The organism is Sphingomonas oligoaromativorans, from assembly GCF_011762195.1.
Lineage (GTDB): Bacteria > Pseudomonadota > Alphaproteobacteria > Sphingomonadales > Sphingomonadaceae > Solisphingomonas > Solisphingomonas oligoaromativorans.
This window is the reverse complement of the sequence record NZ_JAASQK010000010.1, coordinates 1-56,701: the sequence shown is the minus strand read 5'-3', so window position 1 is coordinate 56,701 and position 56,701 is coordinate 1. Positions and strand designations below refer to the sequence as shown.

Genomic DNA, 56,701 nt, shown 5'->3' with positions numbered 1-56,701 from the left:
AGTTCCTGGTGCTGCTGTTCGCCTGGGCGCTCGTGATCCTCGCATTCTTCGTGCTAGCCGTGCAGCTGTTCGTCACCATCCTCGAATTCAAGCTGACCAGCCTGGCAGGCTTTGTCCTAGTACCCTTCGCGCTTTGGGGGCGAACCAGCTTCCTCGCCGAACGCGTGCTCGGCAATGTCGTCTCATCTGGCCTCAAGGTGATGGTGCTCGCCGTTATCGTCGGCATCGGTTCCGGCTTCTTCACTCAGTTCACGACGGCGGTGCACGGGCAACAGCCCGACATCGCCCAGGCCATGACGCTGGTGCTGGCGTCTCTCTCGCTGCTGGGCCTCGGGATTTTCGGACCGGGTATCGCCTCTGGCCTGGTCGCAGGCGCTCCACAGCTGGGTGCAGGAGCTGCAATCGGCACCGCGGTTGGCGTGGCCAGCGCAGCTGCCATGGGCGGCGGCGCTGCAATCGGAGCGGCGACTATGGCTGCCGGCGGGGGAGTGGGGGCCGTTCGATCTGGCACTACCATGGGAGCCGCCGGCTCAACGGCTGGCGCTGCCAACGGGCCAGGGGCAGCGGAAGCTGCTCGAAGCCCGGCTGGTGGAACCTCCGCTCGCGGGAAGAGCGAGGCAGCGCCATCGCCCGCTACATCTTCGCCGTCAGGACCCGCGGGCACGCCCGATTGGGCGCGGCAGCTGCGCGCCGAGCAGACGGCGCGTCACCATCGGCAGACGGCCGTGCAGACGCTCAAGGAAGGGGACGGTGGGGGCGCGTCCGCCACTCCCGATATCGACGAGAAGGAGGAATAGACCATGTTCTTCAAACGTGGAGTCCAGCGCTACGGCGATACGCCTGCGCCAGCGACGCCCTATCAACGGGCCGGTCAGATGTGGGACGAGCGTATCGGCTCCGCTCGAAGTCAGGCGCGAAACTGGCGTCTGATGGCCTTCGGTACGCTGTTGCTGGCCGGCGGCCTCGCATCCGGGATCGTCTGGCAAGCCGCCCAGAGTCGCGTCATTCCCTATGTCGTAGAGGTGGACAGGCTCGGCGCGGCGAGGGCAGTCGAACAGCTTCAATCGACCTACAATCCGACCGATCCGCAAATTGCGTGGCATCTGGCTCACTTCATCACCGACGTGCGGGGCGTTTCCCTCGATCCGGTGCTCATGCGGCGAAGCTGGCTCGAGGCCTATGACTTCGTCACGCGCCGTGGCGCTTCCGCCATCGATGGATATGCACGCTCGGCTGATCCCTTCGCCAACATTGGAGACAGAACCGTCTCGGTTCAGGTCATCAGCGTCGTCCGCGCATCCGACCGCTCGTTCCAGGTGAAGTGGATCGAAACAGCCTATTCGCGTGGAGCACTCTCGGGCACCAGCCATTGGACTGCCATCCTGACGATCGTGCAACGGCCTCCCGCCAACGCCGATATCCTGCGGAAGAACCCGCTCGGCATCTATGTCGATGCCATCGACTGGAGCCGCGAGATCGAGCCGTCCATGGCTTCCGTTCCACTGACACCAGCGGCGCCCCGGCTAGCGATGCCCGAAAGTCCCCCGGTTCAACAGGAGGTGCAACCGTGAAGCGCCATTCGATCTCACCGCTGGCTCTGGGCGTGGTCGCGCTGATCGCGGCTGACAGTCCTCCTGTCCCCACTTCGGCTGCAGCAACATCTGCGCCGGCAGCAGACATTCGTCCGTCGATGGCCCCTGCCGAAAGGCCGGCACCTGTGAATCGAGCCGAAATGCGGGCCGTCGCCGGCGCCAACCGGAGCGCTACTCTGTCTCCGATGCGATCGGGATTCGTCAACGCGATGCAGATATACCCTTTTGCCGACGGGGCCGTGTATCGCGCCTATGCCGCGCCCGGTCAGGTCACGGACATCATGCTCCAGCCCGGAGAGGTAATGGGAGCGGTCGCGTCCGGCGACACGGCGCGCTGGGTGATAGGCGATACGACCAGCGGTACGGGCGACGCAAAACGGTCTCACATCCTCGTGAAGCCCTTCTCGGCCGGGCTCACCACCAACATCGTCGTGACGACCGACCGGCGCAGCTACCATGTGTCACTGATCAGCACGCCCGCCACCGCGATGACCGCGGTCTCCTGGACCTATCCACAGGATCAGCTGCTCGCGATCGAGCGCGCCACAAGGGCAGCGGCTGAAGCCAGCCCAATTGCGGTCGGGCTCGACCTGACGAAGCTACATTTCGACTATAGCGTCACGGGCGACAGCCCAGACTGGCGGCCCATTCGCGCCTTTGACGATGGTCGACAGACGTACATCGAGTTTCCCAAGTCACTCAGCGTGGGTGAGGCGCCGCCCTTGTTTCTCGCTGGTCCCAAGGGTGAGGCCGAACTCGTCAACTATCGGATGCAGGGCCACTTCTATGTGGTCGACCGTCTGTTCGACGCGGCCGAACTCCGACTCGGATTGAAGCATCAGGACGTGGTTCGGATCACGCGCATGATCTCCGCCGGATCGAGGAAAGGGTGATGGGGGAGCCAGACCCAATCGCCGCTGCACACGCCAAGGTCGACCCTGAAACCCTCGTGTTACGAGGTCGCCCACATCGTGCGGCGCGTTTCAGGCGTGGCGTCATCTTTGGGGCGACCGTGGCTGCGACCGGGACGATCGCGACCCTCAGCGTCGTGGCTCTGCGCCCGCACGCGCATCGCGCGGCTGACCAGCCGACCGATCTGTCGCAGCCGGCATCGGTCGGATCGCCCGATACGCTCAATGGTCTGCCAACAAACTACGGTTCAGCGCCGAAACTCGGGCCACCGCTGCCGGGTGACCTGGGCAAACCCGTCCTCGAGCATCAACAGGCAATGCTTGTTGCGAAAGCAGAGCCGGCATCGAATGCGGCCCTCACGCGCAATGTGGATGAGTTGCGCGCTGCTCGCCAGTCCCCCATTCTCGTGCAAAACAGTGGGGGTCGGGCGCCGATATCACCGGCGCAGGGGACTGCGATCACGCCGCAGCAGGAAACGGGAACCCACACGACGGTTGGCTCGCTGACCGATGCCAGTGACCAAGAGAAAAAAATCGGGTTCATGAAGGCGCTTGAGATCGGGAGCGCGGTAAACCCGCATGAGCCAAGTCTTCCGGTGTCGCCCTGGCTTCTGTCGGCCGGCAGCGTGATCCCGGCAAGTCTCATCACTGGCCTGCGCTCGGATCTTCCCGGTCTGGTGACCGCACTCATCACGGAGAATGTCTATGACACACCGACGGGAAGGGCCCTGCTCATTCCCCAAGGAAGTCGGCTTGTCGGCAGCTATGACAGCCAGGTGACCTTTGGCCAACGACGTGCGCTACTCGTTTGGCAGCGTCTCCTATGGCCCGATGGCAGTTCGCTCGCCCTCGACAACATGCCGGGCACCGATGTCGAGGGCTATGCCGGCCTCGAAGATCGGATCGATCATCATGATGGGATGCTGCTCAAGGGCGTCGTGCTGTCGACCTTGCTCGGCATCGGTACTGAGGTCCAGTTCACCGGCCGGGGCGGACTCACCCAGGCTATCCGCCATTCGACTCAGCAGAGCGTGTCGCGGACAGGGGATCAACTGATCTCCAAGGCACTCGATATTCAGCCGACGATCACCGTCCGGCCGGGAACGCCCGTACGCTTGCTGGTCCAACGCGATCTCATACTCAGGCCATGGAAGGAGGAAATCCGATGAACGCCCTCAAACTCGGCCAACTTCCGGATCGGACGCCGGTCAAGCTGGCGATCTCGGTACTGCCGGATTTGCATCAACGGCTGGCCGCCTACGCCGAGCTCTATCGGCAGACCTATGGTATCGAAGAGCCTGTCGCAGAGCTCATCCCGCACATGCTCGAAGCCTTCTTGGCCAGTGATCGCGCCTTCGTCCGCGGCATCCAGACAGGCACAGTGTCGAAGGAGGGCCGATGATGGCCTGGTTTCGCGGGCACGCCATCCTTGTCGGCGCCAGACGCGGTGTCGTTGGGCCACGGCGAAACGAGCGCCGACATTTGACACGCGGTATTTCAGGCTGCGGCCTCGATAAAGGTGGGACAGCAGCCTCGTTTGGGGGAGGCTCCGCTCATGGCAGATGAACTGGAAACCGGCGATCGTCTGATCCGGTTGGAGGAGGTCAAGCGTCGTGCGGGGCTCGGTAAGACCATGATCTACGGCCTTATCAAGGCTGGAAAATTTCCGTCACCATATAAGGTCTCGGCATTTGCCTCTCGCTGGAGCGAGAAGGAACTCATTGCCTGGATCAATGATGTGAAGGATGGCTTCGAAGGCAAGAAGCGTCGGATCTGAGATCGCTGCTCACATACGACAAAATGTTAGATTAGTGATACAAATATCTGTACTTCAAAGATAAATGTGCGGCGACTGACTATCAGTCGCCGCACTAGTTGGCTATTCAGCGTCTGACCGGGAAACGGAATTCACCATCGACGCGAGGCGCGAACCGGCACCGGAATCGGACGCCCGTTACCTTTGAGGGCCGATCGATAAGATCGATGGGATCAGGCAGGCCCTTGCTCAACATGGTGGCCCAAATCTCCGCCAGTTCGCGCCTGCGAGGCATATAGGCGGCGCGATTATAGGCTCCTTCGACCCTCTCTTTCGGCACATGAGCGAGCATCAGGTCGATGACCTTGCGATCATGATCCTTCCCCTCGCGCTCCGCCCATTCGTTCATGATGGTTGAAAAAGCAGCGCGAAACCCGTGAGGGACATGGTGTCCGTGGTAGCCCGCGCGGTTGAGGAGATAGCCGAGGGCATTTTCGCTCATTGGTCGATGCAGGTGTCGATTGCTCGGGAAAAGCAGCGGTCCATTTCCCGTCAGCGGCCACAATCCCTTGAGCACCGCGATCGCCTGGGTTGTCATCGGGACTAAATGGTCGCCGTCTACTTCCTCTTTCCGTTCGATATTGCCCTTCATTCGGGACGCAGGAATGCGCCACACGGGTTCCTTGCCATTAAGATCCTCGAACTCATCCCAACGGGCGCCGCGCAGTTCGCTTGGTCGCACGGCTGTGAGGGCAAGAAGACGCAGGGCCAGACGCGTGATCGGGCGCGCATAATCCTCTTCCGCCACCAGGATCATTCTACGAAGAGGAACCAGGTCCGTGATGGCGGGCTGGCGTCCTTTACGCAGGGGCTTGAGGACCGCGCCAAGCTTCTCGGCCGGGTCAGATTGAGCAATACCCTTGGCGATCGCGTAGACGAAGACGGCCGAGATGCGTTGGCGGATGCGCTTGGCGGTTTCGATCGCACCGCGCGACTCTACCTCACGCAGAACGGAGAGGATGAGCGGCGGTATGAGCTGCGCGATCGGCAAGGAGCCGATTGTTGGGAAAACATCCCTTTCCAGACTTCGGATAACGTCTTGGGCGTGGATCGGAGCCCATTGTGATCGGGCGTTCTCATGCCAATCGCGTGCCACGCGCTCGAAAGTCTGCCGACTGGATTCCAGGTTCGCTTCGATCCTAAGTTTTTTCACGATGGCGGGATCATGCCCCTCGCAAAGGGCGGTGTATGCCTCGTCGCGCTTCGTGCGCGCGTCGGCGAGCGAGACGATCGGCCAGGCGCCAAAGGCCATGCTCTTGTGCCTGCCGTCGTAATCGTAGTTCCAGCGCCAGAGCTTTCCGCCGCTCGGCGTCACCATCAGAAACAGGCGGTTGGTATCCGAAAGCTTATAGGTTTTGCTGCGCGGTTTGGCGGCGCGGACCTTCGCATCGGTCAGCAATTTCGGTCTCCTGAAAGTACCTCGTTTTTCGACCGCGCGTACCTCGTTTTATACCCTCCGAATCACTGGATGGGTTCGAACGATTACGAACGGCCGAAGCCGAACCGGTCAGCTAAACGTCGGTTTTCAGCCGAAAATGTCGATACTGGTGGCCTTCTGCGAACCGCTTTGGATAGGGATTTGGCGGAAGAGGTGGGATTCGAACCCACGGACGGGTTGCCCCGTCGCCGGTTTTCAAGTTTGGGACACTCGGCCCGGCAGTAACCCGTAGCTGCACGCAACAGCCCGTAAACACCTATTAAATCAGATACTTAACCTCCTTGCGCGCTCGTAGCTGCACGTCGTAGCACAATGCTGCGTGCTAGAAATGCGCTAGAAGGAGGTCATATGGTGAAGCTCACCAAGGCGTTTATCGACAAGGTCCAAGCGCCAGAGAAGGGTTATCAGATTCATTGGGACGAGGCGGTGAAGGGCTACGGGTTACGGGTGGCTCCGCCAGCCGAACCGGGCAAGCCGCCGCGCCGGGTGTTCATCGTCATGGGGCGGGTCGCGGGCAAGTCGATCCAGTTTACCATCGGCGCGTATGGCACCTACACCGAGGACGCCGCGCGCAAGCGGGCGCAGAAGCTGTTGCAGGACATGCGGGAGGGGATCGACCCGCGCGATGCCAAGAAGCATGACGCGGCGGTAGCGGTGACACTTCGCGATGTGGCCGACGCCTACAAGGACCGACCGGGCAAGCTCAAGGGTTCCAGCGCGGACGTGATTGAGCGTCACGTCACCACCACATTTGAGGCGTGGCTGTCCAAGCCAATCGCGTCCATCACCGAGGACGACGTGCGGAAGCGATATCGCGAGATGCTGACTAAGGGCCTGCGCGGGAAGGCAGGGGCACCCGGCCAAGCAAATCAGGCGTTTGCCGTGCTGCGCGCCCTTATTAACTTCGCCAGCCGCCGCTATAGGCGGTCGGACGGGTTGCCCGTCATCACGCACAATCCGGTCAGTGCGCTCAAAGACGACTGGATTCAGTTGATGCCGCGCACCAGCCGCGTGCCCGACTCCAAGATTGGCGCGGTGTGGAGCGCGCTGGAACAGTGGCGCGGCGAGACGCAAAATCGGGAAACGCTCGCTGCCATCGACCTGTCGATGTTCCTGCTGCTGACCGGATGCCGCCTGAAAGAGGCTGCGTCCCTTACATGGGATCGCGTCAATTTGGAGGAAGGCTGGTTCCATTTGCCCGACCCCAAGAACCGGAATCCTGTGTGGCTCCCGTTGTCGTCGCAGGCGATTGCTCTGCTGAAAGCGCGGGCACGGGTTGAGGACAATCCCCATGTGTTCGCTTCATGGAGCCGAGCAGGGCATATCATTGACCCGCGCGACACCCGGCGGAAGATCAGCGAGGTTGCCGGAACGAAGATCATGAACCACGATCTGCGCAGGACCTACATCACCATCGGCGTTGCCAACTGCGCCGTGGATTTCACTAAGATTGAGTTGCTGACGAACCATATTCCCAACGGATCGGTCACGGCAAAGCACTATCTCGAAACCTCCCGCCTCCAATATCTCAAACCCGAAACCCAGCGCATTGCGGACTGGATTGAGCAGCAAGCGGCACAGGCAAACGGCGCGAACGTGGTCCCCATGCCACAGCGCGCGTGACGCATGGTTGGGGCCGCTATAGCGGGGATTACAGCCCCGATCACAGCGTGCCGCCGGTGCAGGGGCGGCGGGGCGCCGATCGCGCCCCACGGCTCTGCTACAAGGTGTCCGAATCGCGACCTAAGCATGTGCTTATCAAGCGAAAATAAGAGCTTGCGCGACTAGCTGCCGGTAGCATAAGGTTTTCACCGTCACCTACAGGTGGCAGCGCCGCACTGGGGCGTGCCCACGAGGAAAATTCCAGAGACGCAAGCCGGTGAGGCGCAAGGGTGAAAGCCCCCTAGGCCCCGGACACCCCCGAAGCCGACTGGGGCAGGTGACGACACAAAACTCGGAGGCATGACGGACCTGCCATTGGCAGGATGCGCCGGAGTTGCGTGTATGTCTGACCTGTCTTTCGAGCAGCTTTGCGAGCTGTTCAATTATACGCCCAAAGGGCGTCCCCTCGATCCCAAGGAATGCGCCGAGCTTATCGGCGTGTCGGTCGACACCCTCGAAGGCTACCGAGGGCGTGGCATTCCCCTTCGCCATTTCGCTCCGCCCGGAACCCGTATCGTCCGGTATGCCGAGCGCGACGTGCTGGCATGGTTGGCCACCGGGGCGCGATACAGCACCAGCGAGCAAATCGCCGCCTGACCCTTTCCTCACGAAAAGCGGCAGGACCGGGCGTCCACCATGTCCTGCCGCGGGAGTATTACCGTGAACAGTAGCAGTGTAACCGAAAGCGGCAGAAGGTCGCAAACATCAACACGTGCCGAACTATTCGGGAAATTCGCGCCGAGTAAAAATTCGCCGAGTGTAGATGGCGACTCGCAAGATTTGACACATACCCCCACCGGCAGGGAGGCGCGTCATGTCTGACTCGACCACCGAGCGCTGGGCGCACATCCCGTCAGAACTGCGAGAGCGCCCACAATGGTGCATCAGTCCTGGTCTGGATGGAGATAAGGCACCTCGTTCACTTGACGGACGCCTCGCCAGCAGCACCAATCCATCCACGTGGAGCAGCTTCGAAGCCGCTTGCGCTGCGGCAGCGGAGCGCGGTTGGCATGTTGGGTTCATGCTGCATGAATCTGATCCGTTTGCCTGCATCGACCTTGATGTGAAGGACGGCACCCCGGACGTTCACATTCAACGGCATCAGCGCATTATTGTCGAAGCTGACAGCTATACGGAACTGTCTCGCTCCGGGCGGGGGTGGCACGTCTTTGTCAACGGAGCCATCGGTAAGGGAAGACGCCGCGACGGTGTGGAGGTGTATTCGCAAGAGCGGTTTATCATCTGCACAGGCAATGTCGTGCGGGACCAGCCCATCGCGGAACGGCAGGCCCTGCTCACCAACATGGTTGCGCAGATGACCCCGGAAGCGCCCCCTGAGATTGACCTTACCGGGGATGACGTGCCCGACTACGCCGCTGCGGCACAGGCTGCGGAAGATGAGGGGGAGTTGGGACGCCTGTTCTGTGGCGATTGGCAAGATCGCTACGAATCTCAATCCGAGGCGGACCTTGCGCTCATCAAGCTGCTCCTGCCGATTACGGAATCACCGCTAGAATGTTGGCGCACATTTCGCCTGTCCGGTCTCGGTAAGCGGGAGAAGGCAGAGCGAAGGGATTATGCGCGAAGCACGATGGCGCTTGCGATCCAGCACCTTCATAATGACGCCGCAGCACTGGTGCACGGGAAGGCGATGAGGGACGGTCTGTTCTGGTCAGGACCGGCACCCCACAACGAGCGACATTTCCGTCTGCTTCTGGACGGCGATTTGGAGCGCCAGCCGCCATTGCGATGGTTGGTGAAGCGAGTCATCCCCGACGCGGGCATTGGAGCAATCTACGGCGATTCAGGCACGTTCAAATCGTTCCTGACACTCGATCTGCTGGCGCACATCGCAAACGGGCAGGAATGGTTTGACCATCGCATCAAGCAGGCTCCCGCCGTCTACGTCCCTTTCGAAGGGCAGGGTGGCGTTCCCAGTCGCGTGAAAGCATGGCGATTGGCGCAGGCGGCGCAGCGCAACCCCGAGGTGCTTATGTCCGTCGTTCCGCCCGAGGACGTGCGGACGAACATCGCTGTCATCATGGACCCGATTAACCTGCGCGAGAAAGAGGATCGGGACACTTTGGTCGAGACCTTGACGGAAAACGGCTGGGCCGGCGGCGTGATGTGTATCGACACGCTCGCTCACGCATCTGCCGGGCTGGACGAGAATAGCAGCGCCATGGCGGAAATGATTAGCATCTTCCGCGACCTCCAATTGCGGCTCGGCGGCGTCATTCTGCTCATCCACCACAGCGGCAAGGATGCTTCGAGAGGAATGCGCGGATGGTCGGGCCTTCATGCAGCGATGGACTTTGTGATTGAATGCCAGCGCGACAAGGACAGCGCGGCTCTCGCAGCGGAATTTGTGCTTACCAAGGTGAAGGACGGGACGAGCGGCGTCAGCACGAAGTTCCTTTTGCAGCCGGTTCAGATCGGGATTGATGAGGACGGCGATTATATGTCGTCGCTCGTCGTTGTGCCCCCGCTGGCGGGCGATGGCGCTGATTCAGACAATCCGTTCAGGACCGAGGTGGACGACGCGGCGGAGGCAAACGATGATGACGCATTTGTGGACGAATGGGTTCGTGAGGAGGTGATGACGGGTAAGCGTCCCACAGGTCGCTGGCTGGATGCCCAGCGGGTCCATGTCGCCGGACGCCGTAACCTGACCCAAAAGCGACTCCGCGCCGCGATTGACCGGCTGAAGGGTGTCGGTCGTTTGGAGGACACGCCGGGCGGTCCCTCGGGCGCGAAGTGGCTCCGCCCGGTCGATCTTCCCACAGGAGGCGCTGATTGAGCCGGGTGCGTTGCACCGCGCCGAGGGGGCGTTGGGGGTGCGTTGCCCCTCTTTAACGCCACCCGAACCCGCAGGGAGCAGCAGCACCCCCAAGGGTGCGTTGCTGCGTTACCCTGTATAGGCAACGCACCATTTCCAACGCACCATTGTCGCCCGCTTTACACCCGGCATTTCGCCGCCAGCGTGGGGTAGGTGCGTTGCGCACGCCGCAAGGTGCCACACAGGCCGACAGCGCCGGGCACTGGGGCGCGAAACAAGCGTTGCCGCCCCCGTGCATACCCCTGCCGCGAGCCAGCGCTGTAATCGCCCTATTTCCCCGCTGCGCCGTGCGCAAACTTCTAGATGCAACGTCGAAGGCTCAAATCAACATGAAGAAAACAGGAAATTATGCCCGTAAGGGATTGTTAGATATGACTAATGCAGAAATTAACACATTAACGCCGGGTCGCTGATCTTTGCAGTTCCGCTTATTTTGAAACAGCCTTCAGCAATTCGGCTGGTTCCGTGCCAAGCGCCCTCGCGATCCTGACCAGAACCAGAACTGACGGATTGCGCTTTCCGCGTTCTATGCCGCCGACATAGGTCAGGTCGATCTCCGCCGCGAATGCCAATTGCTCCTGCGTCATCTGGGCACGCTGGCGGAATCGCCTCACGTTCATCCCAACAATGTCGCGCCAATCGTCCATCCAACGATGGATGGCGGTCGGGCATATATTCTCTAGGGAATATAGTCCCTATTAAGGATTTGTTGCGTAGGACTCCAGCGATGGAGGAGCTTATGAAGCACGTGATTGCGCTTGCCTTGATTATCATCCCGTGTGCGGCTCAGGCCGCGCCAATTTACCTCAAATGCCAGCTTAATCCGGGAGCAACAGGTGGTGGCGGTGGAGATGATCTGATCTCCAAAGCCCCCATGGATGTGACGCTCAACGAAGAAGCTGGAACAGTTACATACTTGTTCCCGGGAGTTGGGAGGGCTTATACGGTCCGTGCGGCATTCACCTCGGATAAAGTCACATTTAACGGCTTCACGGTGAACCGCACGAACTTCGTGTTTCAGCGAGACATGAGTGCGTTGCAGGCTCCCGGACGGCCGGCGATAATTGACGAGGGCCGATGTTGGTTGGCGGAAGTTAAGCGGGCATTCTAGCTTGTCCACTTTCAACGTCCGCGCAGCATCACCGATTGTGGGGAGGGGGGAAGGCGCGAAAGCACGACATTGCCCTTTGGGATTAGACTTGGACCACATGCGCTGAACGGAGAGGCACGTTAGTTCCGGGCGCGGTCAAGGCTAGCTCCTCTCGAACGACACGAGGCAGCACGAGCTGTCCTGCCTTTGCCTCCGCCACGCGGTCGCGGAACTGTTCTCGAACCGCGCCCGTTGTGATCTTGGGTAGAATAACAGAGCAGATATCCTCCGTGGCGATGGAGGACAATCCGTCGGAGCCTGTTGCCAACGCTCGCATTTGTACGCGAAACGCTTCTGATGAGAGACCGAACACCAGATCGGGAAGCAATGGCTCCTGCCCAGGGATAATCTCAAAGTGAGTGCATCCAGTCGTTACGATCAGGTGACCGTCCGATGCCTCGTCGCCAGCTATCATCCACTTTCCAGCACTAGACCAGATGTTGGCGATGAATATATCTCCCGGTGCCGCCACCTGCTTACCTCGGTCGGGAAGTGCCCAGCCATAATAGTCATTTGAAATGTAGGCGCCAAAGCTCTCATACATTTTCTCTATCTCAACGTAGCGGTATGTCGCATCGGCTTTTTTCTTCAAACGACGGGAAACAGGGCGAATTACGTCGGAGATCTTAAAGTGATTTACACTAGCGATTGCCTCTACAAGGCTCGCATGCTTCGATGACCACCGCTTCGGATCAAGGCAGAGATCGCTCCGCGCAATGACATCAGCGGCCTGCACAATCCATCCACCTGTCGATGCGGCACCAGTTACACCGTCGGCCAGCCAGTCAAATGCGTCTACGACAGTCGACGAATAGAGGTCAGACAGAACCCGTTCGAAATCGGCATCCAGCACTGGTTCATTGCTATCAGCATCAAGCACCAGCGACCCGTCACGCGGATCACGCTTATAGATACGGCCCGACCGCTTACTCTGAAGGTCCCAGCCCACCTTTTCCACTAGATTAAAGTGGATGGGGAAGTCGGCCATTGTGGAGAGGTCGGCTAGTGGCTCCTCACGCTTTTCCAGAACAACCACTGAGGCGGATACGTCCGCGCCCGACTTCTTGAAGGTGAAGCGCGGAAAGCCGATCACAGCGGCAACGCGGGCGTGCCGAAGTAACCATTCGCGGAACACCTGGTAGCGACCGCCGCGGTTGCCGAGGTAGCCGTTAGGCAAGAGAATCCCAACGCGTCCACCGGCACGAACCGATCGAAGGCAGACCTCAACGAAAAGTAAGCCCGTCTCCTGTGACTTGAGCGGGACGCGCTTCCCGGAAACTTCTTCCGTACCAAGCTCGAATTGGGCCAATACTTCTTTCCGCTTCTCAACAATCCGTGTTCCAAACGGTGGATTGCACAGTGCTACGGTGTACTTGCCTTCGTGTTTCGGCAACTCCTTGAGGCTGTCCCCCTGCTCAATATGCGACGATCCGTCGCCATTCAGGATCATGTTGAAGACCGAAAGTGTCACGGCCATATCTGCTGTGTCCACGCCGTGAAGCTGCGCCGCAATGTTTGCACCGTGCCGTTCCTCGGCAACACGCATTGCGCCGACCAGGAAGTCGGCAGTACCGCATGCAGGGTCTCGGACCACGTCACCAAACTTCGGGTTCACAATTCGGACAATGAGGTCGATCACCTCGTAGGGCGTGAAATATTGTGCCAGATCGACCTTGTAGAGTGACCGACCAAAATACATAAAAAAGTCTTGGATAACCTGCGGAGAAGATCCCAGGATATCGATAGGACAGATGATCTTAGCGATTTGGCGCAGTGACGCACCTGAGCACCCGATCTTCTTAGAAGGCTTCTTCGGAAGATGAGAGCCATACAGCGTCAGCGCTGACTCAAGCCCTTTTTCGAAGATCTCCAAGATGTCACTGTCGGGAACATCACCGACACTAAAATCCTGAACGATCATCCGTCCATTCTTTGGGCGATTGCTTTGCTCATCAAAAATTTTGGTGAGGAGCAATTTAAACAGGATGTCATAACGGTCATCCTTCGAATGCCCGGCCTGATGCAGAATGTCATCGAGCCTAGCGAACCGCTTCACGAGGTCGGTGTCAGGTTTCAGATCGCCATAATGGATATCTTTTGCGGCCAGTGGCGATCCAAAGGCGGGAAGCATAGCAATGGATGCTTCCACTGTTTCGATCACAGAGCCACTCACCTTCTTATAGAAGATGCTTTGCTCTACGTCATCCCAATAAATTCCAAGGACGTCGGTAGAAGGAATTAAATCGAGTGCGGGCTTAAGTTGTTCACTCTTCGCGGAATCAGCGTCGGCAAATCCTCGCTTAATCTCACCAATGATCTTCATGCATCCTCGCCGTTTGTCTTCAGCGAGCGCTTTTACGGATACAATCGAGCGATCGTAAACGACAATGTCAGCGCGCAAGGAATTCTTTCCCTTGTGACCGAACTTTATGACCTTCGTTTCGGCTTCAATCCGGTCCTTGGGATATCCCTTGGACAGGAGTAAGTTAATGCAATCGATTCGCCGCTTTTCCTCTGTGAAGGTTAGCCCATCTTTGGCTTTGAGTTTTGCCTTCAGAGCACCCCGGATCGGGCAGAAAAGCTGAGGATTCATGAGCACCAAAAAATACCTTACACTACGGTGTACGTGATTTTTCTTCTGTGCCATGGGTGGCGGCCTGTTGGCAAGAGCATGAGCGCATGGACTCCACGCGAAACTAGCGCCTGGTTGGCTCGCGTACCGACTGATTTTTTAAGCCATTAAAAAGCGGATACATTTTTGCAGCCCGCATTGAAGGCCTACCCCACGTCGGTCAGGACTTTGGCCCCGATTTGCCCTTCATGCGCGCCAGTTCTCCATGAACGAATTTACGCAGCCGTTTCGCCTGCTTGCGAATGGCGGGGGAGGCCAACGTGTCTGCCGAACGATCCGCATAGGCGAGGAAATTGCGAGCGCCCGCCCTGGTGAAGCGCATGTACAGCTTGCGGGTGTATATCTGGTTCGCCTTACCCTGCGCGATTGCACGGAGGCCGACCCGTTCTGCCTTCTTCAATGCCCGCTTCGCAGTGCGCCACTGCCGCGATAGAGACTTCAGCCGTAACCGCGCCTCGCCCAAACCAAGCTGATAGCCAAGATATTGGAACGTGAGAGTGCTGGTGCCGTGAAGGTGGACAATGTCCGTTTTGTCCCCTTGCAGCGCCAGCCCGTGTTCGCCCAACTTCTCTTCAATCAGCGCGTGCAGCACCTTCCAGCGTGTCTTCGGGCAGGCGATGAGAATGTCATCGGAATATCGCTGATACAGCGCGCCCCGCTTGCTCGCTTCCGCCTCCATCTGCTCGTCGAACTCCGCCATATAGAGATTCGAGAGGCTGGCGCTGATCGGTGTTCCCTGCGGGATACCTTTCTTGGCCCGGTTCTTCTCGATTGGCACGCCGAGCGCTTTCACTTGCTCAATCGTCGCGAGGGGATGGGGCTTCCGCGCCTTGAGGCGTTCGGCCAACTGATCGTGCTTCCTCAACTCGTCCAGATGCACATAGTGATAGCTGGTGACGGCCTTAAACACGGCATACCAGTCCGTGCCAAGCTCATCGCATTCAAGAATCGCCTTCAGGCGAGCTTTGAGCCGTTTGTGGTCAAGGTTATCGAAGAAGCCCGTTACGTCGAAGCACATGACCGTGAGCGAAGGGTGCGCACGGACAAAATCCTCAACCCGCTTGGCGAAATGGTAGTTGGATTTGCCGAGCGCTCGATATGCGATGACCGTATCGTCCAGCCCCTTCGCCGCGTACCACGCGTCGAGCCGGGTCACGAGGTCCGCAGAATACTTGGACAGAATACACGCATCGCGATGAGACGCGAACATGATCGGCCGCTCTTTAGGAACGGTCTTTCGCTCCTTGACCTTATATCGTTTCTCGATCTTGATGTAGTGAATCAGCGGCGACCATACGTGGGCTGCGACGATGGTCGGGGTCAGGCCCTCGCCGAACGCAACCTTAACTGGTACATCGAAATGCAAGTACCCGCGAGGGCGATACCAGTCGGGTGTCTTCATCCCGACTGCGTAACATTAGCAGAGTCCGGGGGCCAGCCTTGACCCGAGACCCCAGTCTTCCTGGATGCCCCCGGACGCACACCACAATCCACCCCCCTTAGGCCCTGTGTGGAGCCGCTGATCGGCGCGGGTCTGAAACGCTAAGTGGTATCGTATGATCGAGGAGGTCCGAGCTATGCTCATCTGTCCGCGCGGCGAAACCGCTGACGCTGTGATCCACGGCGTGGCCGTGTTCATTATCATCATCATCAGGGTTGCACGTTGCAACGATCGTATCCGTCGGCCAATTCCGGGGACCAGCATCAGGTAGGATGCCAGTTTGTTCTTCCAAGTGGGTCTGATAAAAAATCGTTACCTCACCGAAAGTGTTGCTCGCGCGCTACAGTGAGGGCGCATCTCGATCAGCGCACCTGTTATTGTCTCGCTCGGGCATAGCGAGCGGAAACGAGACCGAAGCATTCACGGATTTGACGCATACGCCGACCGGCAGCCTTTCGACACTCCGATCAGCGGCCTGCACTTACGCTGCGGTCACAGCTTACGATTGGCTTATGGGAAGAATCGTACCAAACCCTGCCTGGCCGACCCCAGCTAGATAAGTAACCCTCAGTGGTAGGGATGGGAGGGCACGATCCAATTCGGCCCCGATCCGTTGCCGGATGCCGAAGCCTGTTCGTACAGGGGGGTGGCGGAAGAGGTGGGATTCGAACCCACGGACGGGTTGCCCCGTCGCTGGTTTTCAAGACCAGTTCCTTAAACCACTCGGACACTCTTCCATACCGATTCAGCGGCGCGGCTAGAAATCTGCTAGATGGCGGCGCTGCCGCTCGGTTTAGCCATTCCTTGACCCGTCGCTAAGCGATTCTAACTACACCCCTTTTTCGTCGGTCGACGCTGCCGAGCGCCGAAACCCCCGTTAGCTTTCAAGACCGGTTCCTTAAACCACTCGGACACTCTTCCATACAGCCGCTGAGCGAGGCGCCTTGCGGCGTCTCCGTTGCCATCGTCCGGCGGGCTGGCGTCCGCTTATCCCGGTCACCCATCCGAACGCAACCCGTGCAAGTTGTGCATGAGAAGCGACGAGACGGGCTGACCTCTCCGCGCGGCTATGCCAGAAGCGGATGGCGGAGGTGGGCATTGCGTACAGCAGGTTTGATGGTGGGCATGGTCGTGGCGCTCGCGATGGCGGCCGGCCATGCGAATGTAGCGTCAGCGCAGACGGTCGGGGGCGATCAGGCGGCCACCGATCCCTATGCGGCTCCGTTCCAGGCCTATCTCCAGGCGTTCAGGGGACGTGCTCTGGCCAGCGGCGTGAGCGCTCGGACATTGGATTTCGTGTTGCCTACGCTGGTCTATAACCCGCGCGTGGTCGCGCTGGATCAAGCGCAGCCGGGCGGCTCGCCGACGGGGCCGGTCGGCGCCTCGCCGAATTTCGCGCCCTATCGCGCCAAGCATGTCGGCGCGGACCTGATCGCACGGGGGCGCAGCGCTTATGCCGCTCAGCGCTACACTCTCCAGCGGGTCGTGCAGGAAACGGGCGTGCCCGAATCGGTGATGGTCTCCATCTGGGGGCAGGAGACAAGCTATGGCGGCTATACGGGCAATTTCGATCTCGCCAACTCGCTGGCGACTCTCGCCTATGAAGGCCGCCGTCGTCCGCTGTTCGAAGGCGAACTGATCGCAACGCTCAAGCTGATGGATCGCGGCATACCTCGCTCGCAGCTCAAGGGGAGCTGGGCGGGGGCGACGGGGTATCCGCAGTTCCTGCCATCCGTCTATCTCCGTGTGGCACGTGACGGGGACGGGGACGGCAAGGCCGATATCTGGACCAGCCCGGCCGATGCGCTCGCCTCGATCGCCAATTATCTCGACAATGCAGGCTGGAAGGCAGGCGAGCCATGGGGCGTGCCGGCCTATGTGCCCGCCACGCTGAACCGCTCGGCGATCGCCACCCGCATGACCGGGCCACGCTGTCCGCGTGTCCATGCCCGGCACAGCAGATGGCTGACGATGCGCGAATGGCGTGCGCTCGGCGTTGTCCAGACCGGCGGGCCTCAGGTGGCGGACGACGAGCAGGCGACCTTGCTGGAACCCGACGGCGCCGGCGCGACCGCCTATCTGACATTCGGCAATTATCGTGCGATCCTCGATTATAACTGTTCGAACTTTTACGCGCTCTCCGTGGGCTTGCTTGCCGATGCTGTGGCGAACTGAGCGGCGCGGCCGCGAAGCCGCCGCGCTGTCGGCGGCGCTGTTTCTCGCGGGCTGCGGGGGTGGCGTGCATGGACTGGTGCAGGACACGCCGGTGAAGCTCGGCCGTCCCTATGCGATCGGCGGGCGCACTTATGTGCCGACCGATCAGCCGGATTATGACCAGATCGGCGAGGCGAGCTGGTACGGCAATGCCGAGCAGGGCCGGCACACCGCCAATGGCGAGATTTTCTACCGCCAGCGGCCGAGCGCCGCGCACACGACCTTGCCGCTGCCTTCCTATGTGGAGGTGACGCGGCTCGACACCGGGCGGCGCATCCTTGTGCGCGTCAACGATCGCGGCCCTTATGCACGCGATCGCATTCTCGATCTGTCCCAGGAAGCGGCGAAGGAGCTGGGAATCGACCGTGTGGGCCGGGCGATGGTGCGCGTGCGCCGGGTGACGCCCAGCCGCCATGATCGCGAGCGGCTCCGGCGCGGCTATCCCGTGATGCTCGCCTCGGTCGAGCCGACCGCAACGCCGCCGCGCGTCGGCCGGGTGGCGCCGTCGATGGTGGCCAGCGTGCAACGCTCAGCACCCGTCACGCCACGCCGCAAGACCGGACTGGCGACGAGCCGCAATATCCTCATCGCTTCACCCGCCGATCCCGATGCCGCCGATGCGCTGGCCTCCTCGCTTTCCGATCTCGGCGCGCGGGTGGTGGCGACGGGCACCGGCTATCGCATCATGGCCGGACCATATTCCGATGACGCTTCTCTCTCTGCGGCGCTGGCGCGGTTGCGCGCACGCGGCTATCAGGGGGCTGCCGTCGTCGACGCGCCACTTTCACAAGAGCCGAACGGAACCACGTCGCCATGAAGCCCGTCCAGTTTGCCGTCCTGTCCCTCAGCCTCGCGAGTCTGTCCACGGCGTCGTTCGCCGCCGTCCCGCCGTTCGACACGACGGCGCAGGTCGCCTTCCTCCAGGACATGAATTCGGGCGCCATCCTCTACCAGAAGCAGCCTGATTTCCGTATGCCGCCGGCCTCGCTGGCGAAGATGATGACGGTCTATGTCGCTTTCAGCCTCATCAAGAGCGGTGAGCTGAAGCTGGACCAGAAGTTCACCATGTCGCCCGAGACATGGAAGAAGTGGCACGCGCAGGGCTCCACCATGTTCATCGCCGCGGGCGAGCAGGTCTCCGTTTCGGACCTTCTGTCGGGCATCATCACGCTGTCGGGCAACGACGCCTGCATCGTGCTGGCCGAGGGCATAGCGGGCACGGAGCCGGCCTTCGTCAACCTGATGAACCAGCAGGCCCAACATCTCGGGCTGAAGAATTCGCACTTCGGCACGGCCAATGGCTGGCCGGACGGCGGCGTCACCTATGTGACCGCGCGCGATCTCGCGACACTCGCCGAGGCGACGATCCGCGACTACCCGGATCTCTATAAGCAGTTCTACGCCAAGCCGAATTTCGCCTGGGGCAAGACCATGGGCGGCGCCAATATCAGCCAAGAGAATCGCGATCCGATCCTTGGCAAGGTGCCGGGCGCGGACGGCCTCAAGACCGGCCATACCGAAGAAGCCGGCTATGGCTTCACCGGCTCGGCCGAGCAGGGCGGGCGCCGCCTCGTCATGGTGCTCGCCGGGATGCAGAGCTGGAACGAGCGCGTGAACCAGTCGATCGCCCTGATGAACTGGGGCTTCCAAGCGTGGCGGCTCAAGCCGCTCTTCGCCAAGGGCAAGCGCGTGGACATGGCCGAGGTTCAGGGCGGATCGTCCTCCAAGGTCGGCCTTGTCGCGCCGCGCGATCTCGCCGTGACCGTCCCGCTCGGCGTGGGCGGCATTCTCGGCCAGCGCGCCGGCGGAGACGCGCCGCCGATGAAAGTGGTGTATGAAGGCCCGATCAAGGCGCCAATCACCGCCGGCCAGCATATCGCCGATCTCGTCGTCTCGCCTCCGGGGCAGGACCAGCAGGTGCTGCCGCTCGTGGCCGAGAATGATGTCGGCGAAGCGGGCTTCTTCGGCCGCATCTGGGCGTCGATCAAGGCGCTGTTCGGTTTCGCCTGATCCATATCCGGGGGCCAGGCCAATGACGCGGGGGCGCTTCATCGCGCTGGAAGGCGGGGAAGGCGTCGGCAAATCGACGCAGGTCCGCGCGCTGGCGGCTGCGCTACGCACGCGGGGGCTCGACGTCGTGGAAACGCGTGAGCCCGGCGGCAGCGAGGGGGCGGAGGCGATCCGCCGCCTTCTGCTCGAAGGATCGGCCGATCGCTGGACCGGCGGCGCGGAGGCGCTGCTGTTCGCGGCCGCGCGCGCCGATCATGTCGCGAAGACCATCCTGCCCGCGCTCGAAGCAGGGAAATGGGTCATCACCGATCGTTTCCTCGACAGCTCGCTCGCCTATCAGGGCGGCGCCGATGGGGTATCGATCGAGCGACTGAAGTTGCTGCACGAGGTCGGTTCGGCGGGGCTCCTGCCGGATCGCACGCTGCTTCTCACGCTTCCGGCCGAGGAAGCTGCTCGCCGAGCCCAAATGCGGGACCGCGGCGATTCGGATCGCATTGGCGGGCGTGATGCGGACTATCACGCCCGCGTCGCCGACAGCTTCGCGGCACTGGCGAAGGCCGAGCCGGCGCGGTTCCGGCTCGTCGACGCACAGGGCGAGGCGGAACGGGTGACCGCCCGCCTCATTGCCGCGCTGGCGGGGCTGTAAGGCGGCATGGCGCTCTACGGCCAATCACGGCAGGTCGCCGCCTTGCTGGAAGCCTATCGTTCCGGGCGGATGCATCATGCCTGGCTGCTGAGCGGCCCGCAGGGCGTCGGAAAGGGAAGCTTCGCCCGCGCGGCGGCGCTGCGCCTGCTGGCGGATGCGGCAGGCCCGGCCGTTGATGCGCCCGGCCTCGACGTGCCCCCGGATCACCGCATCGCACGATTGTGGGAGGCTGGCAGTCATCCTGACGTGATGGTGCTGGAGCGTCTTTATCGGGAGAAGACAAAGGACACCGCGCGCTCGATCACGGTGGATCAGGTGCGTGGCCTCTCTCGGCTGTTCGCCACCTCGCCGAGCTTTTCCCCCTGGCGCGTCGTCATCATCGACGCGGCGGACGACATGGAGCGTTCGGGCGCCAACGCCCTTCTCAAGCTGCTAGAAGAACCACCCGTCAACTCGCTGTTTTTCTTGGTCAGCCATGCGCCGGCGCGGTTGCTTCCGACGATCCGCTCCCGTTGCCGGGTGCTTCGCTTCGCACCGCTCGAACAGGGCGACATGCAGGTTGCGCTGCGCGATACGCTGCCGGATGCCGATGACCGCGAGATCGCGGACCTGACGGCGGCGGGCGAGGGCTCTCCCGGCAGGACGCTGCGTTTCGCCGGGCTCGATGTCGCCGGCCTCGACAGCGCGATGGAATCCATCATCCGTTCGGGCGATCCCGACAATAGCGAGCGGGTCGCACTGGCCAAAGCGCTGGCGCTGAAAGCCGCGCAGCCTCGCTATGAGATTTTTCTGGAGCGCCTGCCCAGCCGCATCGCCGCCGAGGCGCGCGGAAGACACGGACAGGCGCTTGCCGATGCCGTGGCGCTGTGGGAGAAGGCGCGCGCCCTGGCCGGGAGTGCGGTTCGCCTCTCGCTCGATCCCCAGGCGACGGTGTTCGAGCTGGCCGGGCTGCTCGCGTCGCTCAACATGGAAAGAGCGTCCAGCGCCCGCCGATGACCAAGCCTTTCTACATCACCACCGCGATCAGCTACCCGAACGGCCGCCCGCATGTCGGCCACGCCTACGAAGCGATCGCGACCGACGCCATCGCCCGCTGGAAGCGCGCCGAGGGACGCGAGGTCCGCTTCCTCACCGGCACGGACGAGCATGGCCTGAAGATGGCCCAGACGGCGCGCAACCGCGGCATCACTCCGCGCGCGCTGGCTGATGAAATGTCGTCTGCTTTCCGTGAGATGACGGCCGCCCTCAACATCTCGCATGATCGTTTCATCCGCACCACGGATGCCGATCATTATGAAGCGAGCGCCGCGATCTGGCGCGCGATGCGCGACAATGGCGACATCTATCTCGATCGCTACGAAGGCTGGTATTCGGTCCGCGACGAGGCCTTCTACGACGAGAAGGAACTGGTCGAAGGGGAAGGGGGCGCCAAGCTCTCGCCGCAGGGCACGCCTGTCGAATGGACGGTGGAGGAGAGCTGGTTCTTCCGCCTCTCCGCTTATCAGGACCGGTTGATCGCCCATTATGAGGCGAACCCCGATTTCATCCGCCCGGAAGGGCGCCGCAACGAAATCCTGTCCTTCGTGAAGGGCGGCCTGTCGGACCTCTCGATCTCGCGCACCAGCTTCGACTGGGGCGTTCCGGTGCCGGATTCGCCGGGACATGTGATGTATGTGTGGGTCGACGCGCTCACCAACTATCTGACCGGCGCCGGTTATCCGGGCGACATGTCGAAGTGGTGGCCGGCGGACGTCCACGTCATCGGCAAGGATATCGTGCGCTTCCACGCGGTCTATTGGCCGGCCTTCCTGATGTCCGCCGGCATCGCGCTGCCGAAGCAGGTGTTCGGCCATGGCTTCGTGCTGAACCGCGGCGAGAAGATGTCGAAGTCCACCGGGAACGTCGTCGATCCGCTGGAGATGGCGGAGCGCTATGGCGTGGATGGCCTGCGCTATTTCCTGCTGCGCGAGGTGAGCTTCGGTCAGGACGGCAGCTACAGCCCCGAAGGCATCGTCACGCGGGTGAATGCTGATCTCGCCAACGGGCTCGGCAATCTGGCCCAGCGCAGCCTGTCGATGATCGCCAAGCAGTGCGGCGGCGTCCTGCCGGGGCCGGGCGACGAACCCGCGCCGGCGCTGCCCGTGTCGCTCCTCCCGCGCATGGCCGAGGCGATGGAGGAATTCGCGCTGCATCGGGTACTCGAAATCCTCTGGGAAGGCGTCGGCGAGGCCAATCGCTATTTCGCCGATATGGCGCCGTGGGCACTTCGCAAGACCGACCCGGCCAAGGCGGATGCGGTCCTCTACTGGACGGCGGAAGCCGTGCGCCAACACGCGATCCTCGCGCAGTGGGCGATTCCGGCGTCCGCGGGCAAACTGCTCGACCAGCTTGCTATCGGGGAGGGGGCTCGCGATTTCGCGGCTCTTTCGACGCCAATCGCCCCCGGCACCACGCTCCCAACGCCGCAGGGCGTGTTTCCGCGCCTGGAACTGGAAGCGGAGGCCTGATCCGCGAACCCTGCCATTCCGGCGTCTTTCCGGGGTGGCAGGGTGCGGGTGCGATAGCGCCACCTTCCCATGACGCGCACTTGGCCCTATCTGCCGGGCCATGCTCGTCGACAGTCATTGCCATCTGAATTATCCGAAGCTGGTCGAACGCCAGGCCGAGGTGCTTGCCTCCGCGCGCGCCGCCGGCGTCACCACCATGCTCAACATCTCGACGCGGGAGCGCGAATGGGGCGACATCATCGCCACGGCTGAACGCGAGCCCGATGTCTGGGCGTCGGTCGGCATCCATCCGCATGAGGCGGATCAGCATCCCGATATCGATACCGAGAAGCTGGTTGCCGCCGCCGCCCATCCGCGCGTGATCGGCATCGGCGAAACCGGCCTCGATTATTATTACGATCATAGCGACCGTGCCCGTCAGCAGGCGAGCTTCCGCGCCCACATAGCAGCCTCCCGCGAGACCGGCCTGCCGCTCATCATCCATACCCGCGACGCCGAGGAGGATACCAACGCGATCCTCGCGGAGGAGATGGGGAAGGGGCGCTTCCCGGCCCTGATCCACTGCTTCACGGCTTCCGAGGCATTCGGCGACAAGATGCTCGAACTGGGGCTCAGCATTTCGATCTCCGGTATCGTTACCTTCAAGAATGCCAAGGACTTGCAGGCTACTGCTGCCAAGATCCCCGCGGATCGACTGCTGATCGAGACGGACTCGCCATTCCTTGCGCCGGTGCCGCATCGGGGGAAGCCTTGCGAGCCGGCCTTCGTCGCGGATACCGCCCGCTTTCTGGCCGATCTGCGTGGCGAACCCGTCGGAACACTCATGGCGAATACCAGCGCCAACTTCTTCAATCTCTTCACGAAAGCGCACGCATGAGAATCCGACTGCTGGGCTCGGGCACGTCGTCGGGCGTTCCGCGGATCGGCAACGACTGGGGCCAGTGCGATCCCAACGAGCCGAAGAACCGCCGCCGCCGGGCTTCGATCATCGTCGAGACCGACCAGGCCCGCATTCTCGTGGATACGTCACCGGATCTGCGCGAACAGCTTCTCGATGCGCGCGCCAGCCGCTTCGACGCCGTGATCTGGACGCACGACCATGCGGATCACACCCACGGCATCGACGATCTCCGCCAGATCGTGATCCTCAACCGCGCGGCGGTGGAGGGTTATGCGCGCCCGCACACGCTGAAGTCGATGCAGGAGCGCTTCTACTACGCTTTCGAGGGCAAGGACGGATATCCGCCGACAGTGCGACCGCATCACCTGCCGGACGAGATGATGATCGGCGACATCCGGGTCCGGGTGGTGGACCAGCCGCATGGGGCGATCGAATCCGCCGGCCTGCGTTTCGACTGGAATGGCTATTCGGCTGCTTATGCCACTGATTTCAATGGGTTGACTGATGACATGGCTGCACTGTATAAGGGTGTGGACGTATGGATACTGGATGCCTTGCGCCGTAAGCCGCATCCTACGCACCCCAATCTCGACCAGGCGCTCGGCTGGATTCAGCGATTGAAGCCTGAGCTTGCCGTGCTGATGCACATGGACAACAGCATGGATTATCAGCGGCTCAAGGCCGAACTGCCCGATCATGTCGAGCCCGGCTATGACGGCATGGAGCTGGACTTCGCATGACGCTCGATCGCGCCGGTGATTTCATCTGGATCGCCGGTGCGATGCTGCTGGTCGGCAGCGCCCTGATTGCGCGACGGCATTTGCCCCATGGTCCACGGCTTCCAATGGCCGTCGCCTGGATTGCGATTTTCATCATCCTGTTCGGCATAGCGCATTGGATCGATGTTCGACGGTAGGGCGCCTTCTCACGATCGGATATCGATATGATTTTACATAATGTATATTATCGGACTTTGGCATGAGGAGCGACATGACGTCATCCCCGACCTCCGGCATATCGGCGGAAGCTCCCTCTTCGGGTGCGGCTATCGAGCGGCTCGCGCAGATCATGGCGAAGCTGCGTGATCCTCAGAGCGGTTGTCCATGGGATGTCGAGCAGGACTTCTCCACGATCGCACCTTATACCATCGAAGAGGCCCATGAGGTGGCCGACGCGATCGCGCGCAGCGACATGGCCGATCTCCGTGGCGAGCTTGGCGATCTCCAGCTTCAGGTCGTGTTCCATGCGCGAATGGCCGAGGAAGCCGGTCATTTCACGCTCGCCGACGTCATCGCCGGCATTTCGGACAAGATGGTCCGCCGCCATCCCCATGTTTTCGGCGATATCGAACGCAGCAATGGCGCGGCTGCCCAGCGCGGCTGGGAAGCGATCAAGGCAGAGGAGCGTGCCAGTCGCCGCGAGACGGGCGCGCTTGCGGGTGTCGCTCTGGGATTGCCTTCGTTGATGCGGGCGGAGAAACTCCAGAAGCGCGCCGCGCGCACGGGGTTCGACTGGCCCGACGCCAACGGCTCGCGGGCGAAGGTTATGGAGGAACTCACGGAAATCGACACCGCCATCGATGACGCGGCGCGGGCGGAGGAATTTGGCGATCTGCTCTTCGCGGTCGTCAACTGGGCTCGGCATTGCGGCGTGGATGCGGAAGCGGCGCTCCGGGCGGGCAATGCGAAGTTCGAGCGCCGTTTCGCCGCCATGGAGGCCGAAGCCGGCGATGCATTCGTGGGCCTGTCGCTCGAAGCGAAGGAAGAACTGTGGATCAAGGCGAAGGCCGCCGGACTTTAAGTGCGGTTGGGATTGACGGCCCACGCTGCATCGCGGCAGAAGCGGTCATGGTCGAACAGCTCGATTCCACCTCCATCCCGTCCGCCCCCCGTCGCAATCCGCATGAGACGGAGTTGCATCGCAGGGGCCTGTTGTTTGTCATCTCCTCGCCATCGGGCGCAGGAAAATCGACGATCGCCCGCAAGCTGATCGAGGTGGATGGACAGATCAGGCTGTCCGTCTCTGCCACCACCCGCCCCATGCGGCCCGGAGAAGTGGACGGCCGCGATTATCACTTCGTGGATACGGCGAAGTTCAAGGAAATGGTCGCGGACGACGCGTTCCTCGAATGGGCGCATGTTTTCGATCATCGCTATGGCACGCCGCGGGCGCCGGTTGAGGCGATGCTGCACGAAGGACGCGACGTTCTCTTCGACATCGACTGGCAGGGTGCCCAGCAGCTTTATCAGCAGGCGGCCGGGGATGTCGTCCGGATCTTCATCCTGCCGCCGTCGATGGAAGAGCTGGAGCGCCGTCTGCGCGGTCGCGGGACGGACAGCGCCGAGGTCGTTGACCGCCGCATGGAACGCGCCGTTTCCGAGATCGGCCACTGGGACGGCTATGACTATGTGCTCGTCAACGATGACGTCGAGCGTTGCTTTGCTCAGGTCCGCCTGATCCTGCGGTCCGAGCGGCTGCGACGGCATCGCCAGCTCGGCCTGATCGGCTTCACCCGCAAGCTCATGCGGAGCTGAGAGCGGATGCCCCCTCTCCCGCAAAGGGAAAGGGAGCGGCTCTTCGTTTAGTCTCGGGCCTCGAAGCGAGCCCAATCCACGTCGCTGATCCGTACATCGAGGCGGATCGCCTCTCCGCTGCTTTCGCTGCGCAGAACCTCGCCATTCTGGTGAAGCCAGGCGATGGCCGCGCCGTCGCTCGCCGACAGTCTTACGGTGCGGACGCGTGCGCCCTGGCTCAGCCGTTCGGACAGAGCCCGCCGCAGATCGTCGACCCCCTCCCCGGTCAGTGCGGAAAGCACCACCGCATCCTCTCGGCGAGCCGCTTCGGCCCTCAGGGTGGCGGCGGCTTCAGCGTCGAGCGCATCGACCTTGTTCCAGGCTTCGATCATCGGAGCCCCCTCCCCGCCGGTCGCGCCGATCTCGGAAAGCACGCGCGCGACATCCTCGGCCTGCGCATCGCTGTCAGGATGCGACATGTCGCGGACATGCACGATGATGTCGGCGGTCGTCACTTCCTCCAGCGTGGCGCGGAAGGCCGCGACGAGCTGCGTCGGCAGATCCGAAACGAAGCCCACCGTGTCGGACAGGATCGCCTTGTCGATGCCCGGCAGGCGGATGTTCCGCATCGTCGGATCGAGAGTAGCGAAAAGCAGATCCTTCGCCATCACCTCCGCGCCAGTCATCCGGTTGAAAAGCGTGGACTTTCCAGCGTTGGTATAGCCAACCAGCGCGACGATCGGCCATGGCGCGCGCCGGCGCCGGTCACGATGGAGCCCACGCGTTCGGCTTACCTGCTCCAACTCCCGGCGGAGTTTGGCCATGCGATCGCGGATCAGGCGACGGTCGGCCTCGATCTGTGTTTCGCCGGGGCCGCCAAGAAAGCCGAAGCCGCCGCGCTGGCGTTCAAGGTGGGTCCAGCTCCGCACCAGCCGGCCCGCCTGATAGTCGAGATGGGCGAGTTCGACCTGCAACCGCCCCTCGGCGGTCGCGGCACGCTCGCCGAATATCTCAAGGATCAGGCCGGTGCGGTCGATCACCTTGGCCTCGACCGCCTTTTCCAGATTGCGCTGCTGGATGGGCGTCACCGCCGCATCGATGACGACCAGCTCCGCTTCGGCCATTCGCACGGCTTCGGCCAGCGCCTCGACCTGACCGGACCCAAGCAGGGTCGCGGCCTTGGGCGAGCGCAGCCGGAAGGCCATGCGTTCGACCACATCCAGACCGATCGCGCCGGCGAGCCCCGCGGCCTCCTCCAGTCGCGCTTCGGCGGAGCGGTTATGAGGTCCGATTTCCGGGAGGGCGACGATCGCCCGCGCTCCGCGAACGATGCCGTCCTTATCTTCCCGACCGAATCCGCTCAATCTGCGTCCGCCTCACCATCGACGTCGGCAAGGTTGACCGGGTGGAGCGGCTGAACCGTCGAAATCGCATGTTTGTAAACGAGCTGGCTCTGCCCGTCGCGACGGAGCAGCAGGCAGAAGAGATCATAAGCCGCCACTTCGCCCTGAAGCATGACGCCGTTCACGAGGAACATCGTCACGGGCTCCGCCGACTGCTTGACGGCGTTGAGGAAGATTTCCTGCAACAGCGTACCGCGCTTGCTCTCGGCGAAGGCCTTTTCGATCGGCGCGAGGTCGATCGGGTGGGCCGGCATCACCGTGGAGATGGCGTGCTTGTAGATAAGCTGGCTCTGCCCGTCGCGACGGAGCAGCACTGAGAAATTGTCGAACCAGGTGATGATGCCCTGAAGCTTGACGCCCTTGACGAGGAACATCGTCACCGGGGTCTTGGACTTGCGCAGGGCGTTGAGGAACATGTCCTGGAGATTGTTGGGCTTTTCGGCCATATGACCTGTCTCCGGTCAGATTGGCGGGGCGTGGCCCGCATGCGCGCCGTTCGTTGGCGTTGCGTCCTCCCGCCGGCTGCGGAAGTGGCCGGAATGTATGCGAGATGACGCGCCGCGGCAATGGCCCGCAGAGCGTCACACGGGCCATTTCGATCTTCGGATATCGAAACAGGTGCGGGCGGCTATTCCTCCGCATCCTTCAGATCGACGAGCCCAAGCGACTTGAGTTTACGGTGGAGCGCCGAGCGCTCCATCCCGATGAACGTCGCCGTGCGCGAGATATTGCCCGAAAAACGCCGGATCTGGACACGCAGATACTCGCGCTCGAACGTTTCGCGGGCTTCGCGAAGCGGCGTGCCCATGATCGCCTTGGCCGCGTTGCCGGGCGCCAGCCGCTCCTGATCGAACAGCACTTCCGGCGGAAGCATATCGGCGTCGATCCGGCCGATCCGGTCACCCGGCGCCATGATGATCGTCCGCTCCACGACATTTCGAAGCTGACGGACATTGCCCGGCCAGTCATAGGCCTGAAGCGCGGCCAGCGCCTCGGCGGCGATCTCCGGCGTCGCCACGCGCCGCTCCGTCGCATAACGGGCTGCGAAGTGATGAACGAGCGCGGGGATGTCCTCCCGTCGCTCGGATAGCGCGGGAAGATTCACCGGCACCACATTGAGTCGATAGTATAAATCCTCGCGGAATCGACCGGCGGAAATCTCTTCCTGAAGCGCGCGCGCGGTAGCCGAGACGACGCGGACATCCACCTTCACCATCTGCGTCCCACCGACGCGGGTGAAACTCTGATCGGTCAGCACACGGAGGATACGCGCCTGCGTGGTGAGCGGCATGTCCGCGATCTCGTCGAGGAAGAGCGTGCCACCATGCGCCTGCTCCAGAAGGCCGGGGCGATGCAGCTCGCCCCCCTCTTCCGTGCCGAACAGCTCTTCTTCCATGCGTTCGGGCGTCATCCGCGCCGCGGACACGACCACGAACGGCGCCTGTGAGCGATTGGACCAGGTGTGAAGCAGCCGGGCGGCCACTTCCTTGCCGACGCCCGCCGGGCCGGTGACGAGCACGCGGCTGCCGGTCGCCGCCACGCGCTTGAGCGTCGCACGAACGTGGTTGATCGCGGCGGATTGACCGTTCAACTCCTCATCTTGTCCGATTTGGGCGCGCAGCGTGGCGTTCTCGCGCTTCAGCCGTTCCGTCTCGGTCGCGCGCGCGACGAGGAGCAGCAGGCGTTCGGCCTCGAAGGGCTTTTCGATGAAATCGGCCGCACCGCGCCGGATGGCGGCGACCGCCGTGTCCAGATTGCCATGGCCCGAAATGACCAGCACGGGGATCGACGCGTCCCGCCGCTTGATCTCGTCCAGCAGATCGAGCCCGTCGAGCTTCGATCCCTGCAACCATACGTCAAGCAGGACCAGGCTGGGCCTGCGTTCGCGGATCGCCGCCAGCGCCGCATCGCTGTCCGCCGCGGTCCGGGCGCCATAGCCCTCATCCTCGAGAACACCCGCGACCAGTTCGCGAATGTCCTGTTCATCATCGACGATCAAAACGTCCAATGCCATGTCATCCGGCCTTCATGCGGGTCAGTTCGGTGGGGCGAGCCTCCTCCCCGGAGGCATCGTGTTCGGACGCGCCGACGAGGGGCGCGAGTTTCGCGGCATCGAGCTGGATCCGCACCACCGTGCCGCCGCCGGGGCGATCGGCAAAGGCGATGGTGCCGAAATGCTCTTCCACGATCTTCTTGACGATCGCGAGGCCGAGCCCCGTGCCGCGCGAGCGGGTCGTCATATAAGGTTCGGTCAGGCGCTCACGCTCCGCAGGCAAGCCTATGCCGGTGTCGGCAAGCTCGATGATGATCCGGCCTTCCTCGGCCTCGATCTTCATCGCCACGCTGCCTGTGGGCGTTTCGCCCTCTTCCCCTTTTTCCTGAATGGCTTCGACGGCATTCTTGACGATATTCGTCAAGGCCTGGCCGAGCAGGCGACGGTCGCATACCAGGATGGGCGGCGGCTCCGGGGCATCGAGTGAGAAATGGATCGCGGGATGGGCGACCTCGTGCAGGAACAACGCCTGCCGCGCGATCTCGACGAGCGGTTCCGCCCGGAAGACCGGCTTGGGCACACGCGCGAAGGAGGAAAATTCGTCCACCATCCGCCGTAGATCGCCGACCTGTCGCACGATGGTTTGCGTCAGGCGCTCGAATACGGCCGGATCGCTTGTCACTTCCTTGCCATAACGCCGCTGGAGGCGTTCGGCGGCGAGCTGGATCGGCGTCAGCGGGTTCTTGATCTCGTGCGCGATGCGGCGCGCCACGTCCGACCACGCGGCCCGGCGCTGATCGAGCAACTGCTGCGTGATATCGTCGAAGGTCAGCACATGGCCGCCGTCGGAATCCACCTGCGTCACGGCAAGGGTACGGATTTCTCCGCCGCTGGTGAGCTGGACGACGGATTCCCGCTCATCCTGCCCGATCAACTGATCCAGTTCGGGCGCGACATCGTGCAGCGGCCGATCGATGGGGCTCTGGCCCTCGGTATGCAGCAGCCGCTCGGCCGATTGGTTGATAAGCCGGATACGCCGCTCGCCGTCCACGGACACCACGCCGGCACTCACACCCGACAGCACCGCCTCGATGAAAGCGCGCCGCTCCTCACCCTGTCGATTGGCGGAGACCAGCGCGCTCGTCTGTTCCTCGATCCGGCGGGTCATCCGATTGAAGGCTGTCGCGAGCGCGCCGATCTCATCGCGACGCACTGCCGGCGCGACCCGAACGGAGAGATCGCCCAAGGTGATCCGTCGCGCCGCGCCGACGAGCCCGGAAATCGGACGCGTCAGGCGATCCGCGACGGTGAAGGCGATCCAGATGGAAGCCGCCACGATCAGGAGCGATACGACCAAGAGAGCCGCATTGAAGCGCAACTGGAGCGACCGCGAACGTTCGAGCAGGCTGCTGTAATCGCCGGCGGCCGAGCGCGCCCGTGTCGCCTGCGCCACGACCTGCGGATCAAGCTGCTGCGAGGCGTAGATATAAAGCTTGGCCTTGGGGTCCACCGCGATGCGGGATTCGATCCGGTCCGCTACGACGCTGCTATCCACTTCGCCACGATCAAGCTTGGGATATTTGCTCAGCGGGATCAGCTCGCTGGCGGATTTGTTGGTCGGATTGGTGAGAGCCAGCAGATGGGGTGCGCCATCCTTGCCGACGCCGATCAGGATCAGCTCATAGAGATGGCGCCTGGTATATTGCTCGGCGAAGAAGCTCGGGATGCGGGGATCTTCCAGCGACGTTATCTGCGATAACGCGTTTCGGAAATCGCCGGCCATCGGCAGCATCTCTCGTTCGAGCGCCGATTGCTTTTCCTGGACATAGGCCTGCGCGACACGATCCGAATTTTCGAGCACGGTGCGGGCGTTGTTGGAGAACCAGAAAGCCGCGTTGTACTGAAACAGCAACGAGGCGAAGACGACCACCAGCAGCGTCGGCACCGCCGCGACCCCGGAGAAAAGCGCAACGAGCCGGACATGCAGCCGCCCCCCGCCGCCCGTTCCCGCCACACGTCGACGGGCGATCCGCCGGGCGGCCAGAACGAGCAACCCGATCAGCGGCACAAGGTTCGCGACCAGCAACAGGGCCACGACCGGCGGTGTCAGCAATTGCTCCGGCGAGCTGCTTCGGGAGATGAAGGACCAGCTTGCGGCGAAGATGGCGAGCCACACCAAGACGGTCGCGATCTCGAGCAGGACCATCAGCGAGCCCCGGCGCTGGACGACCGTCAGCCTCCGCCTCCATCGCGGCTGCTGGGCTTGGCGCCCTCCCCGTGGACGAGTTGTCTCCGCCTCCATCGTGGCTGTTCTACCACAGGGCGTTGCCGACACAACACGATTGCGACGCGGATGTTACAACCGATCCGTCGTATTGCTCAGCCGTTCCGTCGCGAAGCGGAGGGATCGATCCCGCGTTCGGTCAACTTCTTGCGCAGCGTATTGCGGTTGATCCCGAGCAGCCGCGCCGCGCGAATCTGGTTGCCCTTGGATGCGGCCAGGGCGATTCGCAGCAAAGGCGGTTCGATCTCCGCAAGCAGCCGCTCATAGAGCCCGTCAGGCGGCAACTCGCGGCCGAAACCGGCGAAATAGCGCGTCAGATGGAGCTCCACCGAGCCGCACAACCCGCCATCGCTCTCGACAGCGGGGACAATTTCGATCGCGGAGCCCGCGCCGAGCTGCGCCCCGATGGCGGCAGCACCGATCCGCTCTTCACGCACCAGCGCGGCCAGGCGTCGCATGAGATTTTCCAGCTCGCGGACATTGCCGGGCCAGCCATGCTGGAGCAGGCGCTCCACGCCCGCGTCATCCAGCGTCTTGCGCGGAAGCCCATCGGCGGCGGCGCGATCGAGAAAATGGCGGGCCAGCTCGCCGACATCTTCCATCCGCTGACGCAGCGCCGGCAGGCGGACCGGTACCACGTTCAGCCGATAATAGAGATCTTCCCGAAAGCCGCCTTCGGCCACCTGCCGCTCGATATCCTTGTTCGTGGCCGCAATCACGCGGACGTCGGCCTTGATATGACGTGCGCCGCCGACGGTGGTGAACTCGCCCTCCTGGAGCACGCGCAGAAGCCGTGTCTGCGCTTCCAGCGGCATGTCGCCGATCTCGTCGAGGAAAAGCGTGCCGCCCGCCGCCTGCTCGAACCGCCCGGCCGTCCGCTGGGCGGCGCCGGTGAATGCCCCCCGTTCATGCCCGAACAGCTCGCTCTCGATCAGTTCGCGGGGGATCGCCGCCATGTTGACGGGCACAAAGGGTCGCCGCGATCGGGGGCCGAGATCATGGATCGCCCGCGCCACCAGTTCCTTGCCGGTCCCCGATTCCCCGAGGATCAGCACGGTGAGGTCGTTGGAGACGACGCGGGCGATCGTCCGATAGACCTGCTGCATGGCCGGCGAACGGCCGATCAGGGGGAGATCGTGCGCCTGCGCATCTCCATCTTCGCTGTTTCCACCGGTCGCCCGGCCTGAAAGCGCGCCCACCACGGCCCGGCCCAGCTCATCGAGATCGAAGGGCTTGGGCAGATATTCGAAGGCCCCCTGCTCCGTCGCGCGCACAGCCGTCGCAAGCGTATTGCGCGCCGAAAGCACGATGACCGGCAGATCGGGATAGCGCGCGGCGATGTCCGGCACCATGTCCAGCCCATCTCCATCGGGCAGCATCACGTCCGTGACCAGCACGTCCGGCGCGAAGCTTCCGATCGCGCGACGCATCTCGGCGATGGAGCCCGCGGTCTCGACGACATGTCCAGCTCGTCGCAGGGCCTCACGCACGACGGTGCGGATCGCCGCATCATCGTCCACGACCAGAATACGGCCCGACAACAGCCCGTTCATGATGGCGATCCCCGTCCCGATGCGATCGGCGCGCGAGGAAGCAGCAGGCGGAATACCGTCCGTGCCGGCGTGCCCTCGCGCGCATATTCAACGATGCCGCCCATCTCGTTCACCAGCTTGTCGACCAGGGCGAGACCGAGACCGCTTCCCGAAACCTTCGAGGTGACGAAGGGATCGAACAGATGCGGCACCATCTCTTCCGGCGCGCCGGGGCCGTCGTCGATCACGCACAGCTCGATCGGCAGGGCGAGACGCTGCCCGCCGCCGAGCGGCGCGACCGAGAGGCCATGGCGATAGGCCGTGGTGAGCGTGATGATCCCATTGCCTGCCGTCGCTTCGGCCGCATTCTTCAGAAGATTGAGCACCACCTGCACAAGGCCGTCCCGGTTGCCGAGCACGTCCGGCAGCGAAGGGTCATATAGCTCGCGGACCATGGCGTTCGCGGCAAACCCCGCACAGGCGACGATGCGCGCATGGTTGAGCACGGAATGGATGTTGATCGGCTCGCAAACCCGCGGTCGCGTATCCGACAGGCCTTCCATACGATCGATCAGGCCCACGATCCGGTCGACCTCGCGACGGATGAGCTGGGTCAGTTCGGTCTGTTCGGGGCCGGCCCCGGCCTCGAGCAACTGGGCGGCGCCCCGGATACCGGACAGCGGGTTCTTCACCTCATGCGCCAGCAGCGATGCGGCAGCGGCGGCCGGCAAGGTTCGCGTCACGCGGTCGCCGCGCCGGGCGGAGATGTCATGGCTCGCGCGACCGTGGATGGAGACGATCCGCCACCCCGTCCGCTCCGGCAACGGCGCAACCGTCATATCTCCCCGATAATGGCGGCCGACGGGCAGTACCATGTCGAGATCATAGGCGGCAAAAGGCTGATCCGCCGCCATGCTGGTGAGCGGATGTCCGGTCATTTCCTCGATGGGGCGGTCGATCACGGCCGATCGCGCGAGATTGAGCAGGGCTTCGCTGGCGGCGTTGCAATCGCGCACCACCCGCTCCCCGTCGATCACCAGCAAAGCCGCCGGCACCGCCGCGAGCAGTTCCGCCGCGCCGGGGAACTCCGTTTCGCCGCCCGCACGGCGGCCGAGGCGGATCAGGCGGCCGCCCGGGATAGCCACGGCCGGTAGAACTCCTCGATCATCGCCAGCACGCGGTCGGCATCGGGCACCTGATTGACGGTGTTCCGAAACTCCGCCGAACCGGACAGCCCCTTGGTGTACCATCCGAGATGCTTGCGGGCCATATTGACGCCGGTTTCCCGGCCATAATGGCTGAGCATCATCTCGTAATGCTCGACGATCACGGCATATTGCTCATCGATCGACGGATCGGGCCTGCGCTCGCCGGTGGTCAGGAAGCGCATCGTCTGGCCGAGTAGCCACGGTCGGCCATAGGCGCCACGACCGATCATCACGCCATCCGCGCCGGACTGGCTGAGCGCCTCCTCGGCATCGTCGACCGAGCAGATGTCGCCATTGGCGATTACCGGGATGGAGACAGCTTCCTTCACACGGCGGATGAACGCCCAGTCCGCCGTGCCCTTGTACATCTGGTTGCGGGTGCGGCCGTGGACCGTGACCATCTTGCAGCCGAGATCCTCGGCGATGCGGGCCAGTTCCGGCGCGTTGAGGCTGTCATGGTCCCAGCCCATCCGCATCTTGAGCGTCACCGGCACCGACACGGCATCCACGGTCGCCTTGATGAGCGACGCCGCGAGATCCAGATCACGCATCAGGGCCGAGCCGGCGTCCCCGTTCACCACCTTGCGGACCGGGCAGCCCATGTTGATGTCGATGATGGCCGCGCCGCGATCCTCGTTGAGCTTGGCGGCCTCCCCCATCTCGGGGGGCGAGCAGCCGACGAGTTGCATCGACACGGGCTCCTCGATCGGATCCCATGCCGCCTTCTGAAGCGACTGACGGGTCTCCCGGATCGCCGCCTGGGAGGCGATCATCTCGGTGACGTTCAGCCCTGAACCGTAGCGCCGGACCATCTTGCGGAACGGCAAGTCGCTGACACCCGTCATCGGCGCCAGGATCACCGGCGTGTCGATGGTCAGGGGGCCGACCTGAATCGACTTCACGAGCGCTTCGCTCCGCATGGGTTCAATCTGCCTGAAAAAGAGGCAATCCCCCTACTCGCTTTGCGGCGATGCGGCAAGCACGGGCGTGGAGCTTCCCATGGGCCTCGGGAAGGTCTAGGTCGCGGCGCGATGACTTCGACAGCACAGAAGAGCGCGATGGCGCTGATTGTGGCCGCCGGCAACGGAACGCGCGCCGGTGGCGGCCTCCCTAAACAATATCGCCGGATCGGGGGTGAGGCCGTCATCGCGCGGGCTTTCGACGCGCTGGCGGACCATCCCGACATTGCCGGCGTCCACATCGTCATCGGTGCGGATCAGGAGGAGATGCTGGCCGCCGCGCTCGACGGTCGCCAGCCTGCCAGCGTTTCGCCTGGTGGCGCGACGCGGCGGGATTCCGTTCTCGCGGGGCTTCGGGCGATCGCCGCCCATGGCGCGCCGGAGGCGGTGCTGATCCACGATGCCGCCCGCCCCTTCCTGCCCGCCGCCGTCATCGACCGGCTGCTCGGCGCGCTGGAAACGCAACCCGGCGCGGTGCCGACGCTCGCCGTGGTCGACACGCTCGTCCGCAGCGAGGACGGCGCGCTTGGAGACACCGTCCCGCGCGAAGGGCTGGCGCGCGTGCAGACGCCGCAGGCCTTCCGTTTCAATGCCATTCTCGCTGCCCACCAGAATTGGCCCGAGGCGCATGAGGCGACCGATGACGCACAGGTCGCGCGCATGGCGGGCCTCGTGGTGGCCGCCGTTCCCGGAGACCCGATGTTGGAAAAGCTGACCCACGAAGCCGATTTCGCGGCCGCCGAGCAGCGCCTTGCCGCCGGGTTGATCCCGCGCACCGCCATGGGCTTCGACGTCCACGCCTTCACCGAGGGCGATCATGTGATGCTGTGTGGCCTCAAAATCCCGCATACGCAGGCGCTGGCAGGACATAGCGACGCGGACGTGGGCCTTCATGCGCTGACCGACGCGCTGCTCGGCACGATCGCGGATGGCGATATCGGCAGCCATTTCCCGCCCTCCGACGCTCGCTGGAAAGGCGCGGACTCCGGCAAGTTCCTCGAACATGCCGTCAGCCTCGTCGCGGCGAAGGGCGGCGTGATCGATCATGTCGACATCACGATCATGTGCGAGGCGCCCAAGATCGGCCCGCATCGCGACGCCATGCGCCAGCGGGTCGCCGATCTGCTCAGGCTCCCGCTCCATCGTGTGAGCGTGAAGGCGACGACGACCGAGAAGCTCGGCTTCACCGGCCGAGGCGAAGGCATGGCCGCACAGGCCATTGCCTCCGTGCGGATGCCGGACGCGTGAGGAAGACCGCCCTCGCCGCGCTGCTGGCGCTGGGCATGGGGCAGGCCGCCGAGGCCGCCCGCCCCGCCTGCATCGAGCGCAGCGACATGCGGACGCTCATCGCCGTGGCGTTGCCGGACGCGATCGAGGGGCTGGCGGAGCGCTGCTCCCCCGCGCTTCCGGCCGATGCCTTCCTGCCCAACGAGGGAAAGGGCCTCGCCGCCCGATACCGGCATGAGATGCCGGCCGACCCGGCTCGCGCCCGCCGTGCCATCGAGGCGGCGACGGGGCAGGATCTCTCCAGTTTCGCGTCCGACGACACGGTCATCAATCTGGCGCGGACGATCGTCGGGCAGCAGATCAACGACCATGTCTCGATTCGGGATTGCGGGACGATCGACAATGTCGTCGCGCTGGCCGCGCCGCTGAAGGCGCACGCGATGGTCGAGGCGATCCTGCTGGCGCTCCAGGTGGCCGGGCCGGAACAGACGAAGGGGCTTGCGATCTGCCGGCCGAACGACGAAGGGGCGAGCCGATGACCGACTCCAACCTCCCCCCGGAACTGATCGAGGCGGCCCGCAAGGTCGTCGAGGAGAACCGTGCGGCGGGTCTCCGCGTCGCGGTGGCCGAAAGCTGCACGGGCGGACTCGTCTCGGCGGCATTGACCGAAATTCCGGGCTCGTCCGAAGTATTCGAGGCGGGCTTCATCACCTACGCCAACGAAGCGAAGATGGGGATGCTGAGCGTCCCCTCCGACGTGCTGGAGACGTTCGGCGCGGTTTCGGTCGCGACCGCATGGGCCATGGCGCAGGGCGCGATCCAGCACAGCTCCGCGGACATCGGCGTGGCGATCACCGGCATCGCCGGCCCCGGCGGAGGCTCCGAGAAGAAGCCCGTGGGAACGGTCGTCTTCGCACGCGCGAGCCGATCCGGCGATCCTGACGATGTGGTGGCCGACAAGCGCGAGTTCGGCGATCTCGGCCGTGGCGCGATCCGCCTTCAGGCGGCGCTGTGCGCGCTCGAACTGCTGCTGCCGACGCCCTCGCCGGCCGCGTTCGGGGATTCGACGCCGCCGGACGCATAAAGCTCGGCCGCGCGCGTTTCGAAAGCGCCGATCATCTTGCGGAGCGCGCGGTCGAACACCTGCCCCGCCAGCATCTCGAACAGCTTCGATTTGAACGCGAAGTCCACCGCGAAGTCGACCAGCGTGCCGCCCTGTCCGTCCGGCCGGAAGCCCCATTCATTGGTGAGGTGCGCGAGCGGTCCTTCCAGATAATCGACGCGGATGCTCGACGGGCGGCTCTTGTGGACCTGCGAGGTGAAGCGTTCGGAGATTCCCTTGAAGCCGACCACGAGGTCCGCGATCATCTCGGTGGGGCTGTCCTCGCGCACGCGCACGGCCGCGACCCAGGGCAGGAACTCGCCATAGCGGGCGACATCCGCCACCAGATCGAACATCTGCTCGGGCGTATAGGGAAGCTGGCGGGTTTCGGCGTGGCGGGGCATCGCTTTTCCCTATCGATCAGCCGCGGGCCAGCTTGGCCTCGCGGGCCGCGCGCAGCTTCGCGAAATCGTCACCGGCGTGGTAGCTCGAACGGGTCAACGGCGAGGCCGCGACCAGCAGGAATCCCTTGGCCCGCGCGATCGCCCCATAGGCGCCGAACGCCTGCGGGGTGGTGAACTCCTCCACCTTGGCATGGCGCGGAGTCGGCTGGAGATATTGGCCCATCGTCAGGAAATCGATGTCGGCGGAACGCATGTCGTCCATCACCTGATGGACCTCCAGCCGCTGCTCGCCGAGGCCGGTCATCAGGCCGGACTTGGTGAAGATCGACGGATCATGCTTCTTCACGCTCTCCAGCAGGCGCAGCGACGCATAATAGCGCGCGCCCGGCCGGATCGTGGGATAGAGCCTCGGGACGGTTTCGAGATTATGGTTATAGACGTCCGGCCGCGCGGCGACGATCGCCTCGACGGCGGCATCCGCCTTGTTGCGGAAATCCGGCGTCAGGATCTCGATCGTGGTGTTCGGCGTCGTGCGGCGGAGCGCCTCGATCACCTTCACGAACTGCGAGGCGCCGCCGTCCGGCAGGTCGTCACGGTCGACCGACGTGATGACGATATGCTCGAGGCCCAACTCAGCCGCCGCGTCGGCGACGTGCTGGGGCTCGGTCTTGTCGACGGCGCGGGGCATCCCCGTCTTCACGTTGCAGAAAGCGCAGGCGCGTGTGCAGGTGTCGCCCAGGATCATCACGGTCGCGTGCTTCTTGGTCCAGCACTCGCCGATGTTCGGACAAGCGGCCTCTTCGCACACGGTCGCGAGATTGAGGCGGCGCATCAGCGCCTTGGTTTCCGAAAAGCCCACCGAGGTCGGGGCTTTCACCCGAATCCAGTCGGGCTTGCGGATGCGGGGCGGACGGGATTCTGCGGCGGCATCGGTCATGGCGGGCGAGATAGCGATTGCCGACCGGACTTGCCAGCCCTGCCGCGCATCCTTAGGCAGCATGTCATGTCAGACTTCGAAAATCTCATCGCAGGCTACCGTCGCTTCCGCGCGGAGGGCTGGGCCAAGCAGCGTGCGCGCTGGACCGAACTGGCGGATGGCCAGAGCCCCAAGACGCTCGTCATCGCCTGCTCGGATAGCCGCGTCGATCCGACGCAGATTTTCGACGTGTCGCCCGGAGAAATCTTCGTCGTCCGTAATGTGGCCAATCTGGTGCCGCCTTACGAGAACGACACGAGCCGTCACGGCGTCTCGGCTGCGGTCGAGTTCGCGGTGACGCAGATCCCCGTGGAAGAGATCGTCGTGCTCGGACACGAGTTCTGCGGCGGCTGCAAGGCCTCGATGACGCAGGCGTTCGAAGGCGCGCCTCCCGGAGCCGGCGGCTTCATCGCCCACTGGGTCGACATGCTCGATACCGCACGGGATGCGGTCGTCGCCGAATGCGGCCATGGCGACGCAGCGCAGCGCCGGCTGGAGCATGAGGCGGTGAAGATCAGCCTCACCAACCTACGCTCCTTCCCCTTCGTGGCGGAAGCGGAGCAGGCTGGACGGCTGCGGCTGCGCGGCGCCTGGTTCGGCATCCGCGAGGGTGTGCTGAAGTTGCTCGATGAGGCGACCGGCGGCTTCCACGCCGCCTGACATGAAGTCCCGCCTGCCGGATCTCGCGCTCTGGGCGGTGGCGTTCGTCTGGGGCGGAACCTTTCTCGCGACACGTATCGCGCTGGGTGCGGGATCGGGGCCGTTCTTCTTTGTCGGCCTGCGCTTCGGCACGGCGGCGCTGGCGACGGTCCTGCTGCTGCGCGGGCGGCTCAGGGGCACGACGCGGCGGGATATCGTGGCCGCGATCGCCATCGGCATCCCCATGGCGGCGGGCTATCTGCTCCAGACGGGAGGGCTCCAGTCCGTCTCATCCAGCATGTCGGCCTTTCTCACGGCGCTCTATGTGCCGCTCGTTCCACTGATCCAATGGGCGGTGCTGCGCCGCGCGCCGCAAGTCATGAGCTGGATCGGCATCCTGTTGGCCTTCGCCGGACTGGTGCTGATCGCCAACCCTTCGGGTGGTTCCTTCGGGTTCGGCCGGGGCGAGTGGATGACGCTGGCGAGCGCTATCGCCTTCTCGGGCGAGATCATCCTGATCGGCCGCTATGCGGAGAGCATCGACGCCGGACGGGTCGCGGTGCTCGATCTCATGATCGTGGCGGTGGCCGGGTTCATCGCCATGCCCTTCGCGGGCGAGAGCTTCCATATGCCGGGCAGCGCGGTGTGGATCAGCGGCATCGGGCTGGGTATCGCCAGCGCCTTCATCCAGCTTGCGATGAACTGGGCGCAGCGGACGGTATCCCCCACCCGCGCGACGCTGATCTATTCGTCGGAACCGGTGTTCGCCGGCATCCTCGGCCGCTTTGCCGGCGAACGCCTCGGCATGATGGGCTGGGCCGGCGCGGCGCTGATCCTCTGCGGTGTGGTGGTGGGCGAACTCAAGCCGCGGCGCTGGCACGCGCGCAACTGAGCGCCTCTCACTTCCGTCCGAACAGCTTTTCGATGTCGTTGTGGCCGAGCTTCACCCAGGTGGGGCGGCCATGGTTGCACTGGCCGGAATGCGGCGTGACCTCCATCTCGCGGAGCAGCGCGTTCATCTCCGCAACCGAGAGAAGCCGCCCGGCCCGAACCGAGCCATGGCAGGCCATGGTGGCGGCGACATGGTCCAGCTTCTCCTTGAGGCTGAGCGCCTCGTCATAGGCGGCGATTTCGTCGGCCAGATCGCTCACCAGCCCGCGCACGTCGGCACGGCCCAGCATCGCGGGAACGGCGCGGACCAGCATGGCGCGCGGCCCGAAGCGATCGAGTTCGAGGCCCATCGCCGCCAGTTCCTCGATACGAGGCTCCAGCCGGTCGCAGGCGGCTTCGTCCAGCTCCACCACCTCGGGCAGCAGCAGCGCCTGCGACGCCACGCCGCCATCCGCCATGGCACGGCGCATCCGCTCCAGCACCAGCCGCTCGTGCGCGGCGTGCTGGTCCACGATGACGAGGCCATCCTCGGCCTCCGCGACGATATAGGTCGCCGCCACCTGCCCGCGGGCCACCCCGAGCGGATGCTCCACGGCGGCAGGCGGCGCGATCGTCGCCATCTCCGCTCGCCCCTGAGGCGCCGGGGCTGCGGGGCTCGGTGCTGCATAGGACGGCCGGGCGTCCCACACGCCATATTGCCGCTCCGCGATCGGCAGCGGGAGCGTCGCGAGTTGAGCGGGAGTCGAAGCGGTCGGCTCGGTCTGCCAGTTGCCCAGCGCCGCGGCTGAGGGGCGCTGCGCGCTGCGATGGCCGGCACCATCGAGCGCCGCCCTCAGGCCGCCGACGATCAACCCGCGCACCAGCGCCGGCTCGCGGAAGCGGACCTCGGTCTTGGCCGGGTGGACGTTCACGTCGAGCTCGCTGCCCGGCAGCGTCACGAACAGCGCGACGACCGGATGCCGGTCCCGCGCCAACAGATCCTGATAGGCGGCGCGCACCGATCCCGCGAGCAGCCGGTCGCGCACCGGGCGATTGTTGACGAACAGATATTGGTGATCGGCCACCCCGCGATTGAAGGTGGGCAGCCCGATCACGCCTTCGAGCCGCACCTCGCCCCGCACATGATCGACGACGACGCTGTTGGGCGCCAGCTCCCGATCGGTCAGAGCCGCCACGCGCGCAGGCTGGCTATCGCCGGGCGGCACGGAGAAGACACGGCGCCCGTCATGCTCCAGCGTGAAGCCGATCTCCGGGCGCGACATGGCGAGACGGCGCACGACATCCACGCTCGCCGCATATTCGGATCGGGCCGAGCGCAGGAACTTGCGCCGCGCCGGCACGCGCTCGAACAACGCCTCCATCTTCACCCGCGTCCCCGGCGGGAGTGCGGCCGGCCCCTCGCCCACCAGAGCGCCATTGTCGACGACTCGCCGCCACCCATCCGCACCCCGCACCCGGCTCTCGATCGAAAGCCGCGCCACGCTGGCGATCGAGGGCAGCGCCTCGCCGCGAAAACCGAGCGTTTCAACGGCATCGATCGCGTCGTCCGGCAGCTTGGAGGTGGCGTGCCGCTCCAGCGCGAGGGCCATGTCGCCCGGCGTCATGCCGCATCCGTCGTCGACCACCTCGACCATCGAAAGGCCGCCTTCCGCCAGAGAAACGGCAATTCGGGAGGCCCCGGCGTCGATCGCGTTCTCGACCAGTTCCTTGAGTGCGCTCGCGGGCCGTTCGACGACCTCGCCGGCTGCGATGCGATTGACAAGATGTTCGGGGAGGCGCCGTATTGACATGGCGCAACTCCTAGCCCAAGCGGCGGCATCCCGCGACTACAACAATCATCCGATTTTCCGGGCGATCGAGAGCAGTAGGCGTGGCATATCCGAGAGGCAAACGCCGGCCGTGGGCGACGGCTTGGCGCGGTGGGCGAGAGCGGGCACAGAATGTTCTTCAATCGTTTCTTCAAGTTCATGTCGCATGACATGGCGATCGACCTCGGGACCGCGAACACGCTGGTCTATCTGAGGGGGCGCGGCATCGTTCTGAACGAGCCGTCGGTGGTGGCGATCGAAACGATCAACGGCGTGAAGAAGGTTCGCGCCGTGGGCGAAGACGCCAAGCTGATGATGGGCAAGACGCCGGGGACGATCGAGGCGATCCGTCCGCTGCGTGACGGCGTCATCGCGGACATCGACGTGGCCGAGCAGATGATTAAGCACTTCATCCACAAGGTGCATGGTCAGCGTCGCTTCCCGCGCTGGCCGGAGATCGTGATCTGCGTGCCGTCGGGCTCGACCTCGGTGGAGCGCCGCGCGATCCGTGACGCCGCGTCCAACGCCGGCGCATCGCAGGTCTTCCTGATCGAGGAGCCGATGGCGGCCGCGATCGGCGCCGACATGCCCGTCACCGAGCCGGTGGGCTCCATGGTGGTCGACATCGGCGGCGGCACGACGGAAGTCGCGGTGCTCTCGCTGCGTGGCCTCGCCTACACCACCTCGGTGCGCGTCGGCGGCGACAAGATGGATGAGGCGATCGCCTCCTATGTCCGCCGCAACCATAACCTGCTGATCGGCGAAGCGACGGCCGAGCGGATCAAGAAGGAAGTCGGCTGCGCCAAGATGCCGCCGGACGGCATCGGCGAGACGATCCACATCAAGGGTCGTGACCTCGTCAACGGCGTGCCCAAGGAAATCACGATCAACCAGGGCCAGATCGCCGATGCGCTCAGCGAGCCGGTGGGCACGATCATCGAGGGCGTGCGCATCGCGCTCGAGAACACCGCGCCGGAACTGGCCGCGGACATCGTGGATCAGGGCATCGTGCTGACCGGTGGTGGCGCTCTCCTCCAGGGCATCGACGAGGTGCTGCGGGACGAGACCGGCCTGCCCGTCACCATCGCGGATGATCCGCTCACCTGCGTGGCGCTCGGCACCGGGCGCGCGCTGGAAGAGCCGGTCTACCGCGGCGTGCTGCTCACCGCCTGACGGGAGGGTCTGCCATGAAGGCGCCGACCCGGAACCGGCGCCCCGGCTTTTCCCGTCGCGCACAATATGGGCTGTTCCTGTCCTATGTTGTCGCGGTGACGGGAGTTTTCGTCGGCCTGGGGCTGGTCGTCGTGTCACATGTCGACCCGGAAGGGTTCGGCGCCGTTCGCGGCGCCGCGCTCGATCTGACGACTCCGGTCTCGGCCTTTGGGCGCGGCATGGTCCGCGGGGCCGGGTCGATCGTGGATGGCGTGGCCAACTATATCGACGCGGGCTCGAAGAACGCGGCGATGGAGCGCGAACTCGAAGCCAATCGGCGCGCCTTGGTGCGCGCGCGCATCCTCGCGCTGGAGAATGACCGGCTGCGGCGGATGCTGCATCTGGTCGAGAACCGGCCGGCCTCGATCGCGGTGGCCCGGATCGTGGGATCGACGGGGGTCAGCAGCCGCCGCCTCGCCACCATCACCGCCGGATTGGCGCAGGGCGTGCGCCCCGGCCAGCCGGTCCGCTCGCCCGAGGGGCTGGTCGGCCGCATCGTCGAAGCCGGGATGCTGGCGTCTCGCGTGCTCCTCATCACGGACAATGCGAGCGTCGTGCCAGTGCGCATGGCGCGCGGCGGGATGCCGGCGCTCGCGGCGGGGCGTGGAGACGGCTCGATCGAGATACGGCCGCTCGGCGCCGGCGGCAATCCGTTCAACCGGGGCGACATCGTTCTGACATCCGGCACCGGCGGGCTCTATCCGCCGGACGTGCCGGTGGCGGTGATTCTCCGCAAGGAAGGCGATATCGCCATTGCCTGGCCGCTCGCCGATCCGAGCCAGCTCGATTATGCGGTCGTGGAGCAGCCCTTCGCCGGCCTGCCGTCACCGCCGAAGGGCACTTCGGGCGAGACGCACTGATGCGCTCGCCGCGCAGTTCCGCCCCGCCGGCCCGCGCCATCGAGGTCCGTGCCCGGCTGGTGCCGATCGTCTCGACGCTGATCGGCTCGGCCTGCGCGCTCGTCCCGACCGTCACCTTGTCACCGGCATGGCCGCCTTTTGGCTTGCTGATGCTGCTCGGTTGGCGCCTATTGCGGCCCGAGATGTGGCCGGCCTGGATCGGCTTGCCGTTGGGCCTTGCCGACGATCTCCTGACGGGGCAGACGCTCGGCACGGGCATGGTCACATGGACCTTGTGTCTGTTGCTCATCGATTTGGTGGAAGTGAGGCTTCTCTGGCGCGACTATTGGCAGGAATGGCTGCTGGCGGCGGTCGCGATCGCGATCGGCATCCTCGGCGCGTGGGCGATCGCCTGCTGGACGGGCGGCGCGACCCCCGTGACGCTGGTGGAGCCGCAGATCCTCACCAGCATCCTCTGCTTCCCCTTCATCGGCCGGCTCTGTGCGCTTCTCGATCGCTGGCGCCTGGCGATCGGCAAGATCCGCGCATCCGACGACTGAGAGGCCGTTCGTGAAACCCCGCCGGCCCGGACGTCTCGTGACCGAGGCGCAGCAGAGCTTTTCCTTCACCCGCCGCACCTTCGCGCTGGGCGCGATCCAGGGCGGTATCGGCCTGATGCTGGCGAGCCGATTGGCGTGGCTGACGGTTGCGCAGAAGGACAAATATTCGGCGCTGGCCGAGAGCAATCGCGCCCGCTCCACGTTGGTGCCGCCGCGCCGGGGGTGGATCGTGGATCGCTATGGTCAGCCGATCGCGATCAACCGTTCGGATTTCCGCGTCGACCTGATCCCCGACCTGCTGCACGACAAGGATGCGGAGATTCAGTTGCTCCAGAATATTCTCGGCCTCGCGCCGGAGGATATCGAGCGGCTGCACGACAGCCTCGACAAGGCGGCGGGGTTCCAGCCGGTGCAGGTGGTCGAAGATCTCGATTATGAGCGCTTCGCCGCGGTGAACCTGCGCCTGCCCGATCTGCCGGGCGTCGTGCCCGCGCGCGGCTTCTCCCGCTTCTATCCGGCTGGCGCGGCGGTGGCTCATCTGGTCGGCTATGTGGGCTCGGCTTCCGCCAAGGACTATGAGAAGAATCGCGATCCGCTGTTGCTTACCCCCGGATTCAAGATCGGCAAGGAAGGACTTGAGAAGACATTTGAATCCTATCTACGCGGCGAGCCCGGCGCCAAGCGTTCCGAAGTGACGGCGCGCGGCAAGCTCGTCCGCGAACTCACGACGCAGCCGGAGACGCCGGGCCACACGCTGCAATTGACCATCGACGCCGGTCTTCAGGATTATGTTGCCGAGCGGATGGGGGACCAGTCCGGCTCCGGCGTCGTGATCGACTGCGAGAGCGGTGACATCCTCTCGATGGTGTCCATGCCGGCCTATGATCCCAACAGCTTCTCCCGCGGCATCACCCATGATGAGTGGAACAGGCTGTCGGCGAACGACCACCTTCCCCTCCTGAACAAGGCGTTGCAGGGCCTTTATCCCGCCGGATCGACGGTGAAGCCGATGAACGCGCTGGCGCTGCTGGAGGCCGGCGTCTCGCCCGACGATCGCGTGCTCTGCACTGGAACCTACAAGGTGGGGAACAGCTTCTTCCACTGCTATCAGCATCGCGGCCATGGCATGGTCGATATGCACATGGCGATCCAGAAGAGCTGCGACATCTATTTCTACGCGATGGCCCGCCGGATCGGCACTTCGCGGATAGCCGCGATGGCGCGGCGCCTTGGCCTCGGGCAGAAATTCCCCCTGCCCGTCCCCTCCCAGCGTTTCGGCACCGTCCCCGATCCCGAGTGGAAGCTCAAGAAATATCATAAGGAATGGACGGTCAGCGATACGCTGAACTCGGCGATCGGGCAGGGTTATACCTTGGTCAACCCGCTCCAGATCGCAACGATGGCGGCTCGCCTCGCCAGCGGCAGGGCGCTGGTGCCCCGGCTGGTCCATCGCCGGAATGACGAACCCGCCGAGTCCCTCGGCCTCGACCCAGCGCATCTGCGCTTCATCCACGAGGCCATGGGGGCCGTGGTTGGTCCAGGCGGAACGGCGGGCAGCGCGCGTATGCAGCTTCCCGGCATCGATATGGGCGGCAAGACCGGATCGGCGCAGGTACACCACATCAGCATGGCCGATCGGCGCGCGGGCCGCACGAGCGGCACAACCGGCGAGTGGAAGCTACGCGACCACGGCCTGTTCATTGCCTTCGCGCCGGTCGAGCAGCCGCGCTACGCTGCCGGCTTCATCATGGAGCACGCCGGCCACGGCACCTTTGCGGCCGGCGTGGCTCGTGACGCTTTCACCTTCCTCTACGACAAGCAGCGCGCGCTGGATACGCTGGCCAAGATGCAACCCAGTTGGGGCGGCGACATCGCAACCCGCACGGCACGCCAGAAGGCGGAATGGCAGGCGGCACAGGCCGCCGCCGCCTCTCCGCCGGCAACGGCCGACACGGGCGATACGAGCGCGCAGGAAAATGCCGCCACGCCGCCGCCAACCTCGGCCGCGACGGCCGTCGCTCCGCCCTCCGAGGCGCCGGAGAATGTTCAGCAGCCTCCCCGCGGGACGATGAACGAATGATCCGCAACTCGCTCGTACCCGCGCAACTGACGCAGCTTCCGTGGATGGTCATCCTGACCGTGATGGGCATCACCGGCTTCGGGCTGCTTGTGCTCTATTCCGCCGCAGGGGGCAGCCTGGAGCCTTGGGCGCTCGGCCAGGGCGTGCGTTTCTGCCTCTTCCTCGGGGGTGCGGTGGTGCTGTCCCGCCTGCGTGAGGAGCAGATAAAGAAAGCGGTCATTCCGGCTTATGTCATTCTGCTGGTGGCGCTCGTGTTCACCGAATTGCTGGGCGCGGTGGCCGGCGGCGGACAACGATGGCTCAATCTGGGCATCATCCGCCTTCAGCCGTCGGAACTGATGAAACCCGTCATCGTGCTGACGCTCGCCCGCTTCTACGACATGCTGCCGGCCGGCGAGATACGCCGCTGGAACGCGATCTGGCCGGCACTGGGCCTGATAGGCCTCCCTGCCGCGCTGATCCTCGTCCAGCCGGACCTCGGCACCGCAACCATGGTGCTGGCAGGCGGAGCGGTCACGATGTTCCTCGCGGGGCTTCCGCTGCGCCTGTTCATCGGCGGCGGACTGTCGGTCATTCCCGTCGGCATCGGCGCGTGGAGCATGATGCATGAATATCAGCGCAACCGCGTGCTGATCTTCCTCGATCCCGAGAGCGATCCGCTCGGCAAGGGATATCATATTAGCCAGTCCAAGATCGCCATCGGTTCGGGCGGGCTGTTCGGCAAGGGCTTCCTGAACGGCACGCAGAGCCATCTCGATTATCTGCCCGAAGGCCATACCGATTTCGTCTTCGCCACCATGGCGGAGGAATGGGGGCTTGCGGGCGGTGTGATCCTGATCGCGGCTTTCCTCTTCGTGGTGTGGTGGGGGCTGGGCGTGGCGCTGCGGGCGGAGACGCGGTTCGCACGGCTGACCGCCGCGGGGCTTTCAACCACCATCTTCTTCTATGTCGCCGTCAATCTGATGATGGTGATGGGCCTGGCACCCGTGGTCGGCATTCCGCTGCCGCTCGTTTCCTACGGTGGGTCGGCTGTGATGACGGTGCTCATCATCCTCGGTCTGCTGATGGCGATCGATCGTGGACAGCGAGGGTCTCGCTCCCATTTCGGCTAATTCCTCGAGGGCGAAATAAGCGGTTTACAGCATTCGATTCGATTGCTAATCGGCCGCTCCCGATGGCGACCGATGTGTTGCCGATCCGGCGTGGACGCATAGCTCAGTTGGTAGAGCAGCTGACTCTTAATCAGCGGGTCCTAGGTTCGAGCCCTAGTGCGTCCACCAAAATCTCCCAGTAAAAACAGCAACTTAGTGAAGGTCTGGCGCGGCAGTGCAGGCCGCTAGCATTTCCATGCTAGCACTATGCTAGCGGCGCGGGGAACGCGCTAGCATGGGTGAATGCCGCTCATAGCAGCACCCCACGCCCGAGGGCGCAGGGTGCTGGCAGCGTCAGGGCGGAAAGGAGTGCCCGTCTCCCCGCTGCTGGCCCCGATGTTGTGAAGGGCGAGGGGTCGGTGGCCTTAACCCTCATCGCAGGCGTCAAACTTGAACCGCCTGCAACCTCGTCATCTGAATCTATCTTCGTCGCCCCGGCATCCCTGAGCGCCGCTGCACAGACGCAGGCGCAGCACGTCCTCTGAGAAGAATGGGCGGCGGCACTTGAGACAGCGGTGCCAGCCCACCTTCCTGACCACACGCCCCGGGTGATCTTCGTCCATAACCGGCTCGCGGCGCTTGCACCCGTCGAACGGCCACGGGTCCGGCTCAATGATACCGATTGCCGCTGCCTGCCCGCGCATACGGAGTGGCACATGCAATCCGTCCACTGGCTTGGGGCGCGGGGGTTTGGGCGCTGGGGGCAGTGCTGGCCGACTCTGCTCGTCCTGCCACGCTAGTAGCCACGCGGGTTCACCGTCAGCGGGCATATGCCAGCGCCCATACGCCGCCCTCGTCCCACTCGCGGAGATGATCGAGGATCAGCAGGAAATCCCCTGCCAGCGTGCCCGCCATCACCTCCGCATATGTGGCATCGGCGAACGCATCGAACGAGCCGCACATGATGACGATGGGCGAGGGTCGCGGCTTCCGAGCGGTCTCCAGCTTCGCCACGCGGCGCTGAAGTGCCCGGATGCCCGCCACTGTGGTCAGCCCTTGCCGTCGAGCGCCTTGCTCACCTCAATGTCAGCGGCAAGCGCCCCGCCCGCGAGCGCGGCGTTGTCGTCCGTCACACCGAAATGGCGCTGCACGATGCGGTCGGCGTATTCGATGGGCATCCCATACTTCTCGGCCTTCGGATGCGAGCCGGGGTCAGCAGCTTTCAGGGATTCGTTCGTGTCAGTCATGATGTATCACCTTCAGTTGAGTGAGAATGTCGTAGGCTTCGGCGCGGATGTGCCAGTCGTCGCAGTCGCGCATGATCTCGCAGCATGTGGTGACCACGATACGGCGCAGCTCGCCCCGCTCCTGATCGTTCATGCTGGCGATGAAATCGCGGTATGGGTTCCATCGGTCGGTGTTGAGAATGTCGCCATGGTTGAGTGGGACGACGTAGAGCGGGCGCGGCATCTGGTCCGCGATGGCCACAGCCCAATCCAAGCATTCCTGATAGGCGCTGATCGGGAGGTAGCGCAGACTGCGACCGGCGACGGTTCCGGGCATGTCACCCTCACCGAATAGAATGACCTGCACGAACACATCGTCGGGCGCGGGCTGCTCCGTGATGACGCGGTTTCGCTGTGTGGTTATCGTCGTCATGAACGGCCTCCGTCGGGGTATAGGTCAATCTGTGCGAAGGCCGGTCGCACTCGGCCTTTTTTGCAGCGAAGTGCAAATAATTCCGTTTTACGCTCGGGCATCGCTCGCCGCCTCCAATGCCTCGATCCGAGCGGCCAGTTCCTCGGTCGCCCGCACGTCCGCCAGCGATTTGATGCTGTCGATGATGAGCCGCCCCACATCCGGCGCGACTGCACCGGCGGCCACGGCGTCCAGCACCTGGGCGACCTGCTCGCTGATCGGCAGGGAGGCATCGAACTCGAAGCTGACCTTCTCGGCCTGCGCCTTCACCGAGGGCAGCACCTTGGCGAGAACGATGCTGGCGGCGTTCGTGTCGCCCTCCAGCGCCTTCCCGACCAGCACGGCAATGATGTTCCGCATCTCGTCGAGCATCTGCTGTGTGGCCAGCAATCGCTTATCAGGAATGCCAGCGGGTCGCCCCCTCGGGTTGGGCGACGGACAGCCCGGCGTCCATGCGGGGTTGCCCGCACCGCGCACAATCGGCGGGGGTGGCGAAGGCGCAGGCTTCCAGTCCGTGCCCCAAGGGGGCTGGATTGCGGTCGTCATCGAACTACCTCGATTTGATTAGAAGAACGGTCAGACCGGGACCGCGAAGGCCTCGTTGGACTCTTTCACCTGTTTACGCACTTGCGCCGGGGTGATCGTTTTGACGAGGATCGGCGCACCGTTCACCTTCGACGTTTCATAGATCTTGATGTCGCCGACCGCATCGCTGACCGCCTTCGTGAGCAGCTTGTATCGGTTGTTCAGCATGTCGGCCGCCGCCTTCATGGCGCGCACCTTCTTGGCTTCAAGCGGACGCTGGGCATTGTGCCAGTCGCGCAGGAACTCGGCGTGCAGGTCAGGGTCGAGGCCGGACAGGTAGGGCCGTCCGCCCAGCACAGCGGTCGCGGTAATCTCGTCGCCGCTCTCGATTGCCTTCCGCAGCGCGTTCATGCGCGGCCCCGGTTCGAGGCCACGGAAATAGGAGCGAATTTCCGACGCCATGGAGGCGGTGGCGCGCTGCTCGACGGGCGCGTTCAACTCCTTCTCCATGCTGGCGATATTGGCATTCAGAACGTCGGTTGCGCGCGACCACGAGCCATAGACCTTGCTCATCACCTTGGTGGCGTGCGTATCGACCGCGACGAGCTGGGCGTATTCGTTCAAGGTCGGGTTCTTCGCTGCTCCAGCTTTGGCGTCGTGGATCGATTGCAGCGCCTGAAAGGCTTCATGCACCGCCGTCTCAGTCGCGCCAAGTAGAGGGCGCGTATCGTCATCGAAGTCGGGAATCTCACCAGCGATGCCGGGGTGAAGTGTTGGCGAAATACGAATATCGACTTCATCGGACATTTGCGGCCTCCAAGGTTAGCTGTGGCTATGATTGTGCTATTAGCTAGAGAGATCGCGCGAAGGTCCGCAAGCAATTATTTTGTTATAACAATCACTTAGGTCCGTTCAGCCGCGACGGGCCATGAAATAGTATATTTGTGGGTCGGCAATTTGCAGGTGATGACCACACGGGCGCGGGCCGCTTTGCCGCCGCTACAGCGCAGGCCGGGGTTGCCGGTGCAGTAGCGAGGGCGAGCGCGCGTTCGTGCCCTAGCGCGGCGGCTACCGGCCTGCATGTGGTGACCACAAGGAGTGCAACGGTCTTCACACAATCATCCGTCCAGATTACTAGGTCGGAATGAGAGCATCAGAGCGAATGGACTTACTGGAGAAGATCGGCAGCGAGTTACAGCGCCGCTACACGTTCTCCGACATTGACGGTTTCTTCGGGGCGCTGAACATCCAGACGAGCGACTTCGAATACGGCAATAGCAAGCGGGTCTATGCAAAGGACGTTTTGAAGTATGCCTCCGAGAGCGACGTTATCAAAGTTGCCAATGAACTTGATCTTCTAGGTGTATCGAGTGCGCGGACGGCGGCAGTGCAACCGCCGAAGAACTGGCAGGACACAAAAGACTTCCGCCTCTTCATTTCTCATATCAGCAAAGACAAGCTAATCGCCACACGCCTGAAAGACGCGCTCGCCAAATATGACATAGCAGGCTTCGTCGCTCATGAGGACATTCACCCAACGCTGCCATGGCAGGACGAGATTGAACGCGCGCTGCAAACGATGGACGGACTGATCGCTGTTCATACCGTCGGGTTCTCGACCTCCATCTGGACCCAACAGGAAATTGGCTATGCGTTAGGTCGCGGCACCATGGTCATATCCTTCAAGATGGGGGAAGACCCAACTGGCTTCATCGGGAAGCACCAAGCACTCCCGCGCCGGAATAGAACAGCAGAGCAGATTGCGGAGGAGATTGACAAGCTGCTTGCAGGCGACCCTCGCACAGCGGACCGACTCAAAGAGGCGAAAGATTCCGCCTGGACCTTCTGAACCGACGCCGACAAAACCATCTCTGCTATCTCTGCATTACACGTGCAGCTAGCTCTTATAGAGGGAGGTAATTCCCCCTTTCTATAGTGCGCGTAAGGAAGAGTTAGCAGAGATGCGGGGCCATTCACGTCGCTTCTCCAATCGCATCCTTCACCGCTGCCCGACGCGCACGCCATTGCTCGCCCTCCCTTGCGAAAATCTCGAACACTTTGGGGTGAACGGAATAGGCGCGCGGCCAGCCTCTATAGACCTTTACGTGCGTCTGGGCGGACAGCCAATCGGCGTCCTCCAGAATTTGCACCGCTGCCAACCGCGTCTCGTCGTCCGCTTTCTTGAACATCTGACAGTGCTGCGTCATCCAATCGCGGCCAATTGTGGTCAACGCACTGTCAGCCGCCACGATGGACCGAGCCAAAGCGCTCGCCAATTCGAACGCCGGGGCGCTGCTCAGGATGCTGGTATAGAGCGCATGGGCATGACGGCGGGCCTTTCGCAGATAACGAATGGCGCATTGCATCGCCTCTTCGCCCAATTCGTTCGCGGGCTGTCCACCGGCACCGCAGCCGAACACATGGAACGTCAGCGCGATTTCGCCCAACATCCCCGGATGCTTGCCAAGGTGCGAGGCATAGGCGGGTGAGAAGCCCTCGGTGGCGATCACCAACTTTTTTATCTCCCGCTCCTCGGCGTCGAACAAGGCGCGTGCGCCTGCCGAAAGCGTGATGTATCGAGGATAGAGGCTGGTCGTCGCCGTCCACGCCCATTCCAGCCATTGTCCCCATGTGGTCAGGGCAAGACGAGCATCACCGTTTGGATCGAACTTCGGCGGGGCCAGAATGCTGGGAATGAAACGCTGGATCAGACCATCCTCGGGCATCTCCTTCATCTGCTTGGCAAGTCCGCTCGGCGTGCAGGCTGCAATGACCGACACTCCCCAATTCGGCACCAACATCGCGCCCCGATCCACGCGGTTGATCTGACGTGGGCCGCCATCACGTAGCTGCAACCAATCGCCCCGGTTCTTCGCCGCATCCCCCTTATTCGAAGAATCGATTGCGCCGATCCATGATGACATTTCCTCGGTCAGCATCAACAGCCCGCGCTCGTTTGCGATCAAGGCATCCGCCAACGCGGCGACGGTGGAGTCACTGGTGTAGAGCGCAGGCAATTCAGGCCTTGGCTCGCCCTTCTCGCGCGCTTTGCATTTGTCGATCCAACGCTGGAACAGGACATTGTGCATATCCTTGATGTGACCAGTCGCGGCCCGGATCGAAGGCGACTTGGCGGTGCTGGGTTCGCCGCACAGGAATGACCACTGCCGCGCCGAAACGATCCAATTGGACTCCGGGCGCACGACCAGCCGGTATCGGTCATCAATGACGGAAGCGGCAGCGGTTACGGCGCTGACAATGATGCCACTGGGATCGTGGCCGGTCGCCGTCGAATAATAATACGCGAACTCGCCAATTGAGCGCGGCACATCATCGAAGGCATAAGGCTGTGGGCTGACCTTGCGCAGCACGTCGCGCGGGATGCGATATTCGAACCCGGCGTCCTGATGAACAGCACCCCCCGCTTTGATACGGGCTTCTTCCGCCCTCGCCTGAGCGATGAGGCGGGCTTCCTCCAACACCTTTTCCTGATGCGCTTCGTCCGCCCGCTTGGCCTCCATGCTCTCATACAGACCAATGCGCGGGTCACGCCCCGTCCCGTTCTCTTGGCGGATGCGGGCAGCTTCCCAATTGTCTTGGGCGGCCTTGACGTAGGGGTCTGGTTCAGCCTGCGGAGCAAGGAACTCCCGAATGGCTTCGCGCTCCTCATCGTCAGACATGGTGAGCCTCCGCGCCGGTGGGGGCGGTAGTCAATCTGTGCCCAGCGCCATCCGCTCTCGGCGAATTTTTACGCGGCGCAAAGTATTGCGCACAAACTTTCGGGCATTGCGGACCTTCAGCGAGGCCGGTTAATATGCTGGTGTTCACATCGATACTCCGGCGGCAGGGTTGGCACCCCTGCCGCTGTTCATAAATGCGGGAAGGGATTCAGGCTGCTGCCTGTTCGCTGGTGCTCTGCTTCGCACCGGAGGCGAGCCAGCGCAGCACATCGAGTTCGGCATACCAGACACGGCGCGTGCCGGGCGGCGAGAAGAAGCGCGGCCCCTCCCCGCGGAAGCGATACTGGTCGATGGTGTTGGGATGGACGCCCAGAATCTCGGCTACGTCTTTCGTGTCGAGCGGGCGGCGCTTGGGGGTGTAGGCAAACAGCTCGCAGAGCTGGTCGAAAGTCATCTCACTCATTGCAGGACGCTCCCCGCGAGCCTGCAAGCGTGGTCATGCTTGGCAGGCGAACCTGCCGTCGCTGACCTGGACGGAATGAGGGTGGACGGTTCGGAATCCCGAACCCGATAATCGGATGCTCGCCCGCGATGGGCTTGCTTGCGCTACCTTACTGCAATTTGCAGCGCGGCGCTCGGATAATTTTGCGCGGCGGCTCGTCCTAATCTTGGGCAGCGGTCGGCAAAGATCAGGTCGACAGATTTTTGGTCCGTAAACCGATCAGGGGGCGATTTGGGGGTCGCCGGCTCGCGACCGATTTGCCCGAGTTGCGCGATTTTGGCTGGCGGAGCCGACCTTCGCTGTAAGGCGGCGTGGGGCGCGATCACCGCTTGGCCGCCCCTTACCCGGCTCCCGGCCCGGCCTCACCGCTGTGCGCGAGGCTGCGCGGCCCGCCTCGTGCATCACGCGCTGCGCTGTAGCGGCACCACGTTCTTGCTGGCAGCGATAGCGGCCTGTTGCTCGATCCAGTCACCGATCTTCTGCACCTCACCCGTCAGCCACTCATTCAGGCGCGTAAGGTTGAGATAAGACCGCGAGGTAACATCGTCGGACGCAGGCTTGTGGCCGGTGAGCAGGTCGGTGCGGAACTTCTCAATCAGACATTCCCGCATAGCAATATTCGTGAACGTGCGCCGCAGGTCGTGGAGAGACAGGTGCCGACCTGCGATCTCGCCAATGGCCTGCATGGGGGCGCGTGCATCCTGAATCCGGCCCGACTTACCCCATGACGGGAACACGAACGGGCTTTCGGTGCCGTCCGCCAACTTGAGGCGCGGACGCGACTTGAGCAGCGCCACGGCCTGCGACGACAGCGGCATCTGCAAATCCTCGCCGCGCTTCCGGTCGGTGATATGCCACCAGCACTCAGCCGGGTCGTGGTCATCAATATGCACGCGGTCCCAAGTTAGGGTCGCCATCTCGTCGCGGCGAGCGCCGGTCAGCAGGCCGAAGATAGTCAGGTCCACCGATGCAAGTGCTTCGTAACCCTGCACTTCACCACGCATGGCGTGTAGCTTGTTCCATACCTCACCAATCTTGCGCCGGTCGATATAACGCTCGGTGCGGGTGCCCAGCTTGGCCCAATGATGCTTGAGCGCATCAACCGGATTGTCGCGGATTAGCGGAGTGCCGTCAGCCTGCCGATATTCATCCATCGCAAACCGGATGAGGATGCGGAGCGTGACGAATGCCGCATTGGCGCTGGCGGGCGCAGCTTTCTTGCCCTCAAGACCACCCTTCACCAGCGCAGCATGGCGCTCCTTTACCATGTCGCGGGTGATGCTGGCGATGGGGAGCGGCGCCCACTTGGCGAAGGTCTTTTCAACTTGGCGGCGATACTCTGCGGCAGTGCTGGCCTTCAATTTGCCGGGACGCCCGACATACGCTTCAAGCACATCTTGCAGCGTTACCTTCATCGCTGCATCGGCCTTGTTGACCGCACGCGGGTCGATGCCCTCGCGCATGTCCTGTAAGACCTTCTGCGCCTTCTTCCGCGCGGCGTCCTCGGTGAACAGGCCATAGCGGCCAATGGTCGTGATGATCGCCTTGCCGCTCACCCTGCCCTGCGCGACGAAGCTGCGAACACCGTTGGCGGTGACGCGCAACCCGTAGCCAGGCAGCTTATCATCCCAGTGGATGGCATACCCTTCGGCGGGCGGCTCCACCTTGTCGATGAAAGTCTTTGTGAGCTTCGCCATACTGTTCCTCCAGCGCCGTGCTAGTGAGGTGGTCCCGCCTTCTTGGACAGTTTGGCGGCTGAGTTAAGCTAATCCCGGTTGTCGTTCATGCCGCCTGTTTGATCATCAGGTCATGGGGG

At 63.6% G+C, this 56,701-nt stretch carries 54 protein-coding genes and 2 tRNA genes (1 of these 56 cut by a window edge); 33 read left to right on the top strand and 23 right to left on the bottom strand.

Annotation, left to right across the window (positions count from 1 at the left end; translation table 11 throughout):
* The 6 genes from trbL to FHS98_RS16665 form a co-directional block, all read left to right on the top strand.
* Positions 1-797: the 3' portion of a P-type conjugative transfer protein TrbL gene (gene trbL / locus FHS98_RS16690; protein WP_167107818.1), read on the top strand. 421 nt of this gene lie to the left of the window's left edge; 797 of the gene's 1,218 nt are visible here — the last part of the coding sequence; the start codon falls outside the window, past its left edge; its stop codon occupies positions 795-797.
* A gap of 3 nt (positions 798-800) precedes the next feature.
* Positions 801-1,571: a conjugal transfer protein TrbF gene (gene trbF / locus FHS98_RS16685; protein WP_167107815.1), complete on the top strand. Its 771-nt coding sequence runs from the start codon at positions 801-803 to the stop codon at positions 1,569-1,571.
* On the top strand, positions 1,568-2,485 hold the full coding sequence (trbG, locus tag FHS98_RS16680; protein ID WP_425057356.1) for a P-type conjugative transfer protein TrbG: 918 nt from the start codon (positions 1,568-1,570) through the stop codon (positions 2,483-2,485). The genes trbF and trbG overlap by 4 nt, the downstream gene beginning before the upstream one ends.
* Before the next feature lie 155 nt (positions 2,486-2,640).
* Entirely contained in the window at positions 2,641-3,672 is a 1,032-nt protein-coding gene (locus tag FHS98_RS16675; RefSeq protein ID WP_341786087.1) for a TraB/TrbI/VirB10 family type IV secretion system protein, read from the top strand.
* Complete coding sequence (locus tag FHS98_RS16670; RefSeq protein WP_167107809.1) at positions 3,669-3,905, top strand: DUF2274 domain-containing protein; 237 nt, start codon at positions 3,669-3,671, stop codon at positions 3,903-3,905. Before FHS98_RS16675 ends, FHS98_RS16670 begins: the two co-directional genes overlap by 4 nt.
* Positions 3,906-4,058: 153 nt before the next feature.
* Complete coding sequence (locus tag FHS98_RS16665; protein ID WP_167107806.1) at positions 4,059-4,280, top strand: helix-turn-helix transcriptional regulator; 222 nt, start codon at positions 4,059-4,061, stop codon at positions 4,278-4,280.
* Positions 4,281-4,386: 106 nt separating this feature from the next.
* Here FHS98_RS16665 and FHS98_RS16660 read toward each other — a convergent pair whose 3' ends face one another.
* A complete protein-coding gene (locus tag FHS98_RS16660; RefSeq protein WP_167107803.1) occupies positions 4,387-5,718 on the bottom strand; it encodes a tyrosine-type recombinase/integrase in 1,332 nt (443 codons plus the stop codon).
* A gap of 387 nt (positions 5,719-6,105) precedes the next feature.
* On the opposite strand from FHS98_RS16660, the gene FHS98_RS16655 reads away from it, so the two are divergent.
* From FHS98_RS16655 to FHS98_RS16645, 3 genes are all read left to right on the top strand, one after another.
* A complete protein-coding gene (locus FHS98_RS16655; protein ID WP_167107799.1) occupies positions 6,106-7,380 on the top strand; it encodes a tyrosine-type recombinase/integrase in 1,275 nt (424 codons plus the stop codon).
* Positions 7,381-7,761: 381 nt separating this feature from the next.
* Positions 7,762-8,016 (top strand): helix-turn-helix transcriptional regulator, encoded by a 255-nt coding sequence (locus FHS98_RS16650; protein WP_167107796.1) that lies wholly within the window; start codon positions 7,762-7,764, stop codon positions 8,014-8,016.
* Between the two features lie 217 nt (positions 8,017-8,233).
* On the top strand, positions 8,234-10,219 hold the full coding sequence (locus FHS98_RS16645) for an AAA family ATPase (protein WP_167107793.1): 1,986 nt from the start codon (positions 8,234-8,236) through the stop codon (positions 10,217-10,219).
* A 467-nt stretch (positions 10,220-10,686) separates the two neighbouring features.
* On the opposite strand, the gene FHS98_RS16640 is transcribed toward FHS98_RS16645, so the two are convergent.
* A complete protein-coding gene (locus FHS98_RS16640; RefSeq protein ID WP_208402338.1) occupies positions 10,687-10,905 on the bottom strand; it encodes a helix-turn-helix domain-containing protein in 219 nt (72 codons plus the stop codon).
* A gap of 92 nt (positions 10,906-10,997) precedes the next feature.
* Here FHS98_RS16640 and FHS98_RS16635 point away from each other — a divergent pair, with 92 nt between their 5' ends.
* The gene (locus FHS98_RS16635; protein ID WP_167107790.1) at positions 10,998-11,369 is read left to right on the top strand and encodes a hypothetical protein; all 372 of its coding nucleotides are present in this window, start codon (positions 10,998-11,000) and stop codon (positions 11,367-11,369) included.
* A gap of 82 nt (positions 11,370-11,451) precedes the next feature.
* On the opposite strand, the gene FHS98_RS16630 is transcribed toward FHS98_RS16635, so the two are convergent.
* The 3 genes from FHS98_RS16630 to FHS98_RS16620 form a co-directional block, all read right to left on the bottom strand.
* Positions 11,452-14,055 carry a type I restriction-modification system subunit M gene (locus FHS98_RS16630; RefSeq protein WP_167107787.1) on the bottom strand — a complete coding sequence of 868 codons (2,604 nt, stop codon included), beginning with the start codon at positions 14,053-14,055 and terminating at the stop codon, positions 11,452-11,454.
* Positions 14,056-14,200: 145 nt separating this feature from the next.
* On the bottom strand, positions 14,201-15,442 hold the full coding sequence (locus tag FHS98_RS16625; RefSeq protein WP_167107784.1) for a reverse transcriptase domain-containing protein: 1,242 nt from the start codon (positions 15,440-15,442) through the stop codon (positions 14,201-14,203).
* Positions 15,443-16,128: 686 nt separating this feature from the next.
* Positions 16,129-16,218 (bottom strand) — tRNA-Ser (locus FHS98_RS16620).
* Positions 16,219-16,597: 379 nt separating this feature from the next.
* Here FHS98_RS16620 and FHS98_RS16615 point away from each other — a divergent pair.
* The 11 genes from FHS98_RS16615 to gmk all read left to right on the top strand — a co-directional run bounded on the left by FHS98_RS16615 (position 16,598) and on the right by gmk (position 26,293).
* Positions 16,598-17,656 (top strand): lytic murein transglycosylase, encoded by a 1,059-nt coding sequence (locus tag FHS98_RS16615; RefSeq protein ID WP_167107905.1) that lies wholly within the window; start codon positions 16,598-16,600, stop codon positions 17,654-17,656.
* Positions 17,640-18,512 (top strand): septal ring lytic transglycosylase RlpA family protein, encoded by an 873-nt coding sequence (locus FHS98_RS16610; protein WP_167107781.1) that lies wholly within the window; start codon positions 17,640-17,642, stop codon positions 18,510-18,512. Before FHS98_RS16615 ends, FHS98_RS16610 begins: the two co-directional genes overlap by 17 nt.
* Positions 18,509-19,705: a D-alanyl-D-alanine carboxypeptidase family protein gene (locus FHS98_RS16605; protein ID WP_167107777.1), complete on the top strand. Its 1,197-nt coding sequence runs from the start codon at positions 18,509-18,511 to the stop codon at positions 19,703-19,705. The genes FHS98_RS16610 and FHS98_RS16605 overlap by 4 nt, the downstream gene beginning before the upstream one ends.
* Before the next feature lie 22 nt (positions 19,706-19,727).
* Positions 19,728-20,351, top strand: a complete 624-nt coding sequence (gene tmk / locus FHS98_RS16600) for a dTMP kinase (protein WP_167107774.1) — start codon at positions 19,728-19,730, stop codon at positions 20,349-20,351.
* Between the two features lie 6 nt (positions 20,352-20,357).
* Complete coding sequence (locus tag FHS98_RS16595) at positions 20,358-21,347, top strand: DNA polymerase III subunit delta' (RefSeq protein ID WP_167107771.1); 990 nt, start codon at positions 20,358-20,360, stop codon at positions 21,345-21,347.
* Positions 21,344-22,858: a methionine--tRNA ligase gene (gene metG / locus FHS98_RS16590; RefSeq protein WP_167107768.1), complete on the top strand. Its 1,515-nt coding sequence runs from the start codon at positions 21,344-21,346 to the stop codon at positions 22,856-22,858. The genes FHS98_RS16595 and metG overlap by 4 nt, the downstream gene beginning before the upstream one ends.
* 100 nt (positions 22,859-22,958) lie before the next feature.
* Positions 22,959-23,735 (top strand): TatD family hydrolase, encoded by a 777-nt coding sequence (locus FHS98_RS16585; protein WP_167107764.1) that lies wholly within the window; start codon positions 22,959-22,961, stop codon positions 23,733-23,735.
* The gene (locus FHS98_RS16580; protein WP_019833278.1) at positions 23,732-24,499 is read left to right on the top strand and encodes an MBL fold metallo-hydrolase; all 768 of its coding nucleotides are present in this window, start codon (positions 23,732-23,734) and stop codon (positions 24,497-24,499) included. Before FHS98_RS16585 ends, FHS98_RS16580 begins: the two co-directional genes overlap by 4 nt.
* Positions 24,496-24,675 carry a hypothetical protein gene (locus FHS98_RS16575; RefSeq protein WP_167107761.1) on the top strand — a complete coding sequence of 60 codons (180 nt, stop codon included), beginning with the start codon at positions 24,496-24,498 and terminating at the stop codon, positions 24,673-24,675. The genes FHS98_RS16580 and FHS98_RS16575 overlap by 4 nt, the downstream gene beginning before the upstream one ends.
* 74 nt (positions 24,676-24,749) lie before the next feature.
* Positions 24,750-25,559 carry a nucleoside triphosphate pyrophosphohydrolase gene (mazG, locus tag FHS98_RS16570; RefSeq protein WP_167107758.1) on the top strand — a complete coding sequence of 270 codons (810 nt, stop codon included), beginning with the start codon at positions 24,750-24,752 and terminating at the stop codon, positions 25,557-25,559.
* A 74-nt stretch (positions 25,560-25,633) separates the two neighbouring features.
* On the top strand, positions 25,634-26,293 hold the full coding sequence (gene gmk / locus FHS98_RS16565) for a guanylate kinase (RefSeq protein ID WP_425057357.1): 660 nt from the start codon (positions 25,634-25,636) through the stop codon (positions 26,291-26,293).
* 47 nt (positions 26,294-26,340) lie between these two features.
* Here the strand turns inward: gmk and hflX are convergent, their stop codons facing one another.
* The 7 genes from hflX to dusB all read right to left on the bottom strand — a co-directional run bounded on the left by hflX (position 26,341) and on the right by dusB (position 35,612).
* Complete coding sequence (hflX, locus tag FHS98_RS16560; RefSeq protein ID WP_167107755.1) at positions 26,341-27,636, bottom strand: GTPase HflX; 1,296 nt, start codon at positions 27,634-27,636, stop codon at positions 26,341-26,343.
* Positions 27,633-28,121: an RNA chaperone Hfq gene (gene hfq, locus FHS98_RS16555; RefSeq protein WP_019833273.1), complete on the bottom strand. Its 489-nt coding sequence runs from the start codon at positions 28,119-28,121 to the stop codon at positions 27,633-27,635. Before hfq ends, hflX begins: the two co-directional genes overlap by 4 nt.
* A 182-nt stretch (positions 28,122-28,303) precedes the next feature.
* Positions 28,304-29,689 (bottom strand): nitrogen assimilation response regulator NtrX, encoded by a 1,386-nt coding sequence (gene ntrX / locus FHS98_RS16550; protein ID WP_167107752.1) that lies wholly within the window; start codon positions 29,687-29,689, stop codon positions 28,304-28,306.
* Position 29,690: 1 nt separating this feature from the next.
* Entirely contained in the window at positions 29,691-31,874 is a 2,184-nt protein-coding gene (locus tag FHS98_RS16545; protein WP_243848080.1) for a sensor histidine kinase NtrY-like, read from the bottom strand.
* Positions 31,875-32,047: 173 nt separating this feature from the next.
* Positions 32,048-33,505 (bottom strand): nitrogen regulation protein NR(I), encoded by a 1,458-nt coding sequence (gene ntrC, locus FHS98_RS16540; RefSeq protein WP_167107749.1) that lies wholly within the window; start codon positions 33,503-33,505, stop codon positions 32,048-32,050.
* Positions 33,502-34,629, bottom strand: coding sequence for an ATP-binding protein (locus FHS98_RS16535; protein WP_167107746.1), 1,128 nt, complete (start codon positions 34,627-34,629; stop codon positions 33,502-33,504). The genes ntrC and FHS98_RS16535 overlap by 4 nt, the downstream gene beginning before the upstream one ends.
* On the bottom strand, positions 34,605-35,612 hold the full coding sequence (gene dusB / locus FHS98_RS16530) for a tRNA dihydrouridine synthase DusB (protein WP_167107743.1): 1,008 nt from the start codon (positions 35,610-35,612) through the stop codon (positions 34,605-34,607). Before dusB ends, FHS98_RS16535 begins: the two co-directional genes overlap by 25 nt.
* Positions 35,613-35,723: 111 nt before the next feature.
* Between dusB and FHS98_RS16525 the strand changes: the two genes are divergently transcribed.
* Genes FHS98_RS16525 through FHS98_RS16515 form a run of 3 tightly spaced genes read left to right on the top strand, consistent with a single transcriptional unit; the run spans position 35,724 to position 37,962 of the window.
* A complete protein-coding gene (locus FHS98_RS16525; protein ID WP_167107741.1) occupies positions 35,724-36,899 on the top strand; it encodes a bifunctional 2-C-methyl-D-erythritol 4-phosphate cytidylyltransferase/2-C-methyl-D-erythritol 2,4-cyclodiphosphate synthase in 1,176 nt (391 codons plus the stop codon).
* Positions 36,896-37,417: a hypothetical protein gene (locus FHS98_RS16520; RefSeq protein ID WP_167107738.1), complete on the top strand. Its 522-nt coding sequence runs from the start codon at positions 36,896-36,898 to the stop codon at positions 37,415-37,417. Before FHS98_RS16525 ends, FHS98_RS16520 begins: the two co-directional genes overlap by 4 nt.
* Positions 37,414-37,962 carry a CinA family protein gene (locus FHS98_RS16515; RefSeq protein ID WP_167107734.1) on the top strand — a complete coding sequence of 183 codons (549 nt, stop codon included), beginning with the start codon at positions 37,414-37,416 and terminating at the stop codon, positions 37,960-37,962. The genes FHS98_RS16520 and FHS98_RS16515 overlap by 4 nt, the downstream gene beginning before the upstream one ends.
* Here the strand turns inward: FHS98_RS16515 and FHS98_RS16510 are convergent.
* Both FHS98_RS16510 and lipA read right to left on the bottom strand, forming a co-directional pair.
* A complete protein-coding gene (locus tag FHS98_RS16510; protein ID WP_167107731.1) occupies positions 37,878-38,384 on the bottom strand; it encodes a type II toxin-antitoxin system RatA family toxin in 507 nt (168 codons plus the stop codon). The two genes, FHS98_RS16515 and FHS98_RS16510, sit on opposite strands and share 85 nt — an antisense overlap.
* A gap of 16 nt (positions 38,385-38,400) precedes the next feature.
* On the bottom strand, positions 38,401-39,321 hold the full coding sequence (gene lipA / locus FHS98_RS16505; RefSeq protein WP_026359669.1) for a lipoyl synthase: 921 nt from the start codon (positions 39,319-39,321) through the stop codon (positions 38,401-38,403).
* Positions 39,322-39,387: 66 nt separating this feature from the next.
* Here lipA and FHS98_RS16500 point away from each other — a divergent pair, with 66 nt between their 5' ends.
* On the top strand, positions 39,388-40,020 hold the full coding sequence (locus tag FHS98_RS16500) for a carbonic anhydrase (protein ID WP_167107727.1): 633 nt from the start codon (positions 39,388-39,390) through the stop codon (positions 40,018-40,020).
* A 1-nt stretch (position 40,021) separates the two neighbouring features.
* Positions 40,022-40,891, top strand: a complete 870-nt coding sequence (locus FHS98_RS16495; RefSeq protein ID WP_167107724.1) for a DMT family transporter — start codon at positions 40,022-40,024, stop codon at positions 40,889-40,891.
* A 7-nt stretch (positions 40,892-40,898) separates the two neighbouring features.
* On the opposite strand, the gene mutL is transcribed toward FHS98_RS16495, so the two are convergent.
* Positions 40,899-42,680: a DNA mismatch repair endonuclease MutL gene (mutL, locus tag FHS98_RS16490; RefSeq protein WP_167107721.1), complete on the bottom strand. Its 1,782-nt coding sequence runs from the start codon at positions 42,678-42,680 to the stop codon at positions 40,899-40,901.
* Between the two features lie 150 nt (positions 42,681-42,830).
* On the opposite strand from mutL, the gene FHS98_RS16485 reads away from it, so the two are divergent.
* The 6 genes from FHS98_RS16485 (at position 42,831) to FHS98_RS16460 (ending at position 48,669) form a co-directional block, all read left to right on the top strand.
* Complete coding sequence (locus FHS98_RS16485; RefSeq protein WP_019833258.1) at positions 42,831-43,871, top strand: rod shape-determining protein; 1,041 nt, start codon at positions 42,831-42,833, stop codon at positions 43,869-43,871.
* 14 nt (positions 43,872-43,885) lie between these two features.
* The gene (mreC, locus tag FHS98_RS16480; RefSeq protein ID WP_167107718.1) at positions 43,886-44,770 is read left to right on the top strand and encodes a rod shape-determining protein MreC; all 885 of its coding nucleotides are present in this window, start codon (positions 43,886-43,888) and stop codon (positions 44,768-44,770) included.
* Positions 44,770-45,309 carry a rod shape-determining protein MreD gene (gene mreD / locus FHS98_RS16475; RefSeq protein ID WP_167107715.1) on the top strand — a complete coding sequence of 180 codons (540 nt, stop codon included), beginning with the start codon at positions 44,770-44,772 and terminating at the stop codon, positions 45,307-45,309. Before mreC ends, mreD begins: the two co-directional genes overlap by 1 nt.
* 10 nt (positions 45,310-45,319) lie before the next feature.
* The gene (gene mrdA, locus FHS98_RS16470; RefSeq protein WP_167107712.1) at positions 45,320-47,389 is read left to right on the top strand and encodes a penicillin-binding protein 2; all 2,070 of its coding nucleotides are present in this window, start codon (positions 45,320-45,322) and stop codon (positions 47,387-47,389) included.
* Positions 47,386-48,501 (top strand): rod shape-determining protein RodA, encoded by a 1,116-nt coding sequence (rodA, locus tag FHS98_RS16465; RefSeq protein WP_167107709.1) that lies wholly within the window; start codon positions 47,386-47,388, stop codon positions 48,499-48,501. The genes mrdA and rodA overlap by 4 nt, the downstream gene beginning before the upstream one ends.
* Positions 48,502-48,593: 92 nt before the next feature.
* Positions 48,594-48,669 (top strand) — tRNA-Lys (locus FHS98_RS16460).
* Positions 48,670-49,299: 630 nt separating this feature from the next.
* Here FHS98_RS16460 and FHS98_RS16455 read toward each other — a convergent pair.
* From FHS98_RS16455 to FHS98_RS16435, 5 genes are all read right to left on the bottom strand, one after another.
* The gene (locus FHS98_RS16455; RefSeq protein ID WP_167107706.1) at positions 49,300-49,524 is read right to left on the bottom strand and encodes a hypothetical protein; all 225 of its coding nucleotides are present in this window, start codon (positions 49,522-49,524) and stop codon (positions 49,300-49,302) included.
* A gap of 5 nt (positions 49,525-49,529) precedes the next feature.
* On the bottom strand, positions 49,530-49,727 hold the full coding sequence (locus tag FHS98_RS16450; RefSeq protein WP_167107703.1) for a hypothetical protein: 198 nt from the start codon (positions 49,725-49,727) through the stop codon (positions 49,530-49,532).
* The gene (locus FHS98_RS16445; protein WP_167107700.1) at positions 49,720-50,139 is read right to left on the bottom strand and encodes a hypothetical protein; all 420 of its coding nucleotides are present in this window, start codon (positions 50,137-50,139) and stop codon (positions 49,720-49,722) included. Before FHS98_RS16445 ends, FHS98_RS16450 begins: the two co-directional genes overlap by 8 nt.
* Positions 50,140-50,226: 87 nt before the next feature.
* Positions 50,227-50,538, bottom strand: a complete 312-nt coding sequence (locus FHS98_RS16440; protein ID WP_243848079.1) for a hypothetical protein — start codon at positions 50,536-50,538, stop codon at positions 50,227-50,229.
* A 216-nt stretch (positions 50,539-50,754) separates the two neighbouring features.
* The gene (locus tag FHS98_RS16435) at positions 50,755-51,510 is read right to left on the bottom strand and encodes a hypothetical protein (protein ID WP_167107697.1); all 756 of its coding nucleotides are present in this window, start codon (positions 51,508-51,510) and stop codon (positions 50,755-50,757) included.
* 337 nt (positions 51,511-51,847) lie between these two features.
* Here FHS98_RS16435 and FHS98_RS16430 point away from each other — a divergent pair, with 337 nt between their 5' ends.
* Entirely contained in the window at positions 51,848-52,552 is a 705-nt protein-coding gene (locus FHS98_RS16430) for a toll/interleukin-1 receptor domain-containing protein (protein WP_167107694.1), read from the top strand.
* 124 nt (positions 52,553-52,676) lie between these two features.
* On the opposite strand, the gene FHS98_RS16425 is transcribed toward FHS98_RS16430, so the two are convergent.
* The 3 genes from FHS98_RS16425 to FHS98_RS16415 all read right to left on the bottom strand — a co-directional run bounded on the left by FHS98_RS16425 (position 52,677) and on the right by FHS98_RS16415 (position 56,582).
* Entirely contained in the window at positions 52,677-54,383 is a 1,707-nt protein-coding gene (locus tag FHS98_RS16425) for a DUF3987 domain-containing protein (RefSeq protein ID WP_167107690.1), read from the bottom strand.
* 208 nt (positions 54,384-54,591) lie between these two features.
* Entirely contained in the window at positions 54,592-54,846 is a 255-nt protein-coding gene (locus FHS98_RS16420; RefSeq protein ID WP_167107687.1) for a helix-turn-helix transcriptional regulator, read from the bottom strand.
* A gap of 440 nt (positions 54,847-55,286) precedes the next feature.
* Entirely contained in the window at positions 55,287-56,582 is a 1,296-nt protein-coding gene (locus FHS98_RS16415; RefSeq protein ID WP_167107684.1) for a tyrosine-type recombinase/integrase, read from the bottom strand.
* Positions 56,583-56,701 lie beyond the last annotated feature (119 nt).

Excerpts from the sequence above, each read along its gene's own strand:
- mreD (WP_167107715.1), top strand. The coding sequence starts at position 44,770 with ATGCGCTCGCCGCGCAGTTCCGCCCCGCCGGCCCGCGCCATCGAGGTC.
- rodA (WP_167107709.1), top strand. The coding sequence starts at position 47,386 with ATGATCCGCAACTCGCTCGTACCCGCGCAACTGACGCAGCTTCCGTGG.
- FHS98_RS16545 (WP_243848080.1), bottom strand. The coding sequence starts at position 31,874 with ATGGTCCTGCTCGAGATCGCGACCGTCTTGGTGTGGCTCGCCATCTTC.
- FHS98_RS16420 (WP_167107687.1), bottom strand. The coding sequence starts at position 54,846 with ATGAGTGAGATGACTTTCGACCAGCTCTGCGAGCTGTTTGCCTACACC.
- metG (WP_167107768.1), top strand. The coding sequence starts at position 21,344 with ATGACCAAGCCTTTCTACATCACCACCGCGATCAGCTACCCGAACGGC.
- FHS98_RS16635 (WP_167107790.1), top strand. The coding sequence starts at position 10,998 with ATGAAGCACGTGATTGCGCTTGCCTTGATTATCATCCCGTGTGCGGCT.
- trbF (WP_167107815.1), top strand. The coding sequence starts at position 801 with ATGTTCTTCAAACGTGGAGTCCAGCGCTACGGCGATACGCCTGCGCCA.
- mreC (WP_167107718.1), top strand. The coding sequence starts at position 43,886 with ATGAAGGCGCCGACCCGGAACCGGCGCCCCGGCTTTTCCCGTCGCGCA.
- FHS98_RS16500 (WP_167107727.1), top strand. The coding sequence starts at position 39,388 with ATGTCAGACTTCGAAAATCTCATCGCAGGCTACCGTCGCTTCCGCGCG.
- FHS98_RS16575 (WP_167107761.1), top strand. The coding sequence starts at position 24,496 with ATGACGCTCGATCGCGCCGGTGATTTCATCTGGATCGCCGGTGCGATG.
- ntrX (WP_167107752.1), bottom strand. The coding sequence starts at position 29,689 with ATGGCATTGGACGTTTTGATCGTCGATGATGAACAGGACATTCGCGAA.
- FHS98_RS16625 (WP_167107784.1), bottom strand. The coding sequence starts at position 15,442 with ATGAAGACACCCGACTGGTATCGCCCTCGCGGGTACTTGCATTTCGAT.
- FHS98_RS16630 (WP_167107787.1), bottom strand. The coding sequence starts at position 14,055 with ATGGCACAGAAGAAAAATCACGTACACCGTAGTGTAAGGTATTTTTTG.
- FHS98_RS16445 (WP_167107700.1), bottom strand. The coding sequence starts at position 50,139 with ATGACGACGATAACCACACAGCGAAACCGCGTCATCACGGAGCAGCCC.
- tmk (WP_167107774.1), top strand. The coding sequence starts at position 19,728 with ATGACGCGGGGGCGCTTCATCGCGCTGGAAGGCGGGGAAGGCGTCGGC.
- FHS98_RS16415 (WP_167107684.1), bottom strand. The coding sequence starts at position 56,582 with ATGGCGAAGCTCACAAAGACTTTCATCGACAAGGTGGAGCCGCCCGCC.
- FHS98_RS16510 (WP_167107731.1), bottom strand. The coding sequence starts at position 38,384 with ATGCCCCGCCACGCCGAAACCCGCCAGCTTCCCTATACGCCCGAGCAG.
- FHS98_RS16615 (WP_167107905.1), top strand. The coding sequence starts at position 16,598 with ATGGTGGGCATGGTCGTGGCGCTCGCGATGGCGGCCGGCCATGCGAAT.
- FHS98_RS16425 (WP_167107690.1), bottom strand. The coding sequence starts at position 54,383 with ATGTCTGACGATGAGGAGCGCGAAGCCATTCGGGAGTTCCTTGCTCCG.
- FHS98_RS16485 (WP_019833258.1), top strand. The coding sequence starts at position 42,831 with ATGTTCTTCAATCGTTTCTTCAAGTTCATGTCGCATGACATGGCGATC.
- mazG (WP_167107758.1), top strand. The coding sequence starts at position 24,750 with ATGACGTCATCCCCGACCTCCGGCATATCGGCGGAAGCTCCCTCTTCG.
- FHS98_RS16610 (WP_167107781.1), top strand. The coding sequence starts at position 17,640 with ATGCTGTGGCGAACTGAGCGGCGCGGCCGCGAAGCCGCCGCGCTGTCG.
- FHS98_RS16450 (WP_167107703.1), bottom strand. The coding sequence starts at position 49,727 with ATGACTGACACGAACGAATCCCTGAAAGCTGCTGACCCCGGCTCGCAT.
- dusB (WP_167107743.1), bottom strand. The coding sequence starts at position 35,612 with ATGCGGAGCGAAGCGCTCGTGAAGTCGATTCAGGTCGGCCCCCTGACC.
- mutL (WP_167107721.1), bottom strand. The coding sequence starts at position 42,680 with ATGTCAATACGGCGCCTCCCCGAACATCTTGTCAATCGCATCGCAGCC.
- FHS98_RS16605 (WP_167107777.1), top strand. The coding sequence starts at position 18,509 with ATGAAGCCCGTCCAGTTTGCCGTCCTGTCCCTCAGCCTCGCGAGTCTG.
- FHS98_RS16495 (WP_167107724.1), top strand. The coding sequence starts at position 40,022 with ATGAAGTCCCGCCTGCCGGATCTCGCGCTCTGGGCGGTGGCGTTCGTC.
- FHS98_RS16645 (WP_167107793.1), top strand. The coding sequence starts at position 8,234 with ATGTCTGACTCGACCACCGAGCGCTGGGCGCACATCCCGTCAGAACTG.
- FHS98_RS16515 (WP_167107734.1), top strand. The coding sequence starts at position 37,414 with ATGACCGACTCCAACCTCCCCCCGGAACTGATCGAGGCGGCCCGCAAG.
- FHS98_RS16430 (WP_167107694.1), top strand. The coding sequence starts at position 51,848 with ATGAGAGCATCAGAGCGAATGGACTTACTGGAGAAGATCGGCAGCGAG.
- hfq (WP_019833273.1), bottom strand. The coding sequence starts at position 28,121 with ATGGCCGAAAAGCCCAACAATCTCCAGGACATGTTCCTCAACGCCCTG.
- FHS98_RS16640 (WP_208402338.1), bottom strand. The coding sequence starts at position 10,905 with ATGGACGATTGGCGCGACATTGTTGGGATGAACGTGAGGCGATTCCGC.
- FHS98_RS16580 (WP_019833278.1), top strand. The coding sequence starts at position 23,732 with ATGAGAATCCGACTGCTGGGCTCGGGCACGTCGTCGGGCGTTCCGCGG.
- FHS98_RS16435 (WP_167107697.1), bottom strand. The coding sequence starts at position 51,510 with ATGTCCGATGAAGTCGATATTCGTATTTCGCCAACACTTCACCCCGGC.
- ntrC (WP_167107749.1), bottom strand. The coding sequence starts at position 33,505 with ATGAACGGGCTGTTGTCGGGCCGTATTCTGGTCGTGGACGATGATGCG.
- FHS98_RS16585 (WP_167107764.1), top strand. The coding sequence starts at position 22,959 with ATGCTCGTCGACAGTCATTGCCATCTGAATTATCCGAAGCTGGTCGAA.
- lipA (WP_026359669.1), bottom strand. The coding sequence starts at position 39,321 with ATGACCGATGCCGCCGCAGAATCCCGTCCGCCCCGCATCCGCAAGCCC.
- FHS98_RS16655 (WP_167107799.1), top strand. The coding sequence starts at position 6,106 with ATGGTGAAGCTCACCAAGGCGTTTATCGACAAGGTCCAAGCGCCAGAG.
- FHS98_RS16595 (WP_167107771.1), top strand. The coding sequence starts at position 20,358 with ATGGCGCTCTACGGCCAATCACGGCAGGTCGCCGCCTTGCTGGAAGCC.
- FHS98_RS16650 (WP_167107796.1), top strand. The coding sequence starts at position 7,762 with ATGTCTGACCTGTCTTTCGAGCAGCTTTGCGAGCTGTTCAATTATACG.
- FHS98_RS16525 (WP_167107741.1), top strand. The coding sequence starts at position 35,724 with ATGACTTCGACAGCACAGAAGAGCGCGATGGCGCTGATTGTGGCCGCC.
- FHS98_RS16670 (WP_167107809.1), top strand. The coding sequence starts at position 3,669 with ATGAACGCCCTCAAACTCGGCCAACTTCCGGATCGGACGCCGGTCAAG.
- FHS98_RS16665 (WP_167107806.1), top strand. The coding sequence starts at position 4,059 with ATGGCAGATGAACTGGAAACCGGCGATCGTCTGATCCGGTTGGAGGAG.
- FHS98_RS16440 (WP_243848079.1), bottom strand. The coding sequence starts at position 50,538 with ATGCGGAACATCATTGCCGTGCTGGTCGGGAAGGCGCTGGAGGGCGAC.